This window comes from Flavobacterium taihuense, from assembly GCF_019351435.1.
Lineage (GTDB): Bacteria > Bacteroidota > Bacteroidia > Flavobacteriales > Flavobacteriaceae > Flavobacterium > Flavobacterium taihuense.
The window spans coordinates 3,785-61,455 of record NZ_JAHWYN010000001.1 but is presented as its reverse complement, the minus strand read 5'-3'; the positions used below and the strand labels follow the sequence as shown (position 1 = coordinate 61,455).

At 34.2% G+C, this 57,671-nt stretch carries 44 protein-coding genes (1 of these 44 cut by a window edge); 30 read left to right on the top strand and 14 right to left on the bottom strand.

Annotated features, from left to right (window positions below; genetic code table 11):
• The 7 genes from KZH69_RS00225 to KZH69_RS00195 all read left to right on the top strand — a co-directional run.
• Nucleotides 1–1,483, top strand: partial view of a glutamine--tRNA ligase/YqeY domain fusion protein gene (locus tag KZH69_RS00225; RefSeq protein ID WP_219315448.1) — the 3' portion only. Its footprint begins 614 nt before the window's first position; the window shows 1,483 of its 2,097 coding nt (coding positions 615–2,097); its start codon lies off the left edge, out of view; the stop codon is at nt 1,481–1,483.
• A 566-nt stretch (nt 1,484–2,049) separates the two neighbouring features.
• A complete protein-coding gene (locus tag KZH69_RS00220) occupies nt 2,050–2,379 on the top strand; it encodes a YtxH domain-containing protein (RefSeq protein WP_219315447.1) in 330 nt (109 codons plus the stop codon).
• A 12-nt stretch (nt 2,380–2,391) separates the two neighbouring features.
• The gene (locus tag KZH69_RS00215) at nt 2,392–2,742 is read left to right on the top strand and encodes a competence protein (protein ID WP_219315446.1); all 351 of its coding nucleotides are present in this window, start codon (nt 2,392–2,394) and stop codon (nt 2,740–2,742) included.
• A 2-nt stretch (nt 2,743–2,744) separates the two neighbouring features.
• Complete coding sequence (locus KZH69_RS00210) at nt 2,745–2,999, top strand: DUF6327 family protein (protein WP_219315445.1); 255 nt, start codon at nt 2,745–2,747, stop codon at nt 2,997–2,999.
• A 203-nt stretch (nt 3,000–3,202) separates the two neighbouring features.
• On the top strand, nt 3,203–4,177 hold the full coding sequence (locus tag KZH69_RS00205; protein WP_219315444.1) for a glycosyltransferase family 2 protein: 975 nt from the start codon (nt 3,203–3,205) through the stop codon (nt 4,175–4,177).
• Entirely contained in the window at nt 4,174–5,160 is a 987-nt protein-coding gene (locus KZH69_RS00200) for a UbiA family prenyltransferase (RefSeq protein WP_219315443.1), read from the top strand. The genes KZH69_RS00205 and KZH69_RS00200 overlap by 4 nt, the downstream gene beginning before the upstream one ends.
• Nucleotides 5,157–5,828 carry a transmembrane-type terpene cyclase gene (locus tag KZH69_RS00195; protein WP_219315442.1) on the top strand — a complete coding sequence of 224 codons (672 nt, stop codon included), beginning with the start codon at nt 5,157–5,159 and terminating at the stop codon, nt 5,826–5,828. Before KZH69_RS00200 ends, KZH69_RS00195 begins: the two co-directional genes overlap by 4 nt.
• A gap of 40 nt (nt 5,829–5,868) precedes the next feature.
• On the opposite strand, the gene KZH69_RS00190 is transcribed toward KZH69_RS00195, so the two are convergent.
• From KZH69_RS00190 to gltX, 3 genes are all read right to left on the bottom strand, one after another.
• Entirely contained in the window at nt 5,869–6,795 is a 927-nt protein-coding gene (locus tag KZH69_RS00190) for a Wzz/FepE/Etk N-terminal domain-containing protein (protein ID WP_219315441.1), read from the bottom strand.
• A gap of 38 nt (nt 6,796–6,833) precedes the next feature.
• Nucleotides 6,834–7,811 carry an SPFH domain-containing protein gene (locus tag KZH69_RS00185; RefSeq protein ID WP_219315440.1) on the bottom strand — a complete coding sequence of 326 codons (978 nt, stop codon included), beginning with the start codon at nt 7,809–7,811 and terminating at the stop codon, nt 6,834–6,836.
• Between the two features lie 95 nt (nt 7,812–7,906).
• Complete coding sequence (gene gltX / locus KZH69_RS00180; RefSeq protein ID WP_219315439.1) at nt 7,907–9,418, bottom strand: glutamate--tRNA ligase; 1,512 nt, start codon at nt 9,416–9,418, stop codon at nt 7,907–7,909.
• 152 nt (nt 9,419–9,570) lie between these two features.
• Here gltX and KZH69_RS00175 point away from each other — a divergent pair, with 152 nt between their 5' ends.
• From KZH69_RS00175 to KZH69_RS00105, 15 genes are all read left to right on the top strand, one after another.
• A complete protein-coding gene (locus tag KZH69_RS00175) occupies nt 9,571–12,891 on the top strand; it encodes a hypothetical protein (RefSeq protein ID WP_219315438.1) in 3,321 nt (1,106 codons plus the stop codon).
• Nucleotides 12,888–13,307, top strand: coding sequence for an rRNA maturation RNase YbeY (gene ybeY / locus KZH69_RS00170; protein ID WP_219315437.1), 420 nt, complete (start codon nt 12,888–12,890; stop codon nt 13,305–13,307). Before KZH69_RS00175 ends, ybeY begins: the two co-directional genes overlap by 4 nt.
• A gap of 222 nt (nt 13,308–13,529) precedes the next feature.
• Entirely contained in the window at nt 13,530–15,401 is a 1,872-nt protein-coding gene (mnmG, locus tag KZH69_RS00165) for a tRNA uridine-5-carboxymethylaminomethyl(34) synthesis enzyme MnmG (RefSeq protein ID WP_219315436.1), read from the top strand.
• Nucleotides 15,402–15,687: 286 nt separating this feature from the next.
• Nucleotides 15,688–16,164, top strand: coding sequence for a GNAT family N-acetyltransferase (locus KZH69_RS00160; protein WP_219315435.1), 477 nt, complete (start codon nt 15,688–15,690; stop codon nt 16,162–16,164).
• An 85-nt stretch (nt 16,165–16,249) separates the two neighbouring features.
• On the top strand, nt 16,250–17,098 hold the full coding sequence (locus KZH69_RS00155; RefSeq protein WP_219315434.1) for a class I SAM-dependent methyltransferase: 849 nt from the start codon (nt 16,250–16,252) through the stop codon (nt 17,096–17,098).
• Between the two features lie 248 nt (nt 17,099–17,346).
• Nucleotides 17,347–17,901 carry an OmpH/Skp family outer membrane protein gene (locus tag KZH69_RS00150; RefSeq protein ID WP_219315433.1) on the top strand — a complete coding sequence of 185 codons (555 nt, stop codon included), beginning with the start codon at nt 17,347–17,349 and terminating at the stop codon, nt 17,899–17,901.
• Nucleotides 17,902–18,003: 102 nt separating this feature from the next.
• Entirely contained in the window at nt 18,004–20,274 is a 2,271-nt protein-coding gene (locus tag KZH69_RS00145; RefSeq protein WP_219315432.1) for a helix-turn-helix domain-containing protein, read from the top strand.
• Between the two features lie 281 nt (nt 20,275–20,555).
• Nucleotides 20,556–21,053, top strand: coding sequence for a hypothetical protein (locus KZH69_RS00140; RefSeq protein ID WP_219315431.1), 498 nt, complete (start codon nt 20,556–20,558; stop codon nt 21,051–21,053).
• A gap of 353 nt (nt 21,054–21,406) precedes the next feature.
• A complete protein-coding gene (locus tag KZH69_RS00135; protein ID WP_219315430.1) occupies nt 21,407–21,772 on the top strand; it encodes a transcriptional regulator in 366 nt (121 codons plus the stop codon).
• 279 nt (nt 21,773–22,051) lie between these two features.
• On the top strand, nt 22,052–22,561 hold the full coding sequence (locus tag KZH69_RS00130) for a hypothetical protein (RefSeq protein ID WP_219315429.1): 510 nt from the start codon (nt 22,052–22,054) through the stop codon (nt 22,559–22,561).
• Nucleotides 22,562–22,839: 278 nt separating this feature from the next.
• Nucleotides 22,840–23,271 (top strand): protease-associated domain-containing protein, encoded by a 432-nt coding sequence (locus tag KZH69_RS00125; protein WP_219315428.1) that lies wholly within the window; start codon nt 22,840–22,842, stop codon nt 23,269–23,271.
• A 285-nt stretch (nt 23,272–23,556) separates the two neighbouring features.
• The gene (locus tag KZH69_RS00120) at nt 23,557–23,916 is read left to right on the top strand and encodes a hypothetical protein (protein WP_219315427.1); all 360 of its coding nucleotides are present in this window, start codon (nt 23,557–23,559) and stop codon (nt 23,914–23,916) included.
• Between the two features lie 690 nt (nt 23,917–24,606).
• Entirely contained in the window at nt 24,607–25,140 is a 534-nt protein-coding gene (locus tag KZH69_RS00115; protein WP_219315426.1) for an NADPH-dependent FMN reductase, read from the top strand.
• 90 nt (nt 25,141–25,230) lie between these two features.
• Nucleotides 25,231–25,794: a TetR/AcrR family transcriptional regulator gene (locus tag KZH69_RS00110; protein WP_219315425.1), complete on the top strand. Its 564-nt coding sequence runs from the start codon at nt 25,231–25,233 to the stop codon at nt 25,792–25,794.
• Between the two features lie 466 nt (nt 25,795–26,260).
• The gene (locus KZH69_RS00105) at nt 26,261–26,629 is read left to right on the top strand and encodes a cupin domain-containing protein (RefSeq protein WP_219315424.1); all 369 of its coding nucleotides are present in this window, start codon (nt 26,261–26,263) and stop codon (nt 26,627–26,629) included.
• A gap of 311 nt (nt 26,630–26,940) precedes the next feature.
• Here KZH69_RS00105 and KZH69_RS00100 read toward each other — a convergent pair whose 3' ends face one another.
• A complete protein-coding gene (locus KZH69_RS00100) occupies nt 26,941–27,921 on the bottom strand; it encodes an HU domain-containing protein (protein WP_219315423.1) in 981 nt (326 codons plus the stop codon).
• A 235-nt stretch (nt 27,922–28,156) separates the two neighbouring features.
• Between KZH69_RS00100 and dprA the strand changes: the two genes are divergently transcribed.
• Nucleotides 28,157–29,257: a DNA-processing protein DprA gene (dprA, locus tag KZH69_RS00095; RefSeq protein ID WP_219315422.1), complete on the top strand. Its 1,101-nt coding sequence runs from the start codon at nt 28,157–28,159 to the stop codon at nt 29,255–29,257.
• An 84-nt stretch (nt 29,258–29,341) separates the two neighbouring features.
• On the opposite strand, the gene KZH69_RS00090 is transcribed toward dprA, so the two are convergent.
• From KZH69_RS00090 to KZH69_RS00075, 4 genes are all read right to left on the bottom strand, one after another.
• Nucleotides 29,342–30,202, bottom strand: coding sequence for a tetratricopeptide repeat protein (locus tag KZH69_RS00090; RefSeq protein ID WP_219315421.1), 861 nt, complete (start codon nt 30,200–30,202; stop codon nt 29,342–29,344).
• 239 nt (nt 30,203–30,441) lie between these two features.
• The gene (locus KZH69_RS00085; protein WP_219315420.1) at nt 30,442–33,360 is read right to left on the bottom strand and encodes an FAD-binding and (Fe-S)-binding domain-containing protein; all 2,919 of its coding nucleotides are present in this window, start codon (nt 33,358–33,360) and stop codon (nt 30,442–30,444) included.
• A gap of 94 nt (nt 33,361–33,454) precedes the next feature.
• Nucleotides 33,455–35,350, bottom strand: a complete 1,896-nt coding sequence (serA, locus tag KZH69_RS00080; RefSeq protein ID WP_219315419.1) for a phosphoglycerate dehydrogenase — start codon at nt 35,348–35,350, stop codon at nt 33,455–33,457.
• A gap of 326 nt (nt 35,351–35,676) precedes the next feature.
• The gene (locus KZH69_RS00075; protein ID WP_219315418.1) at nt 35,677–36,486 is read right to left on the bottom strand and encodes a DUF1338 domain-containing protein; all 810 of its coding nucleotides are present in this window, start codon (nt 36,484–36,486) and stop codon (nt 35,677–35,679) included.
• A 189-nt stretch (nt 36,487–36,675) separates the two neighbouring features.
• On the opposite strand from KZH69_RS00075, the gene KZH69_RS00070 reads away from it, so the two are divergent.
• The gene (locus KZH69_RS00070; protein ID WP_219315417.1) at nt 36,676–37,149 is read left to right on the top strand and encodes an Lrp/AsnC family transcriptional regulator; all 474 of its coding nucleotides are present in this window, start codon (nt 36,676–36,678) and stop codon (nt 37,147–37,149) included.
• Between the two features lie 98 nt (nt 37,150–37,247).
• Here KZH69_RS00070 and KZH69_RS00065 read toward each other — a convergent pair whose 3' ends face one another.
• On the bottom strand, nt 37,248–37,709 hold the full coding sequence (locus tag KZH69_RS00065) for a hypothetical protein (protein ID WP_219315416.1): 462 nt from the start codon (nt 37,707–37,709) through the stop codon (nt 37,248–37,250).
• A 53-nt stretch (nt 37,710–37,762) separates the two neighbouring features.
• The gene (gene trpS / locus KZH69_RS00060) at nt 37,763–38,737 is read right to left on the bottom strand and encodes a tryptophan--tRNA ligase (protein ID WP_219315415.1); all 975 of its coding nucleotides are present in this window, start codon (nt 38,735–38,737) and stop codon (nt 37,763–37,765) included.
• A gap of 192 nt (nt 38,738–38,929) precedes the next feature.
• Between trpS and KZH69_RS00055 the strand changes: the two genes are divergently transcribed.
• On the top strand, nt 38,930–39,700 hold the full coding sequence (locus tag KZH69_RS00055) for a lysophospholipid acyltransferase family protein (protein WP_219315414.1): 771 nt from the start codon (nt 38,930–38,932) through the stop codon (nt 39,698–39,700).
• A gap of 45 nt (nt 39,701–39,745) precedes the next feature.
• Here KZH69_RS00055 and recA read toward each other — a convergent pair whose 3' ends face one another.
• The 4 genes from recA to KZH69_RS00035 form a co-directional block, all read right to left on the bottom strand.
• Nucleotides 39,746–40,765, bottom strand: coding sequence for a recombinase RecA (gene recA, locus KZH69_RS00050; RefSeq protein WP_219315413.1), 1,020 nt, complete (start codon nt 40,763–40,765; stop codon nt 39,746–39,748).
• Nucleotides 40,766–41,037: 272 nt separating this feature from the next.
• On the bottom strand, nt 41,038–41,547 hold the full coding sequence (locus KZH69_RS00045; protein WP_219315412.1) for an acyl-CoA thioesterase: 510 nt from the start codon (nt 41,545–41,547) through the stop codon (nt 41,038–41,040).
• 34 nt (nt 41,548–41,581) lie between these two features.
• The gene (locus KZH69_RS00040; protein WP_077372563.1) at nt 41,582–41,965 is read right to left on the bottom strand and encodes a DoxX family protein; all 384 of its coding nucleotides are present in this window, start codon (nt 41,963–41,965) and stop codon (nt 41,582–41,584) included.
• A 6-nt stretch (nt 41,966–41,971) separates the two neighbouring features.
• Nucleotides 41,972–43,108 (bottom strand): DNA polymerase III subunit, encoded by a 1,137-nt coding sequence (locus KZH69_RS00035; protein ID WP_219315411.1) that lies wholly within the window; start codon nt 43,106–43,108, stop codon nt 41,972–41,974.
• 397 nt (nt 43,109–43,505) lie between these two features.
• Between KZH69_RS00035 and KZH69_RS00030 the strand changes: the two genes are divergently transcribed.
• The 5 genes from KZH69_RS00030 to KZH69_RS00010 form a co-directional block, all read left to right on the top strand.
• The gene (locus KZH69_RS00030) at nt 43,506–43,955 is read left to right on the top strand and encodes a hypothetical protein (RefSeq protein ID WP_219315410.1); all 450 of its coding nucleotides are present in this window, start codon (nt 43,506–43,508) and stop codon (nt 43,953–43,955) included.
• A 122-nt stretch (nt 43,956–44,077) separates the two neighbouring features.
• Nucleotides 44,078–45,364 (top strand): beta-helix domain-containing protein, encoded by a 1,287-nt coding sequence (locus KZH69_RS00025; protein WP_219315409.1) that lies wholly within the window; start codon nt 44,078–44,080, stop codon nt 45,362–45,364.
• 210 nt (nt 45,365–45,574) lie between these two features.
• Complete coding sequence (locus KZH69_RS00020; RefSeq protein WP_219315408.1) at nt 45,575–47,086, top strand: T9SS type B sorting domain-containing protein; 1,512 nt, start codon at nt 45,575–45,577, stop codon at nt 47,084–47,086.
• A gap of 1 nt (nt 47,087) precedes the next feature.
• Entirely contained in the window at nt 47,088–50,555 is a 3,468-nt protein-coding gene (locus tag KZH69_RS00015) for a PorP/SprF family type IX secretion system membrane protein (protein ID WP_219315407.1), read from the top strand.
• Nucleotides 50,556–50,869: 314 nt separating this feature from the next.
• Nucleotides 50,870–57,671: SprB repeat-containing protein (locus KZH69_RS00010; RefSeq protein ID WP_219315406.1), on the top strand; the 6,802-nt coding region annotated here is incomplete at its 3' end.

Sequence of the window (57,671 nt, the reverse complement as noted above, 5' to 3'; positions counted from 1 at the left end):
GAATATATATCCAATGTATGATTTCGCACATGGTGAAAGTGATTATATTGAGCAAATTTCGCACTCAATTTGTACTTTGGAGTTTGTGATGCACCGTGAATTATATGATTGGTTTTTGGATCAAATTTATGATGAAAATCGAGTACGTCCTCATCAATATGAATTTGCTCGTTTGAACTTGAATTATACTGTAATGAGTAAGCGTAAGCTTTTACAATTAGTACAAGAAAATGTTGTAAACGGATGGGATGATCCAAGAATGCCTACTATTTCCGGATTGCGAAGACGAGGTTATACGGCAGCGGCGATTCGTAAATTTTGTGATGTAATTGGGGTAGCTAAACGCGAAAATATTATAGATGTTTCTCTTTTAGATTTCTGTTTACGTGAAGATTTAAACAAGACAGCTCCAAGAGTTATGGCTGTTTTAGATCCTGTTAAAGTGGTTATTACTAATTATCCAGTAGGAGCAGAGGAGTGGCTTGAAGCCGAAAATAATCAAGAAGACGAAAGTGCAGGGTTTAGAAAAGTCCCTTTTTCACGTGAATTATATATTGAAAGAGATGATTTTCTAGAAATAGCTCCAGCTAAATTTTTCCGTTTGAGTATTGGTAATGAAGTACGTCTAAAAAATGGATATATCATAAAAGGAGAGAGTGTTACTAAGGATTCTAAAGGTGTTATAACTGAGATTCAAGTTACCTATGATGAAGATTCCAGAAGTGGGAGTGGGAGTGAAGCCAGTCAAAGAAAAGTGGCCGGAACCTTGCATTGGGTTGCAGTAAAAACAGCTGTCGAGGCAGAAGTTCGCTTGTATGATCGCTTGTTTATTGACGAAGCACCGGACAGCCATAAAGAGAAAAGTTTCTTGGAATTTATGAATAAGTCTTCGTTGCAAATCGTTAAAGGTTTTGTAGAACCAAGCTTATCAGATGCTGAAATAGGAAACCATTTTCAGTTTCAACGTTTGGGTTATTTTGTTGTTGATAAAGACACAACTGATTCAAAATTAGTCTTTAATAAAACAGTTGGACTTAAAGATGCTTGGGAAGAAAAGGACAAAAAAGAAGCCAATTTGTTAATGAATACCCAAAAAGAGATCAATAAATACGTAAAGGAAAAAGACGAAAAGAATGCTTCTTTACTGTTAAACACTATTGTTGATAACATCAAATCTATTGATAATTTCAGTTTGCTTTGTCAAACGGTTATCAAGAATGTGAAGAATGACAACAACTCATTATTGTTTGCAAATTTACTGTTGCATTTTTCAGATAAAGTATCGGCTAATGATGTAGATCAAGAGGTAATACATAAACTCTATACTATGTCTTTAAAAAGTCAATTAGCAGCAGTTCGTATTTTTGTTGTATTAAATATCAAACGAGATTTAGTAAATTTTTCTCTGTTTGAATCGCAAATTGCAGATTTGAGAAATTTAGAAAAGAACGAAAAAGTTTTGGAAGTTCTTAATTCTATATAAGTTTTAAATTATAGATTATATCAATTAAAAGCGCTTTTCTATAAGGCGCTTTTCTATTATATGGAATATTTATTTAATTTAATAAATCAATAAAAATATCTTATTAAAAACAGCTTTAATAAACTAAATGTAAGCTATTTTTATTTTTTAGTGATGCCATTTTACCATTTTTAAATTTTGATTAAATAGAAGCTTTAAATTTTAGTTTTCTTTTAAATACATTCAAATTTTTAGTTTTTAAGGCAAGATTTCACTTCTTCACCCAAAAGATATTAAAATCATTTTTTATTATTATAATTTTTAAATTATAGAATATATTTATTATTTGTTTTAGGTATAGTTATTTAATTTTAAATTGTTTTTATTGATAAATAATGACTTATATATCTCTCTTTTAATCTCTTTTATTTTTTTTTCTATGAATGTGTATGTTTTTTAGATTTTAATTCAATTAAGCTCTTTATTTTGCGTTTTAGCTTAATATTTTAGACTTTAACGGCTTGTTAACACATATTTGTTAATAAAGTTGTATTTTTATAAGTAGTAACCTTTTAAATTTAAATTTTATGTCAAATAATACTGGAAATACAATTGTAGCTATTTTAGTGGGAGCCGCTATAGGAGCAGGGGTTGGAATTTTGTTCGCTCCAGATAAAGGGTCCAAAACTAGAGAAAAGTTGAAAGATGGTTTTGATGATGCAAAACATAATCTTCAGGATAAATTCCATGAAGTTTCTGAAAAAGTTATTGGTAAAGCTATGGTGGCCAAAGACGATATTGATGGTAATTTTGAAAACATAGTTTCTACATTAAGTCATAAGACTGAAGATGTAATTTCTTTTTTGGAAAATAAATTAGCAGAACTTAAATTAAAAAATGCTAAATTTCAGAAATAAATTGTTGCATCTATGGCTTTCGATAAAATAAAAGAAAATACCGAAAATATTCAAGATCAGGCTCAGGCTTATTTTGAAAGTACAGCTTCCTACTATAAATTATGGGGTTTTAAGGTTGCCATGAAATCTACCACAATGATTTTAAAGTTTACTTTAATTTTATTGTGCATCACTATGGTCTTATTATTTGGCTCAATTGCCACAGCTCTTGCAATAGGTACTTATTATGACAGTTATGCTATTGGTTTTCTTATAGTGGGAGGATTTTATTTAGTTGCGACTTTACTTTTATTTTTAGTCAAAGAAAAAGTAATTGAAGGGCCAATTTTAGCTAAATTTTCTGAAATCTTTTTTAACGATTAAATATGGAATCAAAAAAATATTCATCTTACGCAGAGATTGATCGTGAATTGGAAATCTTAAAATTGGAAAAAGAAATCAGTTACCAAAAACTTGTGTTAAGTGTTCAAAGAACAAGGGACTCTATCACTCCTGAAAATATAGTTAACGGATTTTTAGCGCCTTATAAAGATGCTATTCCAAGTCAATTACTTTCAATTATTAAAGCAGTTTTTCCGTATGTGGTCAGTTATTTTTTAAATAGAAAAAGAGGCAATTAGGCCTCTTTTTTATTTTGTAAACTTGATTTAATTACTTATTTAGAGTTGGTGAAATATGTAATCCGATTTATAGATATTTACTACTATCTGCATAATTTAAAAATCATTTTATTGATTTAATTATTTCTATCTTTTATATAAATAATTGATTAGATTTGTTTTCCATAAACAAAAGTTTTTTTAAACACAAAAACAAATTTAACTTGATTAATAATATTGATTTTCCTCTTGTTTCTGTTGTTATACCTACTTATAACCGTAGTTATTCTTTGCACGCGACAATTGATTCTGTTATTAAACAGACTTATAAAAATATTGAAATTATTATAGTTGATGACGGTTCTACCGATAATACCAAATATATAGTTTCAAGTTTTGGCAACAAGGTTGTATATATCCAAAAAAAGCACACTGGGCAAGCTGACACAAGAAATGTTGGTTTAAAATACGCTAAGGGTGAAATTATTGCGCCCCTTGATTCGGATGATATGTGGTATGATGAATATCTTGAAAATAGTATTGGATGTATGATAGAACATAAGTTAGATTTATTCTTTTCTAATTGGGAACACTATAATTTTAGTAAATACCACGTAAATATTTTTCCTAAATTTTTGAATAATATAAATATTCCAAATAAGGGTTGTTATATTTTTGATTATGCTGAATTTAGAAGACTTTTGTTAATTGATTCTATAGCGGCAAGTTCTGGTCTAATTATAAAAAAATCTTCAATTCCTTTTGGATGGAATTCTCAAGTAAATATTGGTGATGATTGGTTTTTACAGCTTGAAATGATTTTTAAAAATTTGAATTGTCGCGTTGGCTTTACCAATGAAGTCTTTTGGAAAAAAAAAAGAGACTCAACTAACATTAGTGATGGCAGAGGTGGGGTTATATTTAGAAAATTACATATTAAAGATTTACATTTGATTCTTCTCAAATTTAGTTCCTACTTGGATAAACAGGAGCGTGAAATGATTGATTTAAAAATTTTTCAAAATACAATTTTAATATCTTACTTATTGCTATTAAAAGGTAATATAGGAATTGAAATGAAGCTAGTGTTTATTTATATTTTTAAAGAACCTCAATTATTTCTGAAAGCTCTTAGAAAAGGTATTGAAAAAGTTATTCTTAATAAGAATTATCAGTTTAATTTTATTAAGAATTTATGATTTTTTTTAAATTTATCAGGTTAAGAACATGGTGGTTTAAATTACCACCATTTTTAGTTTTAATTTATTTATATTTTATAAAAGTAAATATTGAAGATTTTAGACGTGAAATCTATTTAATTTTATTTCTATTAGCAGGGCTAATAATTGGTGCAATTTTTGCAAGTTTAGTTAATAACTTCTATGATCAGGAAGATGATCTTATGGCCGGCAAGGAGAATATTATGATTAGCATGCGTAAAAGTCAGCAACTCATAGCCTTGGTAATTACTATTTTATTTGGTATTTCATACTCATTTTTCTTATTGACTAATACTTATGCCTTGGTGTTTTACTGGTTGGGCTGGGTTTGTTTTTATTTATATTCTTGCAAGCAATTTCGACTAAAAGAGAAAGCATATTTTGGTATTATTTTTGATGGATTGGGGTCTCAATTTTTCCCTACGCTTTTTATTTTTGCATTTTTGTTTGGCGATACTATTATAAAGTCTCTTGCATTTGTAATTAGTGGGAGTATTTGGATGCTGTTTGCGTTTGGAATGAGGTCTTTGATAATTCATCAATATAATGATTATGAAAATGATATTAAAGCAGGGGTCTCTACTTTTGTAACTAGCACTTCTGAATTAGGAAGAAGTGGATTTCAAACTTTTGTTTTATTAATAGAGATTTTGTCCTTCATGATCTTTAATTGGACTATAGATTGGAATATTTTTGTATTGCCTATTGGAATTTATGTTGTTTTACTTATTGGTTTGAATGTAATATTTAAAATAAAATATTACTTTTTTATTCCAAATCAAAATCAAAAATCAAGGAGTCTTTTTTTTGATTTTTACTGTACAATACTACCTTTTACACTTTTGGGATTGTTAGCTTTAAAAAACAACGAAAACTATTTATTATTGATCGTCTCTGTACTTTTATTTAATGTACCTACTATGTTTAATGCAATTAATTTTTTTAAGATAAGGCCAAGATGAAATATATAACGATATTATTAGGAGTAATTGGTGGTTTTTCGTGGATAGTTGCTTATATACTTATCATTTGTAAAGGAGTAAAGGACAAAACATATGGAATGCCTCTTATTCCACTTGTTTTAAATTTTGGTTATGAATTTGTTTATTCCTTTTGCTACCCAAGCAATTTATTCTTTAATTTTGTCTGGTTTTTATTAGATATTGGTATTGTGTACACTTATTTTAAGTATGGTTACAAGTCTTTTAATAAATTTTATTCTGTAGAAAAAAAGGAATGGTATTTTATTAGTGTATTTGCTTTTTTGATGGGATTTCTAATTAATTTTTTGGGATACCAGTTTTTTTCTCAAAATCTTAACAACATTCCCGATGGTCAAATTAATATTTTTTTAGCATACATATGGCTTTTGTTTATCTCAGTATGCATGTTAGTTATGTTTTTTCAGAGAAGAAATTCTGATGGACAATCGTTTATAATTGTATGTTTGATGTTATCTGGTAATTTTTCCTATTTTTTACAAATTTCTTTTTGTCCTGTTTTTAATCATTGTGTCAGCCCTTTCTTGTTGTTAATTATGTTATTAAGTATTGTTGTAGAAATTTATTATGCAAGACTGATATTTAAACAACTTATAAAAGAGAAGAAAAATCCATATTCAATTTTCTGATATATTAAAAATTTGTTATTATTATTTTATAAAAGATATTTTATTTTATTATTCGATAATAATCATTTTTAAAAAGTGAAAAGATAAATCCTATTGTAAAACCTATAAATGCCGATACTAAAATTATTAATAGTTTAGAAGATTCATTATTAATTACTGGAATTTCTGGCTGTTCTAATATTTGAAGATGTGGTTTATCTTCTTCTATTTTTATTTTCATTTGTATAATAGAAGCTAACAAGCTTTTTTGGATTTCTTTTGAAAAAACTTCATTTTTTAGGTTGTCTTTCATTACTTCTTTTAATAGATTTTCTAGAAAATGTAATTCTTGTCTTGCTTTTTCTGTGCGATACTTGGTAATATAATCTATCAAGTATTTTATAGTATAGGTTGCGATGTCAGATGCTACGTAAGGGTCTGGCATTTTTACAGAAACCAATATAACATTGTTCTTTTTGACACCTGTTATTGTAATTCTTTTTTGGATATTTTGTCTAATGTTATATTCTTCTATTCTAGTATTTGTCTTGTATGTTGTATTTATTTTGGATATAAATGTGTTATCAGGTATCAAATTGTATTTATTATAGGTTTTAAAACCTACTTTTTTATTTCTCGTTTGTACTTTTTTTGTAAGTAGATAATCATAAAAATCTTTAGTTTTTACAATATCTTCATAAAGGTCTGATTTAGTTATTTCGGTGTTATATAGATCTAAATTGCCATTATATTTTTTTAATGTCTCAAAAATTGCGCCCATTCCATTTGAAGGCTTGTGAGCAACTTCAGGCATAATTTTACCTATTGAAACATATTCTTTCGGAGTATTTAATATGTATAAAATTCCAAATAATAGAAATAAAAACATAAAAATTAATATGATTTTAATTTCTTTTATTATAATTTTAATTAATGGGCTAAGATTAATTGAAATAAATTCGTCGTCATTTTTGTAAATTTTCTGCATTTTTTGCTGTGATTATTTTTTAGAATTTGTTTAGGTCATTATTGTTCAGGGTTTGAAGTATCTGATGGATTATAATCAATAGCAGTTGTGTCTGGTTTTTTAATTCTTTTGGGTTGCTTTTTCATTTGCTCGCCGATGATATTAGAAGCGGTAAAACTGGTGACCATACTGTTTAGCATATCACTAGCTGCTTGAGGAGAGTTTGGTAACAATATCAAGTTTGAATTTGTATCTGCACCAATGGCTTGTAAAGTGTCATAATGTTGCGTAATGACAATTAAGGCTGATGCTTCTTGAGAATTAATTCCAACGTTGTTTAAAACCTCTACACTTTCTACCAGTCCACGTGCTATTTCTCGACGTTGATCGGCAATACCTTGACCTTGTAATTTTTTGCTTTCTGCTTCCGCTTTTGCTTTAGCTACAATTCTAATTCTTTGTGCTTCTGATTCAAACATAGCAGCTGTTTTTTCTCTATCAGCAGCATTTATTCTGTTCATTGCATTTTTAACCTGGATATCTGGGTCAATATCTGTGACCAATGTGTTGATAATATCATAACCATAAGTCATCATTGCTTCGTTTAATTCACGTTTTACACCTATGGCAATATCATCTTTTCTTTCGAATACATCATCTAAGATTAGTTTCGGAACTTCGGCACGAACAACGTCAAATACATAAGCGGTAATCTGATCGTGTGGATATTCTAGTTTGTAAAAAGCTTCGTAAACGTGATCTTGAATAACTTTGAATTGGACTGAAACTTTCATCTTTATAAAAACATTGTCTTTGGTTTTTGTTTCAATCAAGACATCCAGTTGTTGAATTCTCAAGTTTACGCGTCCAGCAATTCTATCTATCAATGGAATTTTGAATTGTAATCCCGAATTTCGCACGCTCAGGAATCTTCCAAAACGTTCTATAATGATACTCGTTTGTTGTTTGACGGTAAAAAATGAGGAAAGAAAAATAATCATTCCAAAGACGATTATGAAAATAAAGGAAGTGTTCATGTTTAAAGTTTTTAAGTTCGCTTATGTTATACGTAAGAATATCTTTAAAGTTACACAAAAAAAAGCTCCCAATTATGTGAGAGCTTTTTAGTTTTTTATAAAGTATTTATTGCATTTTGTAGTCTTGAAATAGTTTCTTGTTTTCCAATGACTTCCACAATATCAAATAGGTGAGGGCCTTTAAGCGCTCCGACTAAACTCAATCGGAAGGGTTGCATTACCTTACCCATTCCAATTTCATTTTTAGTCATCCAATCTTTTACAATGGTTTCAATATTTACAGAAGTAAAATCACTTATTTCTTCGAGTACTGATATTAATTCTTGCATTAATGCAGGCGTTTCAGCTTTCCAATTTTTGCTGGCTTTTTCATCATAAGTGGTTGGAGCTATGAAAAAGAAGTCACTCATATCATAAAATTCAGAAACAAAGTCAGCTCTTTCTTTTATTAGCGAAACGATTTTAGCCAAGTCAACTAAAGAGAAATATCGATTTAGATCTTTTGATTCTATAATTTTTGAAAATTGTTCTGCCAATACAAGATCTTCCTGTTTCATTAAATACTGGTGATTAAACCATTTGTTTTTCTCTGGATCAAATTTGGCTCCCGATTTATGCACTCTTTTTAAATCAAAAACTTGGGTTAATTCTTCCAATGAAAAAAGTTCTTTTTCGGTTCCGTCATTCCAACCCAATAAGGCTAAAAAGTTTACTACTGTTTCAGGGAAAAAGCCTTTCTCTCTATAGCCAGATGAAACACCTTCTGAAGTTTTCCATTCTAACGGAAATACCGGAAATCCCATTTTATCACCATCTCTTTTGGATAATTTACCGTTTCCAATTGGTTTTAAAATTAAAGGTAAATGTGCAAATTCAGGTGCGTCCCAGCGAAAAGCTCTGTACAACATTACATGTAATGGCATAGATGGTAACCATTCTTCACCACGAATCACGTGTGAGGTCTCCATTAAGTGGTCATCAACAATATTGGCTAAGTGGTACGTTGGCATGCCATCACTTTTAAACAACACTTTATCATCTAAAAGGTTTGTTTCAAATTTTACTTCACCACGAATGATGTCTTTCAAATGCAATGTTTCATTTACAGGAGTTTTAAAACGGATCACATAGTCTTCATTATTCGCAATTCTTTTCGCTGTTTCTGCTTCAGTGAGTACTAATGAAGTATCTAATTTTTCACGATTGTGATGGTTGTAAATAAAGGTTTTACCTTCGGCTTCGTGCTGTTTTCTATGTGCATCTAATGATTCTGCCGTATCAAACGCATAATAGGCATTTCCTGATTCAATCAATAAATCTGCATATTGTTTGTACAAATGCTTTCTTTCGCTTTGTCTGTAGGGACCAAATTTTTCATTCTTTCCGATGGTTTCTTCTGGAGAAATACCTAACCATTCTAAGGCTTCTAATATGTATTCTTCTGCTCCTGGAACAAATCTGTTTTGGTCGGTATCTTCTATTCGTAAATAAAATGTTCCTCCATTTTTTTTTGCAAACAAATAATTAAATAAAGCGGTACGAACTCCGCCAATATGTAAAGGTCCTGTTGGACTTGGTGCAAAACGCACGCGAACTGGTTTAGACATTATTGTAAATTTTTTGCAAATATACAATTTCAATTTGTCCTTTTGGTAACTGTAATTTGTGTTTCTTCAACACTTTATTATTATGTTTTATTTACCTTTTAGTAAGCATTAAAATTATTACTTTTATTGGTCATTAAATTAATACGATAATTTTGGAAAAGTCATATTCGATACATCAAAAGTTAGAAGCTTTTATAAAGAAGTATTATACAAATGAATTAATTCGGGGCATTATATTTTTCGTTGGTCTTGGATTAATCTATTTCCTTTTTACACTCTTTATTGAGTATTTCCTTTGGTTAAAACCTAAGGGTAGAATATTCTTGTTTTGGTTTTTTATTGCAGTTGAATTGTTTTTATTACTCCGTTTTATACTATTTCCAATCTTTAAAATTTTAAAATTTAAAAAGGGAATTGATTATACTCAGGCTTCTATTATTATTGGAAGTCATTTTTCGGAGGTAAATGATACATTGACAAATTATTTGCAGCTTTCAAAGTCTGATATTTCTACTTATAATTCAGAATTATTATTGGCTTCAATCGAACAAAAAGCAAACTCTTTGCGTCCAATTCCTTTTGGGAAAGCTATTGATTTTAGCGCCAATAAAAGATATTTGCCTTTGGCTATTTTGCCAATTCTTTTTTTGCTTTTCTTTTTTCTGTCAGGCAACAGTCGTATTATTTCTCAAAGTTTGAATAGGGTAGTGCATTTCAACTCGATATTTTCTGCACCAGCGCCGTTTAAATTCACTGTTTTAAATTCTAATTTGATTACAGAGCAGGGCAAAGATTTTGTTTTACATGTCAAATCAGATGGAGCTGTAGTTCCGGAAAATGTTATGATTTTTATAGGAGATGAGAGCTATTATCTTGAAACGATTCATCCTGGGGAATTTCAATTTAAAATTGCCAAACCAATTGATAATGTTTCTTTTCATTTGGAAGCAAATTCTGTTGTTTCATCAGACTATGAATTGAAAGTGATTGCGGTTCCAACCATTTCAAATTTTGAGATGAAGTTTGTTTATCCTGCTTATTTGAATTTGAAAAGCACTATTGTAAAAGGAACAGGTAATGGCATTATTCCCGAAGGAACTCAAGTTACTTGGGTAATGAATACTAATGCGACACAAAATGTGGTTTGGAAAAATGATTTACAGGCTTTTCTATTTGCTAAAAGTGATAATGCGTTTAATTTGACTAAAAATATTGTTCAAAACACAGAATATCAAATTATTACATCAAATAATGATGTAAAAAACTTTGAAAAATTGAATTATCAGCTAAATGTTGTTAAAGATCAGTTTCCGACTATCAATATTGCTAAAGCTCCAGATAGTTTGAGTGTTGAAAGTTCTTATTTTGTTGGTCAAGTAGGAGATGATTATGGGTTATCTAAGTTGCAAATAGTTTACTATGAATCTGGAAAACCTCTTAGTGCCAAACGTGGAACAATCGCTGTTAAGCATGATACTTTTGATCAAATTGTTTTTAATTTCCCAAGTAATCTTGATGTTGAAAAAGGGATGAACTATGATTTTTATTTTGAGGTTTTTGATAATGATGCGATTCATCATTTTAAAAGTTCTCGTTCAACGGTGTTTTCAAACAGAATTTTGTCTGATGAAGAAAAGCAAAATAACACTTTTCAGGAACAAAACAATACCATAAACAGTTTAGAAAAAACATTGTCTAAGCAAGACAAACAATTTTCTGAAATGGAAAAACTTCAACAAACTAATAAAGAAAAAGAAGGTTTAAATTTTAATGATCGTCAAAAGATTCAAGATTTTGTTAAGCAACAGCAACAGCAAAATGAATTGATGAAGGAGTTTGCCAATAAGATGAAAAACAATTTGGACAAATCAAACCCTCAGCAGAAAGATGAAACCAAAGAATTATTGCAAAAACGCTTAGATAATACTGAGAAGGAATTGGATAAAAATAAGAAATTATTGGATGAACTGAATGAATTAAACAATAAAATCAAAGACGAAGATTTTGTTCAGAAATTAGAAAAATTCAAAGAAAACAGTAAAAGCCAAAATAAGAATTTAGCACAGTTAGTGGAGTTAACTAAACGTTATTATGTCGAAAAAAAGGCAGAACAGTTAGCTGATAAACTAGATAAATTGTCTCAAAAAGAGGATAAATTATCAGAGAATGAAAAAGAGAATTCTGTTCAAGAGCAAGATAAAATAACGGATGAGTTCGAAAAGATTCAAGAAGAATTAAAGCAGTTGGACAAAGACAATGAAGATTTAAAAGCACCTATGGATATCCCTTCTGATTCTGACAAGGAAAAAAGCATCAAAGATGATCTCAATAAAGCGAATTCCGAATTGCAAAACAACAATAAATCAAAGGCTAAACCGAGTCAAAAAAGCGCTTCCAAAAAGATGAAAGAAATGTCCAAAGCTATGGAGTTGGCAATGGAAGAATCTAATAAAGACCAGATAGAAGAGGATGTTAAGATGTTACGTCAGATATTAGATAATCTATTGGCTTATTCTTTTTCACAGGAAGATGTAATGAACCAATTTAGAGCGACTAAATTGGGTTCTCCCTCTTTTAGTAAATATATTAGAAATCAGCAGAACTTAAAAACACAATTCAAACACATAGATGATAGTTTGTTTGCTTTGTCTTTGCGTCAACCAAAGATTGCTGAGCCAGTAACAAAAGAGGTTGCTAATGTGCAATACAACATTGATAAATCACTAGAAAGTTTAACCGAGTCACAATTGCAAAGAGGATTATCGCAACAACAATACGCCATTTCATCTGCTAATAAACTAGCCGATTTATTGAGTGATTCGTTAAATAGTATGCAAATGCAGATGTCCGGCAGTAGTGGAGGAAAACCAAAACCAGGTCAAGGTTCAGGCATGCAATTGCCTGATATTATAAAAAAGCAAGGGGAGTTAAGTGAGAAAATGAAGCAAGGAATGAAACCTGGCAATAAACCTGGAGAAGGAAACAAACCTGGCGGTAGTCATAACAAAGGTTCACAATCTGGAAAAGGTCAAGGACAGAATGGCGAGTCTGATGGTGATGGAGAAGGTGATGCTAAAGCTACTATGGATATTTACAAAGAGCAAAAACAGTTACGTGAAGCATTACAAGAAGAGTTAAACAAAAAGGGTTTAGGCAATAGTGGGCAAAATGCTTTGGAACAAATGAAACAGTTAGAAAAGCAATTATTGAACAAAGGTTTTAATAACGAAACGCTTCAAAGAACCAACAATATTAAACAGGAACTTTTAAAATTAGACACCGCTATTCGTTTACAAGGTGAAGATCCAAAGCGTCAATCTGAAACGAATACCAAGGATTTTACTAATACAGCAAGTCCTTTACCTAAATCACTTTCAGATTATTTGAACAGCATCGAAATATTAAATAGACAATCGTTACCTTTGCGCTCGAATTTTAATCAAAAAGTTCAAGTTTATTTTAACAACAAATGATCAATTTTAATTACGAATCCGAATTTACACTAGAGAACGAAGAAGCTATTGCGTCTTGGTTAAGCGCTGTAATAGTTTCGGAAAACAAAACAGAAGGAGAAATCAATTATATCTTTTGTGATGATGAGTACCTTCACAAGATTAATGTAGAGTATCTTAATCATGATACCTTAACAGATATCATCAGTTTTGACTACACTATGGGTAACGAAATAGGAGGTGATGTTTTCGTATCGGTTGAAAGAGTTTTAGACAATTCTAAAGACTACAACACAAGTTTCGATGAAGAATTAAAACGCGTATTGGTTCATGGAGTTTTACATTACTGTGGTTACAAAGATAAATCGGAAGCTGACGAAGTGTTAATGCGCAGTAAAGAAGATGAGAAATTAGCAATGTTTCACGTGGAACAGTAGTTACAAATCTATCAAAATTATATAAAAAAGTAATACGTTCCACGTGAAACATTATAAAAAATTTATATTTTTTTTAATGTGTTTCACGTGGAACATTTTTAATTTTGTTGAATCAAAAAGTTTTTGTGTTGGTCGATTTTAAGTTTTTATTTTAATATGTTTCACGTGGAACGTTATTTTGAGATTTCATAATTCCTTTTCGAAGGATTAATATATAAGAAAATGTTTTTAGAAGAGTATGATGTAATTGTGGTGGGAGCAGGTCACGCAGGTTCAGAGGCCGCGGCAGCGGCAGCAAATTTGGGATCCAAAACTTTGTTGGTGACAATGAGTTTGCAGAACATTGCGCAAATGTCTTGTAATCCTGCGATGGGCGGAATTGCCAAAGGGCAAATTGTTCGCGAGATCGATGCGCTCGGTGGATACTCCGGAATTGTTTCTGACAGAACTGCAATTCAGTTCAAGATGTTGAATAAATCAAAAGGGCCTGCTATGTGGTCTCCAAGAGTTCAAAGTGACCGTATGCGTTTTGCTGAAGAATGGAGAATGATGTTGGAGGGAACTCCTAATCTTGATTTCTATCAAGAAATGGTAAAAGGGTTGATAATTGAAAACGGAAAGATAAAAGGAATTAGAACTTCGTTGGGAGTTGAGATTCGTTCTAAATCTGTTGTTTTGACAAATGGTACCTTTTTGAATGGTTTGATCCATATTGGAGAAAAACAATTCGGAGGAGGACGTGCTGGAGAAAGTGCGGCATTCGGAATAACCGAAGATTTGATTAAAGAAGGTTTTGAATCAGGAAGAATGAAAACAGGAACACCTCCGAGAGTGGATGGACGTTCTTTGGATTATTCTAAAATGAATGAGGAAAAAGGAGACGCCCGCCCAGATAAATTTTCATATTCGGATTTGACTAAACCTTTGTCTATTCAAAAATCGTGTCATATGACTTACACCTCGAATGAGGTGCATAATATTTTGAGAGAAGGTTTTGATCGTTCTCCAATGTTTAACGGAAGAATAAAAAGTATCGGCCCGAGATATTGTCCTTCTATCGAAGATAAGATTAATCGTTTTGCAGATAAAGAGCGTCACCAATTATTTGTTGAGCCAGAAGGTTGGAATACGTGTGAGGTTTATGTAAATGGATTTTCAACTTCTTTACCTGAGGATATTCAGTTTAAAGCGTTGCGTACTGTTGTAGGTTTTGAGAATGTGAAATTCTTTCGTCCTGGTTACGCAATAGAGTATGATTATTTCCCGCCAACACAATTGAAACATACTTTGGAAACTAAATTGGTTGAAGGTTTGTATTTTGCTGGACAAATTAACGGGACTACCGGATATGAAGAAGCAGCTTCGCAAGGTTTGATGGCGGGAATCAATGCTCATTTAAAAGTGCACGAACAGGCGCCATTAATTTTGAAAAGAGATGAAGCATATATTGGTGTTTTGATTGACGACTTGATTACGAAAGGAACAGAAGAGCCATATCGTATGTTTACTTCGCGCGCAGAATACAGAACGTTGTTGCGTCAGGATAATGCTGATTTTAGGTTGACACCTCTCTCTTATGAAATTGGTTTGGCTTCTGAAGCTCGTTTACGTCGAATGGAACATAAATTAAATGAATCTGAAAAGATGGTGGCTTTCTTTAAAGAGACCAGTGTTTCTGTCGCGGAAACGAATCCGATTTTGGAAGCTAAAGAAACAGCGCTAATTAATCAAGGCGACAAAATGTTTAAAGTCTTTTCCAGACCGCAAATCGATTTGGAGGATATTATGAAGTTTGAGAAAGTAAAGGAGTATGTGGCTGAAAATAATTTGGATCAAGAAATTTTGGAACAAGCCGAGATTCAGGTTAAATATTCTGGTTATATTGAAAAGGAGAGAAATAATGCTGATAAGCTTACTCGATTGGAAGATGTGAAGATTCCGGAAAATTTTGATTACAACAAAATCAAATCAATGTCGATTGAAGCAAAACAAAAATTGAGTAAAATTCGTCCCGTGACGATTTCACAAGCTTCAAGAATAAGTGGAGTTTCTCCAAGTGATGTTTCAGTGCTTTTGATTTACATGGGGAGATAGAGGGTTTAGAATTTAGATTTCAGAATTCGGATTTCAGAATTCAGATTGCATATTATAAAACTCATATTAATTTTTGAATTTATTAAAATAAAAATCATTTAAAGTTTTGCTTTAAGTGATTTTTATTTAATTAAATTTTTAAATGTCTACACAGGTGTTATCTTATGTTGAGAGATTCTGAAATCTGCAGTCTGAAATCTGAAATCTAAAATTAGTTTGTTCCACGTGAAACTACGGCTGTAAACCCTATATTTGTTGGGTAAATTGATTTTTAAAGTTTTTGAGAATGAAAATTATTCAAACAAAGTTTTTAACTTTTGAGCAAAAACAATCTTTGTTTGAACTTTGGAACGCAGAATATCCTGAAAGAATCGGTTATAAAAATTTATCCGAATTTGAGAATTATTTAGAGGGACTTTTAGAGATAAAACATTATTTGCTTGTCGATGATTTAAATCAAATTTTTGGCTGGGCTTTTACTTTTATTCGAGAAGACGAAGATTGGTTTGGAATTATAATCAATTCTAAAATCCAGGGAAAAAAATTTGGAACTCTTTTGCTAGATGAATTAAAAAGAAATACATCGGTTTTGAATGGATGGGCGACTGATCATCAAAATGATGTTAAGCGAAATAAAGAAGCCTATTTATCACCATTGGAGTTTTATACCAAGAATGGATTTATAGTTGATCAAACTATACGAATGGAAAACGAGAAAATTTCCGCAATAAAAATAAGATGGGAAAAGGGTATTGCAGGTTAATGCATTTCTTTCCAAATAGAATTAATAAAAAAAGAATTTCTTTTCAGCTCTCATCATGGGCTGAAATTATTTATTTAAAAAACAAATGGACATCACACACAAAAAACATTTTCTTACTGTACAGGATTTTTCAGTTTCTCAAGAGATTTTCGAGCTTTTTCATGATGAAGCACTCGACATGTTAATTACATATCCGCAACCGGATTTGGATGTGTTAGGAAAATACTATGAAAGTCCGGACTATATTTCGCATACCGATTCAAAAAGATCTTTATTTGAGAAAGCCTATCATTTTGTTAAAAATATTGCATTAAAAAATAAATTGGATTTGATCAATTCACATCAACCTTCAAAAGGATTGATTTTGGACATTGGTGCCGGAACCGGTGATTTTTTATCAGTTGCTCAAAATGATGGTTGGAAAACGGTGGGAGTGGAGCCAAGTGATAAAGCCAAAGCTATTGCAAAAAAGAAGGGCGTTTCTTTTGTGGAAAATACTTCCGAATTGGAGAGTCATACTTTTGACGTAATTTCGATGTGGCACGTTTTGGAGCATGTTCCTAATTTGGACGAACAAATCAAAGAATTGAAACGTTTGCTAAAACCGAGTGGCACTTTGATTGTTGCTGTTCCCAATTTCAAATCTTTCGATGCAAAATATTATGGGAACTTTTGGGCTGCTTATGATGTGCCAATTCATTTCTGGCATTTCTCGAAAACAACGATTCAAAAATTGTTTGCAAAAGAAAATATGAAACTCGAAAAAGTGTTGCCTATGAAATTTGATTCGTTTTATGTGAGTCTGCTTTCCGAAAAGTACAAAACTGGAAAAATGAATTACATCAAAGCTTTTTTAATCGGATTGCAGTCAAATTGGAAAGCGAAACAAAATATGGAATACTCATCGCACATTTACATCCTTAAAAACAACTAAAACTTATTTTAAGCGATTTTAAGACGTTTATTTTGGTTTTAATAAGTGATTGGTTCAAATTTTTTAATTTGTCCCTGTAAAATCTTCTATTAAATTCAATTATTATAGTCGTTCGTTATTATATTTTAATTATTAATAATCAAAATATATAGTATTAAAATTACAGCATTTTTCAAACTTTTTATCAATACTATCTATTTTTTTATATTTTTGTCATCCATACTAAAAAAAACTTGAAATACATCAAAATGAAGAAAGCATTATTATTTATCGCAATTTCAATATCACTTGTTTCTTGTGATAAAAAAGCAGAAGTTAAAGAATTTAAAACAGCTTATGTTGATACAGCTGAATTGATGAAAGAATATACAGAGACCAAAGATTTAGAAGCTAAATATAAAGGGCAAGCTGCCGAAAAAGGAAGACAATTAGAAGCGGAAATCAACAGATTCAAACAAGACGCTGCTAATTTTCAACGTAATGCACAAGCAAACGGTCAAGAATGGGCTCAAAAAAATGGTGCCGAATTACAACGTAGAGAGCAACAACTTGGTCAAGCACAGCAAGCTTTGCAAATGCAATTGCAACAAGAGAGCGGAAAAGAAATGGATTCTCTTGTAAAAGGAGTTAAAAAATTCATCAAAGATTACGGTAAAGAGAAAGGATATGCCTATATCTACGGTACTGGTGATGCAGCTTCAATTTTGTATGCTGAAGAGAAATACGATATTACTAAAGACATCGTAAAATTATTGAACGAAAAATACAAATCTACTGCTAAAACAGAAGAAGTAAAAAAATAATTTTTGATTATATAGCTTTATAAAACCTTCATCTTGAATAAGATTGAAGGTTTTTTTATTTCTTTTAATATACTATTTTAGCTTTCTAAATTTATACGCCAAATGCAATCTATTTCCGAAGCCGCCGCTTATGCTCTCCGTTTTATCAATCAAACGCATCAATCTGTTTTTCTGACTGGAAAAGCAGGAACTGGTAAAACCACACTTTTGCGAGAAATTATAGCAACTACTCACAAGAATACTGTAGTAGTTGCGCCAACAGGAATAGCGGCTTTGAATGCAGGCGGTGTAACAATACATTCCATGTTTCAATTGCCTTTTGGCGGATTCATACCAGACAATTCTGCTCCTCAATTTTCGGATACGACGAAGTTCGAAACCAAAGCCACTTTGCGCAGGCATTTCAAAATGAGTGGGCAAAAACGAGCGGTTATTCGCAATATGGAATTGCTTATCATAGACGAAGTCAGTATGTTACGTGCCGATTTGTTGGATGCGATGGATTACATGATGCAAACGGTCCGAAGAAAATCGGCTCCATTTGGCGGTGTTCAAGTATTATTTATTGGCGATTTATTACAATTACCTCCCATCATCCGAGATGAAGAATGGCGTACTTTGCGGAATTATTACAAAGGCAAATTCTTTTTCCACGCTCATGTGGTTCAACAGTATCCGCCTTTGTACATCGAATTATCCAAAATTTACCGTCAAACGGATGACCGATTCATTTCGGTTTTGAATAATTTACGCAATAATGAGATAACAGCTACTGATATTCAAATACTTAACGAATTTGTAAAGCCTAATTTCGATCTGAAAGCCAATAAAGGCTTTATCACGCTGACTACGCACAATGCCAAAGCGGACGTGATGAATGCGCAATCTCTTGAAGATCTGGAAGGGAAACAAATGATGTTTATGCCTGACATCACAGGAGATTTTCCAGATAAAATCTATCCTGTCGATCCCTATTTGCAATTGAAAGTAGGAGCACAGATTATGTTTGTCAAAAATGATTTGTCTCAGGATAAAAATTATTTCAACGGAAAAATGGGAATCGTAAAAACGATGACTTCCAAAGAAATTTGGGTGCACTTTCCCGATGAAGACAAAACCATTGAAGTGGACAAGTACGAATGGCAAAATATTCGGTACACTGTAAACGAGATGACCAAGGAAATCGAGGAGGAGGTTTTGGGAACTTTTGTGCATTACCCAATCAAGTTGGCTTGGGCGATTACCGTACACAAAAGCCAGGGATTGACTTTTGACAAAGCTGCGCTTGATGTATCGCAAGTTTTTCTGCCCGGACAAGCCTATGTGGCATTATCACGTTTACGCTCCTTAAATGGCCTTGTTTTGCTTTCTCCGTTGCGAATGAATGGTATTTCAAACGATCAGGATGTGATGGATTACGCAGAGAACAAAGCCTCCGAAGAAGTTTTGGCGAATGCCTTAAAACGTGAAACCAAAAATTTTATCCTTAACTATCTCAAAAACAGTTTCGATTGGAACGAGTTGGCACAAGAATGGCGCAACCATCAGTTCAGCTACAACGAAGATGCCGAAAACTCGGTTAAATTCAAACACAAAGCTTGGGCACACAACCAAGCCGGTGTCATTTGGCAATTGCTGGAACCTTCGTCTAAGTTTTTGGTGCAACTGGATAAATTGTTCCACAGCGAACAGTTGGAATTCAATCATATATCAGATCGCATCAACGCCGCTTTCAATTATTTCATGGCTCCGATGGATCAGTTGGTGTACGAAATTCTCTGGAAACTTGAGGAAGTAAAACGACTCAAAAAAGCCAAAGCCTTTTATGACGAGTTAATAATCTTGGACGATCTGCAAACTAAGGCGGTGCTGCAATTGATGAAAGCCAAATTAATGGTCGCCACGCTGGTAAAAGGCGAAACCATTTCGAAAGAAAAATTAACTTCCGAAGAAATAAAAAAATACAAGACCATCAAGGCCGAATGCGTCATGGAGGATTTCAAAAAAGCCAACATTACCCTGATCGAGGACGAAAAAGATGCCGAACGCTACGCACCCAAGAAAACGGCCAAAAAAGAGCCTAAAAAATCGACGGTACAGGAAACTTACGAACTTTGGCTAGAAAAGAAAACCGTGCAAGAAATCGCAACCATCCGCAAGTTTACCCAGGAAACGATTTTGTCGCATCTCACCAAGTTAATTCAGGCCAAGACCCTCTCCATCAGCGAAGTCTTTCCAGCAGACAAATTAACTGCACTGACGGAGGCTTTTGCAGGCTACAAAGAAGAATCAGTTTCTCCGCTAAAAGAAAAGTATGGTGATACCTTCAGTTGGGAAGAACTCCGAATGTTCAAGGCGAGTTTGAATCTGTAGCAGTAACAGAGCAAGAAGCACCACAATCAATTTCTGCACAACAGTGTCATCCAGATAAGCGAGTGAGCTGCTCTTGTAACACTGCAATGCGCTTGTGCAATTCATAGACGGAACAGTATCGTCCTAAAAACCCACTAATTCTAATTAAGTAGCGTAGTTTTTTACTTATAAATTTAACAAAATTCTTTTTTATCGAAAGAAAAACGCTATAAATTAAAACCAGAATAGTTTAGATTTGTTTTTATAATCAGTTATTATACAAACCTTTAAAAAAACTATTTATGTCAAATTTGCTCAACAACCGCGTAAACGCGACTGCTACGGCAGCACAAGTAACGGCAGTCAAAGCCGCATTTCAAACCATCTTGACCAACCTCCCTTTTTTGGTGGGTTTAACCGCCGACGAACGAAAATCACTAAATGCTATTGATGTCAGTAACAAAGCATTTACGGAGGATGCTATCAATGCTGGTGTAAACAATCCTACGCTTGTACCGTCCTATCTTTCGGTGGTGAATATGAAAAATGATTTAGCGCTTTTTACCCAACTGGATGAAATTTCGGCATTGGCCAACCAGCTTTGTGAACGTATTGAAGACACCAAAATGTTGGCAGGAAGCGAGGCTTATGGAGTGGCGCTAGCGCTTTACAAATCCTTTGGGTCTGCTGCCGATGCTGGTGTTCAGGGTGCAGGCAGTATAGTAGACCAGCTCAAAAAGCGTTTTGCAGCTAGTGGCGGTAATGCCGTTACGGTACCGCCAGTAATGCCTGCGGTGTAGTAAAACAATTTGCTTAAAAATAACTGCAATCGCCTCTTTTATTTCGAAAGGGGCGATTTTTTGCCGTTTTTTTTTGATATCCAAAGGCAATTGTATGTAGTTCAAACCAATAGTATATGTAGTTTAAACCAACTTTATTGGTTTGTCGAACCAATAGAAAAGGTAGTTTGAACCAATAAACAATGTAATTAGAACCAATATACTTTGTAGTTAAAACCAATAAAACTTTAGCTTGAACCAATAAGCTATGTAGTTCGAACCAATAAAGGATATAGTTTGAACCAATTCTATTAGTGTTTAGCACCACTTTTTTAGAAAAATAAAATGCATTCACAACATAAAACACACAAAAGATGATATCTACCAGCAACAAATACAGGAATGGAAAAGGGGAACATTACCCAGTAATTGGCAATTTTATCCATTACCACATTATCCATAATAAAATCAAGAAAGCCGATGTTGCCAGAGCATTGGGTATACTCCCAACAGGATTGAACGAATATTTCAAGAAAGAGTCCCTACAGTTTGCTATTTTATGGAAGCTGAGTATGGCAATGAACTACAATTTTATTGCGCACTTAGGCGAATACCTGCCGTATCGTTTTGAAACGATTCGCGAAAAGGCCCTGAAAGAAGAACTGGCTGAAAAAGATGCTATTATCCAAAAAATGGAAATCCAGCTGGAGGTATTTAGGGAAACAATCAGGAGGCAATAAATTATACACGAATTGATTTTGAAATCCTTCCCATTAAGAAAAATAAGCGGTATGTTTGTAAGACAAAACTCCTCAGATTGGGGTGGATATGTCTGACTCAGTCAGACATATAAACTAGTTACTGGTAATGATATACCAAAAGACCTCAATTGCAATTTACGAGGAACAAACTAATAAAAATTGAAAAAAAACAAATATAATTCTACACTTAATTGAAAGTCAAAATTTTTATAATGTAATTTAAAAACCTTTTTTAGCGTATAAATAGATAAAATAATTATGATTAAAAATTTAATACTAGGCTTTCTATTTTTATTTGTTTCATCCTCATGTCAGAGAACGAATGATTATTATACTGACATTAATGATTCAAGTGTTGAACATGTAAAAATAAATGAATTAAAAGGTTTAGAGTTATCATTTTCAGCGATAAAGATTAACGAAAAACTAATAATAATTCAATATGTTAAATTATTGGATAGAACAACAAATTTAGAAAATATAGCTCTTTTTATAAATGGATTAGAAAATCCAATTTCAGAAAAGAAAGAGTATTATAGAGAGAGTGGTGAAAGATTCAGTTTTTATAAATTTGATGAAATAAGAGATTATTTGAACGGACAAATTAATACAAACACAACCGTCAATTATTATTATGTAGATCCAAGGATAAAAGATATGGATGATTTAAATTTTAAAGTTTTAATAAAATCTGATTCTCATACTATTAGCAAACAAATTACAATGAAAAGGCATTCTAGGTATAGATTTTTTTTAGAAGGTGCATAAATTACATTTGTTGATTTTTTAAACGTATTTACATATAACTATACCAAAATTTGAAAGAGGTTTGCCAAAATTAAAATGTACTAAACTTTGAAAATTAAACCGAAGATAACCGCAAAAATCACTACCAGTAACAGCTACTACAACGGATTTGGGCAATAGGTTTAATGGAAAGATGATTTTGTATTTGGGATGATTTGGCAAATCCGAAAATAGGGCTTAATTTAGTCCCAAACCCGCTGTAGTACCAGAACGTTAGCGGCAAACTAAAAATATTCAGTATGACAAAAGACTTTTTAATGTTAATTGCAGGAGCGGTGATTGGATTTATAATATCGATGATTACGATAAATTATCAAGAATATAAAGACCAAAAAAGAGCAAACAAAATTTGTGAAATTGAACTTTTTAAAATTTCTAAATTAATAACACCTTTTGTAAATCACAAAGAAGGTATTTCTACTGATGAAATACCTAATTTTAAGATGACAACTCAAATAGACATTTTTTTAAGTTTAAATGATAAATTAAGAACCAACGTTTACGATATAACAACAGATTTAGAAAGCGCAGAAAATAACAGAAAACGTGCATACTCACTTTTGAACCAACCAGATAAAATCAACGAACTTAATCTATATGGAATGTTATACCATGATTATCTAAAATGTGCTCAAACCAAAATTGAAGAACTTAAAGACAAACTCAAATAGTCAGCCATCAACAGCTACTACAACGGATTTGGGCAATAGGCTTAATGGAAAGTAGGTTTTCTATTTGGGATGATTTGACAAATCCGAAAAATGGTCTTAATTTAATCCCAAACCCGCTGTAGTACCAGAACGTTATGCGGGAGTTGTGCCGAAATTACGCAGATAAAAACAATCAGAAAATAAACATTTGTTTCCGCAGGAAGTTTAAAAAGCAGAAGCGTGACAATTGGGACTTTCCAGCAGAAACTTAAAAGTGGAAACTAACAACAAATAGAATCTCAAAAAATGCACATAATTTTAATTATTTTACCACTATTATTTCAAATTATTTTTGGCAGAAAAGCTATTGGAGGAGATATTAAATTGAGATTTGACACAATTTGTTTAATTAGTTTTTTTAGCCAAATCATATTTACGATCTTAGAATTTAATATTATTGTTTATTATCTTGAAAAGAACAATAATGCTTGTGGGATGCCATTAGTCGGACTTATAAATATTTCGTTATTATTTACTTTAATTTTATTTATAACAATGTTTATTCAATACCGTATTAAAAAGTTATATGGAAATGATGAAGAGGATGAAATTGAGGATGAAGATGATAAAATTGAAGACTATGGGAATGAAGAAGATGAATTTTAAGAAGATGAAATTCATTGAAAACAATAATTAAAACTAATATCAATAAGTTGGAGTTTGCCAACAGAAGCGTGAAAAGTAAGCGGTTAAATCGGAATTTCGACAAAACAACCCCCGCATAACAGCTACTACAACGGATTTGGGCAATAGGCTTAATGGAAAGTTGGTTTTGTATTTGAAAGATTTGGCCAATCCGAATAATGGGCTTAATTTAGTCCCAAACCCGCTGTAAGAAGGGCGAAAGCTATCTTGCAAAATCACATATGAAAGAAAATTGGCTTTTTATTAAAACTCCTGAATATTACGGAAATCCTGAGATAATTTAAAGTGAAATTCAGAATTTAAATTTTCAGTTTAATTGGAATGCAAAAGCAATGAATGTAAGGTTCAATGAAGTTTTAGATTCGCCAGTTATACAAGAAACAAACAAACGTTTGATTCAGCAATGAACTAAAATTTTACTGGAAAAACTAGATAAAACGCTATTTCTTTCACTTTACATGGACAATTATCTTGGCAGAATCATTCGAATAAAATATGTTGATAATAAAAAAATGATTTTATATGGTTTCCTAAATGAACCAAATGAAGTTAATGCTCTAAATTACATATACAATTCGGAAATAGTTATTAAGGCACCGAAATTCATATAACAATAAGCTAAGTAAAGAGCTTTACATACATTTAACAATGATGAGAAAGAAACAAATACTTGCCATAATCGGGAGTACCAGAGCTAATTCTTCCAATTTGAAGGTTGTTCAGTATTTAGCTGCACTAACAAAAGATCTTTATGATATCGCGATTTTCGAAAGAATAAGTGAATTGCCGCATTTTAATCCGGATTCGGACAATGAGAATCCACCATGCTCAGTTGTCGAATTCCGTCAACTCATTTCAAAAGCTGACGGAGTGCTGATTTGTACGCCAGAATACATTTATAGTTTACCGGGAAGTCTAAAAAATGCGATTGAATGGTGTGTTTCGACGGCCGTTTTTTCTCAAAAACCAATTGGACTCATCACAGCATCAGCTTCTGGGAAACGAGCCCACGAGGAATTGCAATTAATCATGAAAACGGTAGAAACTAATTTCACGAAGGAGACTACATTACTAATTAGTGGAATTAAGGGAAAATTCAATGACCAAGGTATATTGTCTGATACTGATACTATTGATCGATTGGTTAGGTTTAGTACCGCGTTTGGTTTTCTTATAAGTGATTGATATTTAGTAAAATATTCAAGTTATTAGATAAGAAGTTTTGTAGTATGGAATTATATTTATACATTTGACTGATTAGTCAATCTTTACAAAATGGATAAAAAAAGTATACTACTTGGCACTGCACTGCAACTTTTTGTTGTGAACGGATTTCATGGGACAGCAACCAGTAAAATTGCGCAGGAGGCCGGTGTTGCCAATGGAACGTTGTTTAATTACTTTAAGACCAAGGATGAACTTATAATGGCTTTATACCGTTCCGTTTTAAAACACATGGACGATTTTATCATTGAAAGAATGGAATCTCACTCGATTTCCAAAGCATCTTTTCGTTCTGTTTTTATGGAAACAATATCATGGTGTTTGGATAATCCTCTCCGTTACCAATATTTGCAACAATTCAATCATTCTCCTTATTTTAAATTGGTTACTTCAAAGGTGTTAAACCAAGATGAACACCCTCTTTTGGTTCTGATACAAAACGGCATTGATATTGTTCTTATCAAGCAACTCCCTATTTCTTTTATTTATTCAATATTTACTGCGCAAGTCAATGGCTTGAATTCCTATATTATTGCGAATGATTTGGAGAAAGATAAGCAAAGTGAATTCATTGAAGAGGCTTTTGAAATGGTTTGGAAAATGATTGAGGATTAATACAATATGAAATGACTGATTAGTCAATCTTTATTTTACAGACTATCATAAGAATCATTATCAACTTCGCTTTAAGATGTAATAAAGCTCCGTTAGCTCACTTAGATTATATTTCCGCTTTTTTTGGAATAACTTTATTATTCGTATAAGTAGTTAAAAATCAATTGTATGATGTTTTAATTTAATGGTTATTTGTTAGTTTTTTTGTAAATTAGCAGGTCAAAAAAGTAACACTACCCCCATTTCTGTTTTTTTATATTTTTTTGCGAAAGCGACTAAAGTTACCGAGGCTTTACAGTGCTTTCAGCAATAATTGCGGAATAATAAACCATACCGAAAAGCGCAATTCTTATGTCGTGTTTTTTTTGGGTTGTTGCCTCGAATTTTTGGGTCGAATGCAAACTGCAATAAAAAACGGAGTAGCCGAAAACCAAGCAGAGTAGGCATAATTTAAAATTAAAATAAGATGAAAAAAACTTTTCTAATGATGCTGTCAGTAATTACACTTACAACATTGATGTCCGTACAGACTGCCAATGCACAGGAAGCTAATTCGCCCTGGCCTGGAGTCACCAAAAAAGTTCTATTTGACAATGAGCATGTTAATGTTTCTGAAGTAACTTTTGCACCTGGTGCCGTTGCCGACTGGCACTCACATCCGCAATACACTGCTTATGCGAAAACCGATGTTAAAATGAAAGTGGAAATAAAAGAGAAAGAACCTTCTGTTGTGGATTTAAAAGCAGGGCAAGCGATTTGGTCTCCTGCGGTAACACACAAAACCTCTAATGTGGGCAAAAAGCCTTTTACTGTAATTGTTTCTGAAATAAAATAAATACTTTACATATCGTAAAAAAAAAGGAATCAAAAGACGAAACCCTTAAATATAAAATTGTTTTAAGGGTTTTTGTATAAAATATTGAATTTCCAAAATAGGTAGCTATGCATTATTTGCCAATTTAAGCAACTTTAATGTTGCTTCTGTGTTTTTGTATTGTCTTACTGTAAAAAACGAACTAGAAAGACTTTAAATTAGCTTCTGTTTGGATGTAAACTTAATTTTATCGGAAGAAAATAAAAAAAACCACGAATAAACCTTTTTCTAGGTCTATCAGTGGTTGCTATTTTTTGAAATTTTAGATTTTTTTACAAAGATTGAATCAAGATCCAAGCTTCAGGATTATCTGTTTCTGTTATAGTATTTTTTTCTTTTTCCGCTTCAGCAAAAGTGGAGTAGCTTCCATATAAAACGGGGTAAAGTCCGTTTTTATTTATTCCCAAAACTCTTGCTTTAAAACCTTTGGCAATTAGTTGATTGTATCTTTTTTGGGCGTTAGCTTCGCTTCTGAAAGCGCCAGCCATAATGTGATACGGTAACTTGAGCTCTTCTTTTTCTTTATTGGATTTCAAAGAAAGGGTTACAGCCGGTATTGGCGTTTGGATAAAGAAAGTAGCTTCCTGAATTTTATGTTGCACTTGTTTTTGGACAGCCGTTTCTACCAAAACTGTTTCAGAAGCTATTTGGTTTTGATACATTGGATAACCGATAGTGCCAGCAATTGACAATCCAATTACAAAAATAGCGGCATATTTAAGATAAGGACTTCTTTCTCTCGTTTCTGGAACAAAATTGAATATCGGTTTTTCTTCCGCTAGTATTTCAGTTGGTTTTTCGAGTATTCCTTCGGTTTTTACCACTTCTATTTCTCTTTTCACTGCTGGTGAAACGAAAGAAGTTAATCCAAAAGATTGTGCTAAATAATTGGTTTGCTCGTTAGGAGTAAAATGGATATTATTTTCTGCTGTCAAACTTAGAACGCCAATGTTTTTTATTATAAAACTGCGATTTTCTTGTAGCGTTTTTTTCCAATTCAAAACCTCATATTCGATAGCACTTACTGCATAATCGTATGAAGTTCGTTCCGCTTGGGCAATATGATTGGCCAATAACCCATCATTGTTTTTGATATGGGAATTAAAGGATATCATTTTTTTTGGTGGGAAAAAAGAATGAGAGTTTTCAAGCAGTTGTGCCGATTGGATCTCGGTCAGGAATGCTCCAAAACCAGGAACCGTTACACATTGATAACGGTATAAAAGCTGCGCGATGTAAAGTTCGATTTTCATAGTAACAAAGTTATGCAACGGGAATAGTTATCAAAATTTTATTCACAATTTTTATTAACAATCTGCATGTATTACAAAATCAATAGATTACTGATTTGTTTTTTGACGAATCCATTTGTAAAGTGGTTTTAGTGTTTCAATTTTTTAAAATATAGTACTTATTTTTTTACAAAAGAATGTTGTTTTACTTTGAAATCTTTTTAGATTTCAAAAATTTGTCTTATAATTGTAAGATATGTCAGAGGAAAATTTATTTCATTTAATGGCTTTATTACGGGTAGAAGGAGTAGGCGATATTATGGCCAAAAAACTACTTACGCATTTTGGAACTGCCGAAAACGTTTTGAATGCCAAATCTTCGCAACTTGCCGCCATTGGTGGGGTGGGTACTGTTTTATTGAAAAACTTTAAAGACAAATTTATTTTCGAAAAAGCCAAACAAGAATTGGATTTCATTCAACGGAATGATATTGATTTACTTTACTTTCAAGACGAAAAATATCCAGAGCGATTAAAACATTGTATTGACGGACCTGTTTTATTGTTTTCTTCAGGAAATATCAAATTAGACAAACGTAAAATTATCAGTATTGTCGGTACACGGCAAATAACTTCTTATGGAACAGAATTTTGTCGAAAATTTATCGAAGACTTAGCTCCATTGGATCCTATAATTGTAAGTGGCTTTGCTTATGGCGTTGATATTGTGGCACATCAGCTGGCAATGGACCATAATTTACAAACCATTGGAGTTGTAGCTCATGGTTTGAATCAAATTTATCCCAAACCGCACAAAAAATATGTTGCCAAAATGGAACAAAATGGCGGTTTTATGACTGAGTTTTGGAGTACTTCCAACCCGGATAAAGAGAATTTTGTTCGTAGAAACCGAATCGTTGCTGGAATGACCGAAGCGACTATTGTGATAGAATCTGCCGATAGGGGCGGATCGCTCATAACCGCCAATATGGCCAATGATTACAACCGAGATGTTTTTGCAGTTCCAGGTCGTACAACCGATAAATACAGTCAAGGATGCAATAACTTGATTAAAACCCAAAAAGCAAATGTACTCACCTGCGCCGCGGATTTGATTTACAACCTAAATTGGGATATTCAAAAAGAAGCCAAATCTGTTCAAAAACAATTGTTTGTCACCCTTGATGACGACGAGCAAAAAGTTTATGATTATCTTTTGAAGACTGGCAAAGAGTTGATGGACATCATTGCCTTGCATTGTGATTTTCCAATTTACAGAATTTCGGGGTTATTGTTGAATATGGAATTAAAAGGAGTGATAAGGCCTTTGCCAGGGAAAATTTTTGAGGCGATCTAATGCTATTTCGTATTTGGAATAGTTGCGGGAATCGAGTCATGCTGCTTAATTCTACTTCTAAATATTTTTTTTATACTATTTATTTTACTGTCTGTTTTTTTTCATTTCAGTTTTCATTTCAGTTTTCATTTGTTCTACTAATTTTTTTATTTGTTCATTGGAAGACATAACATTTTCTGTTTGGGCTAACCACTTATCAAAGTTCTTCTTATCAATCTTATAAAAATAACCTTGTAAAATATAAAACGCATTTTCAGCAACATATGTTTTGTCAGGACAAACTTCCAAAGAATTTCTGTAGCTATCTATTGCTGCATCTATTTGTTGCGTATTTACCAATGCATAAATATATTCTTTGTAAATGAAGGCATCTGTAGGATTTATAATTAGAGCCTTTTTTAATACTTCAATAGCTTTTTTATAGTGTTGCAAGCGATTATAAGAGTAGGCTAATTGGACAGACAATCCTTCATATTCGTTATTAATTTTAGATGCTTTTTCTAATAACTCCATTGCTTTTTGATATTCTCCCCAAGCATTGTAGATAGAACCCCAGCTGTACAATTGTTCAATTGAGCCTTCTTTCAATTTATTTAAGTTTAGCGAATCAGGATCTTTGCTTATTTTTAATTGCTCGAAATTTGCTTCAGGTATTATAGCAATAGGGGTTTTACTTGGATATAAGGGGACTTTTATCGAAGAGTTCTCTTCGTTTGGATATGCTTTAATCTTTCCTGTAGAGTCAATTTTTAAATTACCTCTATACTCAAATGTAAGGCCTGCTCGCGAATCCACGTAAATGAAACCATACTTATATATTCCACCATATTCCTCCGGAAATACAACCCATTTTTTTTCACAATCAAGTATTATTTTGTCAAATGTTAACTGTGCGGATGATGTAATGCTAATCAGTAAAAAGAAGGTGAAAAGGAGGTTCCTCATGATGTAATTTTTGGATCTGATTTTATAAAATAGGCATTATAGACTTTCGTCTTAAAGGACTTTAGTTATTTTGTAAATATAAATGATTTATAGCTAAAATTTATTTTGAAAGAAACGTAATCAAATTATGAAGTTGGCACAGCAATAACTTTGATAATGATTTAGGTTAGATTGGGTGCAAAAAAAATTGCAGATGTTAACTAAAACATCTGCAATCGTATTTTAAAAATCTAAAATTTCTATTTTAAAGCCTTATAAAGTATCTCAACAGGGTGAAGTGCTTTTCGGCTTGTTCCGTCGCTTATTTGATGTCTGCAGCTTGTTCCGGAGGCAGATATTAATGTCGCGTCTTCTTCAGAGCGGATTGTTGGGAATAAAACCAATTCACCAATTTTCATCGAAATGTCATAATGTTCTTTTTCATATCCAAAAGAACCCGCCATACCGCAACATCCGCTTGGAATATTTAGAACAGTATAGTTTTTTGGCAACATTAAGATTTTTTTAAGCGGTACCAATGATGACAAAGCTTTTTGGAAACAGTGACCGTGCATACGGACTCTTTCAGTGCTTTGCGTAAACGAATCAGATGTGATGCGTCCTTCGTCTAATTCTTTGGCCAAAAACTCTTCGATGAGCATTGCTCTGCTGGAGAATGCTTTTGCTTTTTGTTTCAGATCACCACGGCATAAATCCGGATATTCATCTCGGAATGATAATATAGCTGAAGGTTCGATTCCAATTAAAATCGCGTTTTCCGGTATTTCTTTGGCGAAAGCCTGAACATTTTTTTCTGCTAATTCTCTGGCTTCTTTCAGCATACCTTTTGAAAGATAGGTTCTTCCGCTGATACCAATTTCAGGAATCACTACTTCATAGCCCAAACGGTTAAACAGTTTAACGGCAGTCTGACCAATTTCGACATCATAGAAATTCAGGAATTCATCGTTGTAGAGATATACTTTTCCCTGAATGAAATTCCCTATTTGTCTGTAGTTTTTGATCCATTTTGCAAAGGTGATTTTATGCATTAATGGTAACGATCGTTCGGTGGCAAAACCGGTTGAACGTTTCATAAGATTTCCTATGATTCCTTTGGAACCAAAATTATACAACCACGGCAATGAAGCAAAAAATTGATTAATTTTTGGGGTGTTACCAATTAATTTCGAACGAAATTTTACTCCGTTTTTATCATGGTATTGTTGTAAGGTTTCGGCTTTTAGTTTCGCCATATCCACATTCGATGGGCATTCGGATTTACATCCTTTACAGCTCAAACACAAATCCATTACTTCGAGTAAGCCTTCATCGTCAAATCTATTTTCTTTGGTAGAGTTGTTAATGGTTTCTCTCAGAATGTTGGCTCTGGCGCGAGTGGTGTGTTTTTCATCACGGGTTGCCATATAACTTGGGCACATAGTACCGCCGCTTTTCTCGGTTTTGCGGCAGTCACCAGATCCATTGCACATCTCGGCAGCACGCACGATTCCGTTGTGTTCGGAGAAATCAAAATAGGTTTCCGGCATTGGAGTGTCTTGACCTGGAGTATATCTAAGGCTAGTATCCATCGGAGGTGTATTTACGATTTTGCCCGGATTGAAAATTCCCCAAGGATCCCAAGTATTTTTAACTTGGATAAACATTTGGTAGATTTCTTCTCCCAGCATCAGCGGAATAAATTCACCGCGAAGTCTTCCATCGCCGTGTTCTCCGCTTAGGGAACCTTTGTATTTTTTAACCAAATGAGCAATATCAGTTGCGATAGTTCTGAAAAGTGCTGCTCCTTCTTTGGTTTTTAAGTCAATAATCGGGCGAAGGTGCAATTCTCCAGTCGCTGCGTGGGCATAATGCACACAACTCAGGTTTCGTTCTTTTAGAATGGCGTTGAAATCTTCGATAAAATCAGGTAAATCATTTACGTCAACCGCTGTGTCTTCAATAACGGCAACCGCTTTGGCATCACCGGGAATATTAGATAATAATCCCAATCCTGCTTTTCTCAGGTTCCAAACTTTATTGGTGTCTTCGCCCCAAACAATCGGGAAGTGGTAACCAAGGTTTTTGGAACGCATCAGCTCTTCCATTTCTTGGGCGGCCTGAATAATTTCTTCTTTCGAGTCCCTTAAAAATTCAACAACCAAAATCGCTTGCGGATCACCTTCCACAAAGAATCTATTTTTGCTTTGTTCGATATTTTCTTTGGTGCATTCTAGGATATAATGATCGATTAACTCAACGCTGTCTGGGTTGAATTTCAATGCCTCAAGATTGGCTTTCAATGATTCGTTGATGCTATTGTGGTGTACGCAGACCAAACCAGCAAAAGGTTTTAGTGCATCAACCAAATTCAGTTTAATTGCTGTCGAGAAGAACAAAGTTCCCTCAGAACCGGCGATTAATTTACAAAAATTGAATTTCTCGGTCGGATCGCCAAAAGGCTGGCTGTCGGCCAATAAATCCAAAGCGTAACCTGTATTTCTTCTCGGAATAGTTTTTTTAGGATAATTTTCGTCGAATAAAGCTCTGTTGGCAGGAGATGACAATAATTCTTTAGTCTGAACATAAATGGCTTGTTCCAATGGACTCACTACATTTATACCGTTGCATTTGTCTTCAAATTCGGCATTGGTCAAAGCGCCAAAAGTAACTTCGTTTCCGTCGGCCAAAAATCCTTTGATTTCCAATAAATGCTCACGTGTAGAACCGTAAATCACAGATCGTGCTCCACAGGCATTGTTCCCCACCATTCCGCCAATCATACAACGATTACTGGTAGAAGTTTCCGGGCCAAAGAATAATTTATAGGATTTAAGATGTAAATTGAGTTCGTCGCGAATCACTCCAGGTTCTACCCAAGCGGATTTTTCAACCGGATCAACCGAAAGGATTTTGGTAAATTGTTGTGAAATATCAACCACAATTCCATTCCCGACAACCTGTCCAGCAAGAGAAGTCCCGGCCGCACGCGGAATTACACTGCTTTTGTTTTCTCTGGCAAAAGCGATGATTTTTTGGATATCTTCTTTTGTTTTCGGAATAGCTACCGCCAACGGCATTTCTTTGTAAGCACTAGCATCAGTGGCATAAAGTGTACGCATGGTGTGGTCGTACAGTAATTTTCCATCTAATTGCTTTTCAAGACTTTCAAGGTTCATTTTATTTATGATTGAGGATTAACTATTGTCGATTGCTGATTTGTTGTGACGAATAAATCAGCAATCAAATATCAGCAATCGAAAATCTGAAATCTTAATATAGAATTCTATATCGAATAGTATTTGGAATCTTTTTTAATTTTTTCTCCAAATCTTTGTTATGGAAATTATCAATATCGGTAATTACATACCCCAAAGTTTCGTTGGTTTTCAGATATTGACCCAAAATATTATTGTCGTATTCTAAAAGTATATTATTGATTTGTGCCAAAATACCTTTCACGTTTTCATGGATATGCATGATTCTGTGGGCACTTTGAAGTTCAGGAAGCTGAATTTCAGGAAGGTTCACACTTCCATAAGTCGTACCCGTGTTGATGTAATTAATTATTTTGTTGGCAACATAATGTCCAATGTCTTCTTGAGCTTCTTCGGTGCTTCCTCCAATGTGTGGAGTCAATATTACATTTGACATTCCTTGTAATTCGGATACAAATGGTTCGTCATTGTTTTTCGGTTCATAAGGGAAAACATCGACAGCAGCACCGTGTATTTTACCGCTTTTTAAGTTGGCTACCAATGCATCAATATCAACAACGTGTCCTCTGGAAAGGTTTAAAAAGATAACTCCCGGTTTCATGTATTCGAAAGCATCGGCATCGATTAAATTTTTATTGCTGGCGCGTCCGTCAACGTGCAAAGAAACCACATCCGAAAGGGCCAATAATTCTTTCAAAGAAGAACATTTTTTAGCATTTCCAAGAGCTAATCTATCGACAGCGTCATAAAAATATACTTTCATGCCTAATGCTTCGGCGACAATAGAAAGTTGTGATCCAATACTTCCGTATCCAACCAAACCTAATTTTTTACCGCGAATTTCAACACTGTTAGTAGCCGATTTATCCCAAACACCAGCATGCATCAGTTTGCTTTTTTCGAAAGTATTACGAACTAACATTATTATTTGTCCCAAAGCCAATTCTACTACCGAACGCGTATTACTGTAAGGCGCATTGAAAACGGAAATTCCTTTCATGCTACAAGCATCCAAATCTACTTGATTTGTTCCAATACAAAAAGTACCAACAGCATGTAGTTTTTTGGCATGTTCCAAAACCTTGGCCGTGACATGTGTCTTGGAACGAATTCCAAGTATCGAAATCCCTTTTATTTTTTCGATTAATTCATCTTCGGATAAAGATCCTTTGATGGTTTCTACATTATAGCCTTCGTGTTCGAAGATTTTAACAGCGTCTTCATGAACATTTTCTAATAACAAAACATTGATTCTGTTTTTTGGATACGAAACAGAAGCCTTATAGGATAGTTCATAAAGAATTTCATCCAATGACGGCGCTATTTGGCTGGCTTTTTCAACCACAATTTTTCGGCTTACGTTTTCAGTGAAAGCAAAAAATTTGGATACTGCTCCACCCTCAAGTGTTTCATAATCGGTATAACCATCACCTATCATAATCGCTTCACCAGAAAGGTTTAATGATTTGATTTTTTTTACTTTCCCTTGGTTTTCGCACAATTCATCTTTCTCGTCAAAACCAATAATATTTCCTTCATGGTCAAATTTGAACGTATTGGCTAAAACGTGCTCTGGTTTGATCCCGTATTCCTGAACGATTGGGATGATAATTTCCTTAAAACCGTTTGAAATGATATAAATGTTTTCGGAGTGTTGTTTGAAAAACGTTCTATTTCTAATAACCGATGCGGTCACTTTCTTTTTTAATTCTTCAATTACGCTGCCGATGTGATCTCTATTGGCTTGCAATAATTGGATTCTTTGAGTCAAAGATTCTTTCAAGGACAATTTACCTTCCATTCCTAGGTCGGTTAATCGTTGAATTTCGCTTAATATTTGGACCCCTGCGGCACTATCTTGGTAAATTACTTCGCATAATACATCTAGTGCTTCGACTTTCATAAAAGTACTGTCAAAATCGAATATAAATGTTTCCTGATTTTCTGTCATCTTTTTACTGTTTTTCACAAATAGAAGTTATTTGTCAATTTTTTTTCAAAGATAGCCCCTCTATTGGTTTTCTGAAAATTTATTGGTATAATACTAAACAGTTTAACGAGAATTGAGATTATTGTTATAAATTATCCCTTTGGTTGGATAATTTTAAATTTAAACCTCTAAAATCAATTTTAAATTTTGTTTTATTTATTTTAAATTGATTGACCAAAGCTGATTTTCGCAATAGGAGAGCGATATTTCTTAAAAAAACCTATAACTTGTCGTTATTCTCTACACAAAACAGAGAATTTGACAAGTTATTGGTTTGTTTTTTGTCTCTAATTTTGCAATTTCACATCGGTACTTTCGAATATTTTATCGGCAGATGAAGCGACAAAACCTTGGTACAGATTACCATCAGGCGTTGCATATCGTAAAGCAAATTCATAGTAGCAAGATGGAATTTCAAAAGAACCTTCTTCAAATTTAATTGTGTATAAATCGGCTAGCGTACTGGATTGTTCTAAAAATTGCTCAGGCGTTCCTTTTATTTTTCCACCCGAAGCGTTTAGTTTCCACCCCTTTTCTTCCAAGAATGCATTCAATTCTTCCAGTTTTTTAAAATTCTTAAGTGCATTTACATTAATCGTGAAATGATTCGCACGGAAACCATAGATATACATCCAGGCTGCATATTCCGATTCTTCAAGTAGTGATTTGTATATCGCCTGTGAATCGGATTTCCAAAAAGTGCTGTTTAACGCTAATTCGGGATGATTAAATTCATTAGGGTCGCAATCATCCAGCAATTTTTTTACTGTATTTTGCAATGATTCTGAACATTTTTCTAACTCTAATTCAGAAATAAAAATTCTCGGGGCATCTTTGTCAGTAGTATGTTCGTAGTGTTTTGCAAACAATTTTTTGGATTCAAAAACATATTCTCCACGGGCTTCGTACCCAACGCTTAAGAAAATTTTTTCTAACACATCAATGTTGACTCTTTTGTCACTAAATGTTCTAATCGCAACATGATCATTTTGAATCGTTTCGCCTTTTTCTTCTAGTAGAGTATGTATTTTTTTAGCAGATGGGGTTATTTCAGCATATTGCTCCCATAGTTTCGAAAGTAGTTGATTTTTGTCCATTTTTGTCTGTAGTTTTAAATTGTAATAATGACACAAAACTAGATAGAATTCTGTTGAACTAACATATTTATGATCCGATTATTTATAAATGAACATTTTTGAATATAAATTATGTAATTTTGACATTTATTTAAAGGCTTTTAGCTTTAGAATTGTCAATGTTATAGTTTTCAACACATTATTTAAGTTATGGTAAACTCCAAAAACAACGAAAATACTGATTATTTAGACCAAGAAATCATCAGAAAGCTCAGTGAGAACGGGAGAATCCCTTTTTCGGAATTGGCCAAAGAATTAAAAGTATCCAATTCATTGGTACATTTGCGTGTCAAAAAATTGCAGGAATCGGGTGTGATTGCGGGTTTTTCAGTAAAATTGAATGCAAAAGCGAACGGTTTTGAAACCATAACGTATACTGGAATTGCCACGAAAGAAGCCCGTTTTGCCTATTCAATAGCCGAACAATTAAAACTGATTCCTGAGATTGTGGAATGCCATTGGGTTTCGGGTAAATATGCTTTGTTTATCAAGATTGTGGCGGCCAACAACGAAGAGTTACGCAAAATTATCTACGAACAAATCCACATTATTGAGGGAGTGGGAGGAACGGATTCCTTTATCTCTTTTGGTTCCGCTTTCGAGAAAAACTTGCCGATACACTAGGAATTTTAAACACGAATTTCACTAATTAGTACGAATCAGTTCGTGAAAATTAGTGAAATTCGTCTTTCTTGATTAGTAATTCCTTTAATTTTTTGCAACTAAACAATCCTATTTTCTTCTTCATTAAGTTCCTTTTTTTCTATTATAAAAAAGAGAAAAGTACCGATCGTTAATGTAATAATACTTAGCACCCAAAGGAAATACCCCAATTCTAAAGATAGAATTTTTGCTAGTGAACCACTTTCAGATCCAAGTATTTCAGTCCAAAATGAAAAACTAATTGCCAGTAGTAAAGCTATACAACTTAAAACAATTGCTTTTTGATCATTTCTTTGCAGCATAATTATTGCATATAAACATAAAGGATTTGCAAGCCAAATAATCTCCTCCAATAATCCTCCACCAAAAAAAGCGATGCTTCCTGTTAGTAAGTAACTTATGGATGCTGAATCTTGAGATTCTCCATGGTAATATATTTTTACTGCATTTTGAGTTAAAGAAATAAAGAACAGAAGTAAGCTAACATTTATGGTTATACTCTTAATTCTTTCTGATTCCATTTTTTGACTTTATGTTTTGATAGCTTGATTGTTATTTGACTTCAAGTTGTTCTTTAAACTTCAAAGCCCAATTTCTCTCTAACTCTATTCAAAACACCAGTCGCGACAGTACTTGCTTTTGCAGCTCCTTTTTTCAATAAAGCATCTACTTCCAGAAGGTTGTTGATGTAATAGTTGTATTTTTCTCTTTCAGTTTTGAATTTTTCAACGATCAATTCAAACAATGCTTGCTTGGCGTGACCGTAACCGTAATTTCCGCCTAAATAATTAGCTCTCATTTCTGCGATTTGATTTTCGTTTGCCAATAATTTATACAAAGCAAAACAGTTGCAGGTATCAGGGTCTTTTGGAGCTTCGAGTGGAGTACTATCCGTTTCGATGCTCATGATTTGCTTGCGCAACGCTTTATCATCCAAGAAAATATTGATAAAGTTATTGGCAGATTTACTCATTTTTCCGCCATTTGTACCTGGAATCAGCATGCTGTCTTCTTGGATTTTGGCTTCAGGAATTACAAAAGTTTCTCCCATTTGGAAGTTGAAACGAGAGGCTACATCACGGGTAATTTCCAAATGCTGCAATTGGTCTTTTCCAACGGGAACAAATTCGGCATCGTATAATAAGATATCGGCAGCCATAAGCATTGGATACGAAAACAAGCCAGCATTAACGTCTTCCAGTCGATCGGCTTTGTCTTTGAAAGAGTGAGCCAATGTCAAACGCTGAAAAGGAAAGAAACAGCTCAAATACCAGGATAATTCTGCAGTCTGTGCTACATCCGACTGACGGTAAAAAACTACTTTTTCGATGTCCAAACCACAAGCCAACCATGCGGCGGCAGTACTATAGGTGTTAGCTCTTAATGTTTCGCCATTTTTTATTTGAGTAATGGAGTGCAAATCGGCTATGAAAAGGAATGATTCGTTTTCTGGTTTATTAGATAATTCGATTGCTGGTATAATTGCGCCCAATAGGTTTCCCAAATGTGGAGTTCCAGTGCTTTGAACGCCTGTAAGTATTTTTGCCATTTTTATTTGTTTAAATCTTCTATGATTGTATTGTGGTATACTATTTTTCCGCAAAGTTAATTCTTTTGCTAAATTTTCCGCAAGTTTCCTTACTTTTGACTTTATGTAAGCCGCATAATTTTGAATTGGTCAGAAAAACCAAGGACGATTTGCAAATTATTTATGACCGTTTAGAACAATTATTAGCTACACATGAATAGTATAAAAAAAATATTTTGGGCCGTTTGGCGGGTTTGGTTTTATGTGGTAATGCTCATTCCAATTCTGATTATGCTGCCTTTTTTGGTCGCTTCTATATTGACTGAAAGCGGTTATCCCTATTTTTTCAAAATGTCTCGTGTTTGGGCGAAGTGTGTCCTGTTCGGAATGGGTTTCTATTATAAAGTCGAGAAACTGGGAAAATTGGATCACAATAAGAGTTATATGTTTGTGGCCAATCATACTTCTATGTCGGATATTATGCTTATGCTTGCCGTTGTTGACAATCCTTTTGTTTTTGTTGGGAAAATGTCTCTCGCCAAGATTCCATTGTTTGGTTTTTTCTACAAAAGAACTAGTATTTTGGTAGACAGAACCTGTTCTAAAAGCAGAATGAAAGTATTCAACGAAGCTCAAAAAAGAATTGATAGAGGGCTAAGTATTTGTATTTTTCCGGAGGGAGGAGTGCCTCACGATGAATCTATTTTGCTGGATACTTTTAAGGATGGTGCATTTCGTTTGGCTATAGAACATGCTTTGCCGATTGTGCCTTTGGTTTTTGCCGATAATAAAAAAAGATTATCCTATACTTTTTTTAGTGGTAGTCCGGGTTTGATGCGTGTAAAGATTTTGCCTTTAGTTGAGACGGTTTCAGATACAGGTGAACCAATGGATAGAAAGGAAGTACGTGAGCACGTTCGTAAATTGATACATGATGAGTTAATTGAGTTTAAAAAGCTTGATAAATTGAAAGTAAGAAAATAAAAAAAGACCGTCGCGTTTTTTGGAACGAGACGGTCTTTCCTGTTTTTATGCGTTGGCTAATTCTTTGATGTGATTTTTGATCTTCACTTCCAGTTCATCTGCCAATTCTGGATTGTCTTTGATTAGGGATTTAACAGCATCGCGACCCTGTCCAAGCTTGGTATCTCCATAACTGAACCAAGAACCTGCCTTTTTGATAATTTCAAATTCTACCGCAAGATCTAAAATTTCACCTGTTTTAGAAATTCCTTCACCATACATGATGTCAAATTCAGCTACTTTAAATGGCGGCGCTACTTTGTTTTTAACCACTTTCACTTTAGTACGGTTACCCAATACGTTTTCACCATCTTTAATCTGGGTAGAACGACGAATATCCAAACGTACCGAAGCGTAGAATTTTAATGCATTACCACCGGTAGTTGTTTCTGGGTTCCCAAACATGACACCAATTTTCTCTCTCAATTGATTGATGAAAAATACTGTACAATTGGTTTTGCTGATAGTACCAGTTAATTTTCTCAAGGCTTGTGACATCAAACGAGCGTGAAGACCCATTTTTGAATCTCCCATTTCGCCTTCAATTTCACTTTTTGGAGTCAATGCTGCTACCGAGTCAATAACAACGATATCAATGGCTCCTGAACGAATTAGGTTTTCTGCAATTTCTAATGCTTGCTCCCCGTTATCCGGTTGTGAGATGATTAGATTTTCGATATCAACACCTAGTTTTTCGGCATAATTTCTGTCAAAAGCATGTTCCGCATCTATAAATGCAGCAATTCCTCCAGCTTTTTGAGCTTCAGCAATTGCATGTAAAGTCAATGTTGTTTTACCAGATGATTCTGGTCCGTAAATTTCTATAATTCGTCCTTTTGGATAACCACCAACACCTAAAGCCAAATCAATACCCAAAGACCCGGAAGAAATCGTTTCCACTTCCTCAATGGCTTTGTCCCCCATTTTCATTACAGTTCCTTTTCCGTAGGTTTTATCTAATTTGTCAAGTGTAAGTTGCAACGCTTTTAACTTAGCTTCTTTCTCTGAACTGCTTTTTTCTTTCATCTCTTTTTTTTGTTTATTCGGTTTTCCTTTGTTTTTATATAAATGAAGGAGTCTATTTTATTTAATTTTCGTAAAAATACTTTTTTTTTTTGAAGTATCAAAAGTTGTTTTCTTTTGACAAATAAGCAGATTTACGTCGTTTCGAATTGTTATCTCGTATAGCAAGAACTCGAAATCATTAAGTCCTTTTACTTGCGTTATCGGTCAGGATATTCTGTTGCTGTGAATTGTTTCTATTTATTTGATGCCGGTTATTAAGATAGTTTTGTCTTTTACGTGAACAAAGCTTTTAATTCGGTAGCATCATGAGGATTCATTTTGCCAGCCAAAACTAAACTTAATTGTTTTCTTCTCAATGCAGCATCGTAACGGAGTTTTTCCAATTCAGTTTCAGGTTCGATTAGCGGAACTTCTACGGGTCTTCCCGTATCATCTACAGCTACAAAAGTATAAATAGCTTCGTTTGCTTTGGTTCTATTTCCAGATTGACGGTCTTCAACCCAAACGTCTAAATATATTTCCATCGAACTTTTAAAGGCTCTGGATACTTTGGCCTCAATAATGACAACACTACCCAATGGAATGGATTTATTGAAAGCCACATGATTGACGGATGCTGTTACACCTATACGTCGGGAATGTCTTCCTGCTGCAATGCTGGCTGCGCGGTCCATTCTGGCCAATAGTTCCCCTCCAAATAAGTTATTCAAAGGATTGGTTTCGCTCGGTAAAACCAAATCGGTTAATATAGTTAAGGAGTCAGAAGGATGTTTTGATGTCATACTTTTTTAAGGGAATTATGTTATTTGTTATGTTTTAATTTAGCCAATATACTGCCATTACTGATGGTATGAAATATAAAACAATGGTTCTTGCACCATCATAATCTTTGGCCAAACGTTGTCCAAAGAGAAGCATAATAAGAGTGATGCAAGAAAATATTGCACCATATAATCCGTAGATTCTACCACTATTTACGGCTATTTCTATTGCTCCTACCACACATAAAATACCAGAAATTAATTCCAGTATTAATACATTTACAAGAGCTAATGGGACTTGATTGCGTAAAGGAGTTTCGGCGAAATGTTCTTTAAGCCAATCGATATTGTCTTTCCAGTGAAATAGTTTATCCTGTGAAGATTGTAAAAAGGTAATTGCTAAAAAAACTAAAATTAAAATTGAGGCAATATTGTTCATGTGGTTCTATTTTTTATGTATTAAACGTGTTAATTTTATGGATAAATCGGTTAAAATTATTTTGGCATTACCATTGCGTTCAATGTGATACATCGCATCGGACAACTCTTTAAATATTTCTGAAATGTTATTTCCGTTTACAAAGGGAGCAAAGTTCTCCAGTTTAAATTTCTCAACTTTGGGTTCTATGTAAACAAGCTTTTTCGTTTCATAATTTAGCAACAAAGCTTGGCGGAACATTTCAATACAAAACTGAAGGAATTTTTTTTGGGTTTCTCTTCCTAACGTTGCTATTTGTTCGCTCCATTCAATGAGATCTTGTATAGCAGCGGCGTTTCCTTTGGCTTTAAAAGCGGCCCGAACCCAAGTTACAAACCATTGTTCAAACGGTAGTGCTTCATGGTCATCATATAATAGGTGTAATGCCTTACTGTAATTCCCTTGTGATTGGTGAGCAATTTTTAATGCCTGTTTAGGTTCAATCTGCTCTCTTTCGATAAGTCCATTTGCAATAATTTGTTCACTCAGACTGCTAAAATGAGTAATTTGGCAGCGGGAGCGAATCGTTTGAATTATATCTTCTTCGTTTTCAGAGATGAGAATGAAAACGGTTTTTTCGGGTGGTTCCTCTAGTAGTTTCAGTAATTTATTCGAGGCGGCTATATTTAATTTATCCGCCATCCAAATAATCATTATTTTGTATCCTCCTTCATATGATTTTAAGGATAGGGATTTTAAAATGTCCTGTGCGTCATCAACACGAATTTCTCCTTGTTTATTTTGAACCCCCAATTTTGCATACCAATCAAATAAACCTCCGTAAGGATTTTCTAGAATAAATTGCCTCCAATCTGCAATAAAGTCGATGCTTTTTGGTTTTATTTTGACTTCATCAGTAGTGACAGTGGGATATATAAAATGTAAATCAGGATGGGATATTTTTTGAAATTTAAGGAGGCATGTTTCGTTTAGTCCCCCTTTACTATTGCATAAAATGTACTGTGCATAAGCAATGGCCATGGGTAATGTCCCTGAGCCTTCCGGTCCAATAAATAGTTGTGCATGCGGAATCCTGCCTAAATTGGTGCTTTTAACCAAATGGTTTTTAATGTATTCTTGTCCTATAATTTTTGAGAATTCCATTGGGCAAAGATAGAAGAAAATGATAGTTTCAAAAATTTTCTATTGTAAAGTTTGGAATCGCGCTTGTCTTTAAACTCGTGAAAAACATAGGAGTTTACTCTATTTTTTATGGTTTTTGAACAGAAATATGTTGGTAAGTTTTGTATTAATTATTTAAATAAATTTTTTTCGTTTGTTTTTCTTGTAATTTATTAGGATAAATACTATTTATTTATTTAGTTTTTTAATATTTTAATTTTTTTTTGCATCTTAATTATTCCGATAAAGTGCTGATTTTACTCGGTGTAATGTATAATAAAGTGTGTTTGGGCTTTAAAATTATCTTTATTTTATGCTTCTAGACTTGCAAATTCAATTTAATTGTATATTTTTGTTTTATTAATTAAAAATCCAAGATATGAAAGGGAAAATTATTTTTTTCAGTATTTTTATGTTAGCATTAAGTTCTTCTAAATGCATCGCACAGGCAAAGCCAAACATGCCCAAAAGTATCATTAGTACTAGTGCTTCAATTCGTACTTATTATGATGATAAAACACTGAAAGCAATGTCAAAAGGAGAATTGGTTGAATTGTACATAGAACGTATGAAAGTAATTATCAAGATTTTACCTAATCTTGCTTTAGCTTCAAAACCAGGCGTTACTATGACAGACTTAGGAATTCCTGATAATGCTGACAACAGAAAAGCCTTGGATTTGCAAGGAGAAGCTACTCAAACGTATATTGATATTTCAGTAGATTTCTTAAGAAAGATGTTACCCTATTCTGATAAAGGACAAATCGTTACAGCAATTTTGTTTTATGAGCAAACATTGAAATCATTACATGATTTTGATCAGCAATAAAAAATAAAATTTTTAGAAAAATTTAGCGTTTTTCTAAGTTTGATCTTAGACCCATCATGGGTGAATAATACTCTAAGCCTACAGAGATTGAAATGTTAATAATACTTAATACCCCCAAACCTATGAAAACTAAATTTGTAATTATATGGGTTTTTCTTGCAGTTGTTTCCAATGTGAATGCACAACAGGAGAAAGGAATATTTGGACCAAGCAATTGGTTGAATAACTGGACAGAATTCAAACCAGGTAAAGCAGATTATGGTGAAGCTAGTCAGATACTTGCGGGTAACATAGCCGTAGATACAAAATTGTCCAAGAGAGATGTTTACATTATACAGGGAAATGTGTATGTTACAAATAATGCTATACTTACTATTGAGCCTGGTACTGTTATTATTGGTGATGCAGAATCTAAAGGTACTTTGGTTATTACCAAAGGTGCTCAACTGATAGCCGAAGGTTTGGAAACAGATCCGATAGTTTTTACTTCAAATAAAAGTATAAAGAAAGCGGGAGACTGGGGAGGTATTGTTATTCTTGGAGATGCACCGATCAATAAGTTTGGTAGTTATTCTTCTGTTAATTATGACTTAGATCCTTCTTTAACAACTTATGGAGGATTAAATCCGTCAAGTTCTTCTGGCGTTTTAAAATTTGTAAGAATTGAATATGCTGGAAAAAAAATAAGAGGATCAGAAAATTTCAATGCTATTCTTTTGGGTGGGATTGGGAACAAAACAATCTTAGAAAATATTATGGTGAGTTATGCTGCAGGAGATTCATTTGAAGTTCTTGGAGGTGAGCCCGTAATGACTAAAATGGTCTCTTATAAAGCGAATGGAATTGATTTTAAATTTACTTTAGGTGCTCAAGTTAAGATTGATAATTCATTAGCTATTAGATCGTCATATCTAACAAGTAGTAATGGCTCTCGTTGTTTAGACGTTTCATCATATATTAAGAAAGAAGACGTAGATTTTACTAAGAAGCAAACACTTGTTGCAGCTACTAATCTTACTTTGGCTAATGATAGTGACAATATTGACGCTGATGTTAAAGCAGGACTTGTGAAAGAGGCTGTTTATGTTGGTGAAAATAGCTCATTAATATTAAGAAAAAGCGTTATTTCTGGTTTTAATCCTGCAGTAGTATTGGATAATAAAATAGAAATCAATGACAAAAATCTTAAGAAAATTCGAATAGAAGAAATGTATTTTAATTTCTGTAAAGGAAATATTTTTACAGAAGGTTCATTGGAAAATGAAGATTTAGAAAGTTACTATGGAAATAGCGTTTTCTTCAATTTGTATTCTAAAACATCAAACTTAGAGACTTTTAATGACTTTGCAAATCCTAGAAGACCTGATTTTAGATTAGCTCTTACTAAAATTACAGCTTCTACTAAATAAAATCAAAGTTATTTGGACTAAAGAAAAATGAAAGTTAAGCCTAAAGTATAACAGGTTTAGCTTTCATTTTATTACTTAAAAAAGCTGTTTTTAATTGGCTATTTTTAATTCCAATTTAGTATAAAAGAGTTTAGCCTAATGATTGGTTGATAACCCAGTGATGATTTGCAGATTCCATATGCCCTTATGAAAAGCAATAAATATCAACATATGAAAAGCAAACCTACTCCTTCTTTTTCTTTTATAAAATTTATGTTTTTTTTGTTGTTGTTGGTCCCATCAACGCAGTATGTATTTGGGCAGCAAATTACTCCCAAAGCATTAAAATTTAATCAAATATGTGCAGGTGGTCCGCATCCTACAAAACCTGGCGAAATCTTCAATGAATATCAGGCTTTTTTTTCTATTACAGGATTTGCTTCAGATGAAAAATTTTATGTTGAGCTTTCAGATCCTACGGGTTCATTTGCAACCCCGACAGCTACAACTGTTCTAACTGCACTCCCTGGGACACCACTAGATACTGCTACAGATAAAACACTGACTTTTGCTGTTCCAACTAATTTAGTTGGCTCCAATCTTTATAAATTAAGAGTGGTAAGTGCTTCGGGATTTCAAAGTGGTCCTTTTACTATTTTTAACACATCTAGTACCAAAACATTTCCCGCCTATTATAAAGCCTATACTGACGCATTTGCAATTAATAGCAATCAGTCTGCAGTTAGTTTTTGTGCAGGTGGTAGTGCAACACTTACGGTATTTAATCCTACTCCTGAAATCCCAGATTCTTCTCCTGCAAACTATCCTCAATTAAAATATTCTTGGTATAAAGATGATGTTATAATTCCAGGCGAAACGACTACTTCTTTATCCGTAAATACAGCAGGTGTTTATTATGCTAAAATTGATTATGGTGGTTGTTCGGATGATAACTATAGTTCACAGAGTGTAACAGTCTCGGTGTCAACAGGTGCTTCATTTCCAATTGTTTCGAGTTTAGGTAATCCATTATGCGGCAGTCTTGGAAATACAGTTTTGTCAGTAACACCGGGAAAAACTTATATATGGAAAAAAGATGATGTTGTCATTAATGGTGCAACAGCTCAAACATATTTGACTAATGTTCCAGGAATTTATACTTGTGATGTTGATTTTGGAGGTTGTAATGCTAAAGGTACTATTGATTTGAAAGTATTAGACATTACAAGTACAATTAATGTAGAGGCAAAGAACTTTATTATCGAGGGGGAAGCACTCAATGTTACCACCACTACCACTGCAGTCTCTCCTACCTACCAATGGTTGTTTAATGATCTTGTTATACCAGGAGCCGATAAAAGCACATTAAATGTATCCGCGCAAGGGAAATATAAAGTAATTATAACAGAAACAACGAGTTGTATAATAACTGATGAATTTCCTTTTGAGGTTTCGTTTAAGGTAAATCTTAACGTTGCTAAAATCCCAAATATTGTAACGCCTAATGGTGATGGAGTAAATGATACCTGGATTATTCCTGATGAATATATTTCTGGAACTAATACGCATATTTTGATTTTAAATACTTTGGGAGAAATTGTGTTTGAGACGAACAATTATGATAATTATGCAGGATGGCCACAAACTGCTATAGAATTCACTAACTTCAATCCTGTTTATTATTATATAATTACTCCAAATGGCGGGTCTGCCAAAAAGGGTTCGATAACTCTTCTGAAATAATATGAAAAAAATTTTACTAAGCGTTTTCTTTTTTTGCTGTTCTGTACATGTTTTCTATGCTCAACAAGAAGACGGTGTTGTATCTTATGTTATCCCACCAGGAAACTCTTTAAAATTTAATTCGTTTGTAATTAATCCAACGTTCAGTTTTGTTAGGCAGCAAAGTGCCTATGTAACTTTGTTTAACAAAAGTCAATGGATAGGTTTTGATAATGCTCCAAAAACTTATTTGCTAAGTTACTCTGGTCGTTTTAGAGAGAATGAAGGTATCGCTCTAGGTGTTTTTCAACAGAATCAAGGTGTACTAACTACTTTTGGTGCACTTGCCAATTTTTCTCACAATATTTTATTACAAGAAGATAGCAACTTGACGTTTGGTATGAATTTGAGTGCCTACAAAAGTGGTTTAAACAGTGGTAAAGTTATTTCTAATATTCCAGATCCTTCACTTGATAATATCCCATCAAATACTTTAATGACAATTAGTCCGGGAATCAATTATGGGACTGCTTTCTTTGATTTTGGTTTCGCCTTCAATAATTTGATTACTTACAATCTTGATTCTGGAATTTTGAAAGACGATCCAAACAAGGGAATTGAAGGTCATATTATGTATACAGGTTTTATTGATTCCTATGGGTTTTTTGATAGGAGCAAATTTTCAGGGTTAATTAAAACCGAAGTGCTTAAAGATAAAACTATTTTTTCGGGTTCTGCTATGTTTACAATTCCAAAAGGAATTTGGGCTCAAGCAGGTTACAATTCGGTTTTGGGTATGACTGCTGGTTTTGGTCTTAATGTAACTCCAAAAATTGCATTAGAATATTCTTACGGAATGGGGTTAGGTGATATTTCAGAATTAGGAGCTTCACACATTATTGTATTAGCTTATAAGATAAAGAGTAAAAACTTTGATTACGGAGATGACGAAGAAGAAGGTGCTCTAATTGAAGCTGCACCAATACAGAAAAGCGTTGCTGCTAAACCGAAAGCAGATACTAAGGCAGCTGCCGATGCGCGAATTGAGAAACAAGCTAAAGTAGCTGAAGAAAATAAAGCTAGATTGGCAGCAGCCTCCAAAGCCAAAGCTGATGCTGCAGAAGCTGCAGCTAAAGCTAAATTGGCAGCGAGTACTAAAGCTAAATCGGATGCAGAAGCAATTCAACAAAAAAATAAATTAGCGGCCGATGCTAAAGCTAAAGCAGATGCCGCTGCTTTAGTACTAGCGAGCAAGAAAGCTGAACCAGTTAATAAAACAAAATTAGGAGCAGATGCAAAAACTAAAGCCGATGCTGATGCTTCTGCTAAAGTACTTGCAGATGCCAAAGCAAAAGAAGCTTCTAAGGCTAAATTAGCTGCAGAATCGAAAGCAAAAGCTGATGCCGATGCTGCTGCCGCTAAATTAGCTGCGGATGCTAAAGCCAAAGCTGATGCCGATGCCGCTGCGAAACTTGCTGCCGACAATAAAGCGAAAGCAGATGCTGCCGCAGCCACTAAATTAGCTGCAGAATCGAAAGCAAAAGCTGATGCCGATGCTGCTGCGAAACTTGCTGCCGACAATAAAGTGAAAGCTGATGCCGATGCTGCTGCCGCTAAATTAGCTGCGGATGCTAAAGCCAAAGCTGATGCCGATGCCGCTGCGAAACTTGCTGCAGACAATAAAGCGAAAGCAGATGCCGATGCAGTTGCCGCTAAATTAACAGTGGATGCAAAAGCCAAAGCCGATGCCGATGCCGCTGCGAAACTTGCTGCCGACAATAAAGCGAAAGCAGATGCCGATGCCGCTGCCACTAAATTAGCTGCGGATGCAAAAGCCAAAGCCGATGCCGATGCCGCTGCGAAACTTGCTGCCGACAATAAAGCGAAAGCAGATGCCGATGCAGCTGCCACTAAATTAGCTGCGGATGCTAAAGCCAAAGCCGATGCCGATGCCGCTGCGAAACTTGCTGCCGACAATAAAGCGAAAGCAGATGCTGCCGCAGCCGTTAAATTAGCTGCGGATGCAAAAGCCAAAGCCGATGCCGATGCCGCTGCGAAACTTGCTGCCGACAATAAAGCGAAAGCAGATGCTGCCGCAGCCGTTAAATTAGCAGCGGATGCAAAAGCCAAAGCTGATGCCGATGCCGCTGCGAAACTTGCTGCCGACAATAAAGCGAAAGCAGATGCTGCTGCAGCCGTTAAATTAGCAGCGGATGCAAAAGCCAAAGCTGATGCCGATGCCGCTGCGAAACTTGCTGCCGACAATAAAGCGAAAGCAGATGCTGCCGCAGCCGTTAAATTAGCTGCGGATGCTAAAGCCAAAGCTGATGCCGATGCCGCTGCCGCTGCGAAACTTGCTGCCGACAATAAAGCGAAAGCAGATGCTGCCGCAGCCGTTAAATTAGCTGCGGATGCTAAAGCCAAAGCTGATGCCGATGCCGCTGCTAAACTTGCTGCCGACAATAAAGCGAAAGCAGATGCTGCCGCAGCCGCTAAATTAGCTGCGGATGCTAAAGCCAAAGCTGATGCCGCCGCTCAAGCAGAACAGGATAAAATTGAAGCTGCAGCAGCTGCAAAACTTGCTGTTGAAGCATTAGCCAAAGCCAAAGCTGATGCAATGCCTAAGGATGAATACGGTAAGTCAATGGATAATTTGACCAAGACACTCGAAGATTCTAAGCGTAAACAGCAACAATTGTTAACTCGTTTGGATGCTTCCGTGGCCAATAAGCAAAAGGCATTGAAAGAAATGAGAGAAGAAAATGATTTAAGTGATAAAGGTATTGTAAAAACTACAGTAGAATTCAAGAGTACTTCTGCAGAAAATGCCGAACTTGAATCTATTAAGGCACAAATTGCCGAGGTAAATAGAGCTCAGGCAGAATCTTTGGATGAGTTTAATAGACTTTATGCTGAAAGACTTAAAAAGACTCCAAAAAATGATTTTATCAATCAAAATTATTTAAAGACTATTGAGAATTTAAAAGCGGAACAGGCAAAAGCGGAGCAATCTAACGCTTTAATGGCTGCTAAACTTGAACAAATCAAAGTAGAAACTGAAATAGAGAAAAAACGTAGAATAAAACGCGCAGCTTCGTTGAACGATCAAGATCGTTATGCTCAAGATTTAGCTACTTTGAAACGTATAAAAGAAACTACTAAAGTGAGTAGTACTCCATTAAAAGCAGAAGATTTTGATTTTGGTGATAATCAAGCTAACATGCAGATTATTAAGAATAATAAAAATGTAGAGAGTGGTTATTATATAATATTGGCCGTTCATAGTGATGTACAAAAAAGAGACACTTTTGTTACCAAAACTGTGGCATCTGGACAACCAAATGTAAACTTCTTTTATGATGTAAATTCAAGTAAATATTTTATTTACAACGATAAATTTGATAATTTGGAAGAAGCTACACAAGCATTAGAAGCAAAAGGTAGTAAGGCTTATAATAGCAAAATGGTTATAGTGAAAATTGAGAAATAATAAAACTCCGTTTGTTTTATTTTAACATAAAATACTTTGTGATACTATTTGATATTGTTTTAATTTGTTTAATTTTAACTTTTTATGTTATAATTTGTAATATAAATCACATTATAAACTACTGTTTAAGAGCACTTAAACTAAGGTTCATTTTAAAATAATCATTTTTAGAATTGCTTTTTTGGATAATAAAAAGGCTTTTTTGCACTTATTGAGTTATAAAATTGCATTTAATTAAAATATTTTATTCGGTAAATTTATTCAAACGCCTCAATGAATAAATTATTGCTGAAAGACATAAACACATAAAAACTATGAAAAAACCTACTTTTTCAAAACCTATTCATTGGATATTATCTCTATTTGAAAGTTTATTTCATATAGAAGAGTTTTATTGTGCTTCAACCAGGAGAGAATTTAGAAATTGGAGTAAGCCAGTTTTTCAAAGAAGTACTTTTTCAACAATACAGTATAGAGCAATTTTTTTGCTATTCTTTTTCTTTCTAATAACTACTCTTTCCAGTTTTTCTAATTTAGGAATATCAGCTTCATCTAGAATTGGTATTATTAACGTCAATGCAAAAAAAGATGTAGTACTGATAGACTCGTTAAAAAGTAAGTTTGCTGGGACTACTAAAGAAGCTGCGGTTTTCAATGTCGCAATCACAAATCCAGTTATTAAGTATGCACAATTACCGTATGCTGGGCAAGTTTCAATTTGTCCAAATGACGGAAAAGAATTACCGAAATTATTTTTATGTGGGGGAAATGATTCTCGACTTATTGAAACTGGAATAACAGATGCGCAATCTATTACATGGGAAAGATTTATTTCGGGAGGAAGTTGTATTACTGTTTCTAATAGCGATTGTGCTAATGAAAGTGCAGCTGCATCATGTTGGGCTCAAATTGCAACTGGAAAAGATTATTTGGCAAATTCAGCTGGACAATTTAGGGTAAAAATAACCGACAGTGCAGGAACTCCCTATGTTTTTTATTTCAATGTATATCAAAATAATTTAGTCCCTACAGCTGTTGCTAAAAATGACATTGTTAAATATGGTGCTAGTTGTAAAATTGATGGTAAAATTACGGTTGGAGGATTTGGCAGTGGTTATGAGTATAGTTTTACTACTGGTTCAACTCCAGGGACTTGGCAGGATAGCAATGTTTTTACCACAAGTACACCAGGTACTTATACAGCATTTATTAGAATAAAAGGTATAGTAGGTTCATGTGAGTTTAAAGTCATAAACCTTGAAATTAAAAGTTTAGATTTTGCAGTTACAACCTCTATTACTTCACCGAAGTGTAATGGTGGTCTAGGTAGCGTACAAGTTATTACAAATGATGTAAAACAACAATATATCTATAAAATTTTTAATAGCGCTAATGTTTTAGTAAGTTCTTCTGGTACTACAGCTAATCCAGATTATACTTTTACCGGTTTAAGTTCGGGTACTTATAAGGTTGAAACGTCTGTAGTTGGATCATCGTGTATGGTAGATACCAAGACAAATGTTATTGTTGCTAATGCGCCTACTTCTTTAACATCTACTGCAAGTATAACAACAGCCTTGACGCCTTGCAATACTGGCGCAATAACAATTACTGCAGCAGGAGGAACTTCACCTTATAAATATTATGTTGACATTGATGGTGCTGGATTTGTAGAAAATCCGACTAAGGTAATTATAGTTTCTAAATCGGGAAATTATGTTATTCGGGTTGAAGATGTTAATGGTTGTTCTGCTAGTAATACAACAGTAATTGTTCCCGTAGTTGATAAACCTGTTTATACTATTAGTAAAGTTGATGGAAATTGCACGGGATCATTAGGACAAATTTCTATAAATGTAACCGACACGAAAGGTTATACTATGGGGTACAGTATAGATAATGGTACAAATTATTATACAACTAGTGTATTCTCAAGTCTTACCCCAGGAATTTACAGTGTAAAGGTGAGATATAAAAAATCTGGCAGTACTTGTTATGACCCTGCAGTTACAATTACAATAGGAGCTTCAACTGCTCTAACTGCCTCAGCGGGAGTTGCAGAATTATCCGGTTGTGGTCCCGTAGGAAACGAACTTCAAGGGAAGGTTAGAATTACAAATCCTCAAGGAGGAACTACTTATCCAGCTCCAAATCTTTACAGATACAGCTTTGATAATAAAGCGACTTGGATAACATCAAATGAAGCGTTTATTAGTCCTGGAGGTCCGTATACATTTTATATCAAAGATGCAGCTGGTTGTGAATATGCCATGGGAGGTATTGTTTTAGATCCTAAACCTGCCGCTCCAACTATTAGTGTCAATGAACCTGTCTTTAATTGTGATGGATCCGCGACGAGCACAGTTACCGTTACTAACAGTGGAAGCGGAGATCCAAAATTTAGTTATGATTATTATATAGATGGAGTACTAAATACCAGCACACCTTCTAATATTTTTAAAAATGTAACTCAAGGGGATCATACTATAACTGTAAATTATAATGTATTAAGTGTTTCAACCTATAGTAATTTATTGCAGGAGGATTTTGGGAAAGGTGGATTTACCACAACACCAGGTATAAATCCTGCATATTGCTTTGAGGATGAGGCTACTACTCATCTTTTGCCTGGATATACGTGTAATACGGATCAATGGATTAATGATGGGGAATATGCGGTAGCAAGTTCTATTGTAACTACTTTTGGAGGTACTTGGCTTGTTGCCAATGACCATACATTGCCGGATGATCCAAAAGGAAGATTTTTGTGTGTAAACGTAGGGGGAACTGCTGGTATAGGCGGAATTTTATATAGTAAACCTATCAAAGATGTTATCCCGAATCAACCCGTAATTATTTCTTTATGGGCAGAGAATTTGATAAAATCAACTAAAACTAGCTATGACGATCCCAAATTAACTATTCAATTAGTAAATAATTTAAATGGTGTAGGGGGTACAGAAACTATTGTTGCTACGACTCCAGTAGCTACTCCTTGGGTTGTTCCGAAATCAGATAAATGGGAATACAAAGAATTATCATTAAATCCAGGGGCTTATACTAATTTGAGTTTTGTAATTAGATCCTACAACAATGAATTTAATGGTAATGATGTACTTATTGATGATATTTGGGTGCGTCAAATACCAAAATCGTGTAATACAATGGCTTCATTTCCTGTAATTGTCGATGGCAGTAAAGCTTTTTCTGCTTCCATAACAGGTTATAAAGATGTTAAATGTAATGGGCAACAAAATGGTGAAATTACTTTATCTGCCAAAAATTTTAATCTGCCTTATGGTTTCGATTATTCGATGGACAATGGTGTTACTTGGGTAAACAGTAAAGTTTCTCCTGTAACTGTAACAGGTTTGACAAACAAGATCTACAATATAAAAATCCGTTTTGACGCATCAACAGGAAGCTGTAGTTTCCCATTCTCTCAAGAGATAAAAATGCCTTCTGCTCTAACAGTTTCTGCTTCTGTAACCAAAGTGGCTACTTGTAAAACAGGAGCAACAATTACAGCAGTGGCTAAAGGAGGAACTTCACCTTATGAGTATGAATTGAGGCAGTCTAATGGAACTACTGTAGTGAAACCTTTTAGTAGTAATGGAGGTGTTTTTACTGATGTGCCGACTGGTAATTATATGATTTTTGTTCTTGATGCTAATTTGTGTACCACTTCAGTTGGGGCTACTGTTAGTGTAACTGCGGCAACACCACCAGTGGCTAGTTTAGATGCCACAACCGATTGGTGTTATACAACTGCTAATCCTGCTACTTTGGTGGTAAATGCCAGCAGTGGTGTTGGTCCTTATACTTATGCCCTAGATGGTAACGCACCAGTCAATTCAAATACTTTTAGCAATGTAGCGCCTGGTACACACACGATTATAGTTACTGATACTAATTTGTGTACAGCTACTATTTCAAATATTAGTATCGCTCCTCAATTGCAATTGAATGCTACATTAGCACAAGATTTAACGTGTTTGGTAAACGCTTCAATTACGGCTACTGTTGTCGATGGATATGGTGCACCTTACACATACACTGTTTCTCGTAATGGAGGAGCTTCTACGGTAGTTTCTTCTTTCCCTTATGCTGCTACTCTTTCGGGAACATATGTCTTTACTGTAACCGATAGCAAAAGCTGTCCAGCAACTAGTAATGCCATAACTGTTACTCCAAAAACAACGCCAACTTTAACAAGTGCTAAAACCGATATTACTTGTAATAATGCTAATGACGGAACTATAACCGTTACTGCAGCTAATGGTTTTACGACCACTTACACTTATGCTATTAAGTTAAGTGCAGCAGCGACTTATACAACACAAACTACAAACCAATTTACAGGTTTGGCAGCTGGTACTTATAATATTAAAGTAATTGACAGTAAAGGTTGTGAGTCTGCAGTGAGTAATGTTACTATTGTGAATCCAACTGTAGTTGGAGGTACTATTAGTGCAACCGAATTAGCTTGTAGTTCCACAGGCGCGATTCCAGCAGTTGTGACTGTTAATGGTTCTGGGGGAACAGGATCTTATGAGTATAGCTTTAATGGAGCCACTAGTTTTAGTTCTGACAACACATATTCTACTTATTCATCAGGGACAGTAACTGCTTACATCAAAGATAAAAATGGATGTCAATTTGGACCATTATCAATTATAATTAATCCTAAGGTGTTTATTACAGGCATTGATGTGTTTTTTGAGACAGGTCTAGAGTGTCCAGCTTATGAAGCGCATGTTAAATTTCAAGCGGTAGGTGGATTATCACCTATACGTTACCAAATTATTTCTGGACCTTCAGGTTTTAGTTCTGCAGTTGTGTCAGATGGAGAATTTAAAAATCTTAAACCAGGAGATTATATTTTTAGAGCTACCGATAAAAATGGCTGTAGTTTTGAACGACCTTATCATGTAAGCGATGTGCCAGATATTGTTGCGGGAGGTTCTGTGCTTACTCCAATTAAATGTTTTGGAGATAAAGGAACAATTCAGTTTACAGTTAATGGAGTAAAAGATAGAGGTTACGATTATGTAATTAAGAATGCTGCTAATGTAATTATTCAAACTGCTAGCAATGTGAGTGAAACAGTTACTATTATTAATGTTACTAGTCCACAACCAGCAGGAGTTTACACTATTACTGCGACAGACAGAAAAACCACTTGTCCTGCAACTTACAGTATAACTCTTACCCAACCTTCAGCAGCGTTGTCTATTACAAGTGCAACAGCAACGAATGTAAATTGTAACAACGATAATTCACAAATTACGGTTGTTGCCTCCAATGGGACACCAAATTACACTTATGCTTTTGCAAAAAGTCCATCGACGGTTCCAACTTCTACTTACGGTACAAATCCTTTAACGGTAGACACCAATTCTGGGGTTGATTTAGTTTGGGATGTTTATGTTAAAGATGCGAATGATTGTACAATTAAAAAAACGGTTACAGTTATAAGTGACGCTATGCCAGCGATTACGAGCGTTGTAGTTGGAGGGCAATGTACTGCTTCAGGAAGTGGATTTACTATTACCGCTACGCCATCTGCTACAAGTTTAGCACCATTAACATATGGAATAGCAGGCCCAAGCGGAGCTTTCCAAACAAGTCCTATTTTTACTGTATCAGCTGGTACTTACACCGTTTATATCAAAGATAAAAATGGTTGTATAGTTGCGGCACCGGCTTCAACAACGGTTTATCCGGAATTGATAGCAGGATCTTCAGTGACTAAAACATTAGATTGTTCAGCCAGTCCAAATGCAGTCATTACAGTTACAATTGCTGGTGGAAAATCGCCTTTTACGTATACCGTTAAAAAAGGTTCAGGAGCGGCAAGTGCAGCAAGTTCACCAAGTGCAGCTTTAAGTTTTACTTATAGTGTTAGCAATGCCAATGCAGATGCATATACTTTTGTAATCACAGATGCCAATGGTTGTACTTCTACTACATCAACGACAGTAAACCCAATTACGAATCCTACGGCAACACCAACTCCTACACAAGTTAGTTGTAATGGTGGAGTGGATGGTACAGTGAGTTTAGCTGGTTCAGGAGGATCTGGCGGTTATACGTATAGTTTTAACGGAAGTGCCTTTACCGGAACCACAAGTTATTCTGGATTATCAGCGGGAATAGCCTATCCATATCAAGTAAAGGACAGCAAAGGTTGTGTATCCACAGCAGCTACTATTACACTTACCCAACCAGCAACTTTAGCAGCTACTGTAACAGAAGTTCCATTTAGTTGTAATACAAGCAATGCGAAAGTAGCGGGAACGGTAACTATAAATGCACCATCGGGAGGAACAGGACCATTTGAATATAGTTTCAACGGATCAGGATATGGTTCGATTAATGTTTTGACTTTAAATGATAACGGAGCAAATCAGCCTTATACATATTCTGTTAGAGATTCAAAATTATGTACTGTTTCAGGATCGGGAACATTATTGAAGTTGAATCCTCCAACGGATTTAGCTTTTGCCAATGCGGTTATAACCTGTACTGCAACGTCTACTACAGTTACAGTAACAGCAACAAATGGAGTTGGAACATTACAATACGAGACTATTACTCCTTCACCAATAATTAGAGGTAAACAAACTTCAAATTCATTTGCGAGCTTAACAGCAGGAACCTATTTGTTTAAAGTGACGGATGCTAATGGTTGTTATTATACCGAATCCTATGAAATTAAGGACGTTGTTCCAATTGCGATTTCAGGTAATGTTGACACGAATGTAAAATGTAATGGCGATTCAACAGCCAAAGCAACTTTTACTGTATCAGGGAATGCTACAGTTGGTGCTTACACATTTGCATTAACTGCAGGAACATTAGGAACAGGAACGCTTACACAGTCTGGTAATACGCTAACATTAGCCAATGTAAAATCGGGTACATATACTGTTAGAGTTACAGATACAGCAACGGGTTGTTTCAAAGATGGAACAGTGGTTATTACCCAACCTTCAGCAGCGTTGTCTATTACAAGTGCAACAGCAACGAATGTAAATTGTAACAACGATAATTCACAAATTACGGTTGTTGCCTCCAATGGGACACCAAATTACACTTATGCTTTTGCAAAAA

What these genes read in the sequence shown, in the direction of transcription:
- KZH69_RS00150 (WP_219315433.1), top strand. Translation starts at nt 17,347, where the DNA reads ATGAAGAAAGCATTATTATTTATCGCAATTTCAATATCACTTGTTTCT.
- KZH69_RS00030 (WP_219315410.1), top strand. Translation starts at nt 43,506, where the DNA reads ATGAAAGGGAAAATTATTTTTTTCAGTATTTTTATGTTAGCATTAAGT.
- serA (WP_219315419.1), bottom strand. Translation starts at nt 35,350, where the DNA reads ATGACAGAAAATCAGGAAACATTTATATTCGATTTTGACAGTACTTTT.
- trpS (WP_219315415.1), bottom strand. Translation starts at nt 38,737, where the DNA reads ATGGCAAAAATACTTACAGGCGTTCAAAGCACTGGAACTCCACATTTG.
- KZH69_RS00045 (WP_219315412.1), bottom strand. Translation starts at nt 41,547, where the DNA reads ATGACATCAAAACATCCTTCTGACTCCTTAACTATATTAACCGATTTG.
- recA (WP_219315413.1), bottom strand. Translation starts at nt 40,765, where the DNA reads ATGAAAGAAAAAAGCAGTTCAGAGAAAGAAGCTAAGTTAAAAGCGTTG.
- KZH69_RS00140 (WP_219315431.1), top strand. Translation starts at nt 20,556, where the DNA reads ATGTCAAATTTGCTCAACAACCGCGTAAACGCGACTGCTACGGCAGCA.
- KZH69_RS00115 (WP_219315426.1), top strand. Translation starts at nt 24,607, where the DNA reads ATGAGAAAGAAACAAATACTTGCCATAATCGGGAGTACCAGAGCTAAT.
- KZH69_RS00055 (WP_219315414.1), top strand. Translation starts at nt 38,930, where the DNA reads ATGAATAGTATAAAAAAAATATTTTGGGCCGTTTGGCGGGTTTGGTTT.
- KZH69_RS00130 (WP_219315429.1), top strand. Translation starts at nt 22,052, where the DNA reads ATGATTAAAAATTTAATACTAGGCTTTCTATTTTTATTTGTTTCATCC.
- KZH69_RS00090 (WP_219315421.1), bottom strand. Translation starts at nt 30,202, where the DNA reads ATGAGGAACCTCCTTTTCACCTTCTTTTTACTGATTAGCATTACATCA.
- KZH69_RS00120 (WP_219315427.1), top strand. Translation starts at nt 23,557, where the DNA reads ATGCACATAATTTTAATTATTTTACCACTATTATTTCAAATTATTTTT.
- KZH69_RS00070 (WP_219315417.1), top strand. Translation starts at nt 36,676, where the DNA reads ATGGTAAACTCCAAAAACAACGAAAATACTGATTATTTAGACCAAGAA.
- mnmG (WP_219315436.1), top strand. Translation starts at nt 13,530, where the DNA reads ATGTTTTTAGAAGAGTATGATGTAATTGTGGTGGGAGCAGGTCACGCA.
- KZH69_RS00040 (WP_077372563.1), bottom strand. Translation starts at nt 41,965, where the DNA reads ATGAACAATATTGCCTCAATTTTAATTTTAGTTTTTTTAGCAATTACC.
- KZH69_RS00020 (WP_219315408.1), top strand. Translation starts at nt 45,575, where the DNA reads ATGAAAAGCAAACCTACTCCTTCTTTTTCTTTTATAAAATTTATGTTT.
- KZH69_RS00110 (WP_219315425.1), top strand. Translation starts at nt 25,231, where the DNA reads ATGGATAAAAAAAGTATACTACTTGGCACTGCACTGCAACTTTTTGTT.
- KZH69_RS00215 (WP_219315446.1), top strand. Translation starts at nt 2,392, where the DNA reads ATGGCTTTCGATAAAATAAAAGAAAATACCGAAAATATTCAAGATCAG.
- KZH69_RS00185 (WP_219315440.1), bottom strand. Translation starts at nt 7,811, where the DNA reads ATGAACACTTCCTTTATTTTCATAATCGTCTTTGGAATGATTATTTTT.
- KZH69_RS00035 (WP_219315411.1), bottom strand. Translation starts at nt 43,108, where the DNA reads ATGGAATTCTCAAAAATTATAGGACAAGAATACATTAAAAACCATTTG.
- KZH69_RS00025 (WP_219315409.1), top strand. Translation starts at nt 44,078, where the DNA reads ATGAAAACTAAATTTGTAATTATATGGGTTTTTCTTGCAGTTGTTTCC.
- KZH69_RS00075 (WP_219315418.1), bottom strand. Translation starts at nt 36,486, where the DNA reads ATGGACAAAAATCAACTACTTTCGAAACTATGGGAGCAATATGCTGAA.
- dprA (WP_219315422.1), top strand. Translation starts at nt 28,157, where the DNA reads ATGTCAGAGGAAAATTTATTTCATTTAATGGCTTTATTACGGGTAGAA.
- KZH69_RS00135 (WP_219315430.1), top strand. Translation starts at nt 21,407, where the DNA reads ATGATATCTACCAGCAACAAATACAGGAATGGAAAAGGGGAACATTAC.
- KZH69_RS00160 (WP_219315435.1), top strand. Translation starts at nt 15,688, where the DNA reads ATGAAAATTATTCAAACAAAGTTTTTAACTTTTGAGCAAAAACAATCT.
- KZH69_RS00015 (WP_219315407.1), top strand. Translation starts at nt 47,088, where the DNA reads ATGAAAAAAATTTTACTAAGCGTTTTCTTTTTTTGCTGTTCTGTACAT.
- KZH69_RS00200 (WP_219315443.1), top strand. Translation starts at nt 4,174, where the DNA reads ATGATTTTTTTTAAATTTATCAGGTTAAGAACATGGTGGTTTAAATTA.
- KZH69_RS00155 (WP_219315434.1), top strand. Translation starts at nt 16,250, where the DNA reads ATGGACATCACACACAAAAAACATTTTCTTACTGTACAGGATTTTTCA.
- KZH69_RS00085 (WP_219315420.1), bottom strand. Translation starts at nt 33,360, where the DNA reads ATGAACCTTGAAAGTCTTGAAAAGCAATTAGATGGAAAATTACTGTAC.
- KZH69_RS00125 (WP_219315428.1), top strand. Translation starts at nt 22,840, where the DNA reads ATGACAAAAGACTTTTTAATGTTAATTGCAGGAGCGGTGATTGGATTT.
- KZH69_RS00145 (WP_219315432.1), top strand. Translation starts at nt 18,004, where the DNA reads ATGCAATCTATTTCCGAAGCCGCCGCTTATGCTCTCCGTTTTATCAAT.
- KZH69_RS00210 (WP_219315445.1), top strand. Translation starts at nt 2,745, where the DNA reads ATGGAATCAAAAAAATATTCATCTTACGCAGAGATTGATCGTGAATTG.
- KZH69_RS00195 (WP_219315442.1), top strand. Translation starts at nt 5,157, where the DNA reads ATGAAATATATAACGATATTATTAGGAGTAATTGGTGGTTTTTCGTGG.
- KZH69_RS00105 (WP_219315424.1), top strand. Translation starts at nt 26,261, where the DNA reads ATGAAAAAAACTTTTCTAATGATGCTGTCAGTAATTACACTTACAACA.
- KZH69_RS00100 (WP_219315423.1), bottom strand. Translation starts at nt 27,921, where the DNA reads ATGAAAATCGAACTTTACATCGCGCAGCTTTTATACCGTTATCAATGT.
- gltX (WP_219315439.1), bottom strand. Translation starts at nt 9,418, where the DNA reads ATGTCTAAACCAGTTCGCGTGCGTTTTGCACCAAGTCCAACAGGACCT.
- KZH69_RS00065 (WP_219315416.1), bottom strand. Translation starts at nt 37,709, where the DNA reads ATGGAATCAGAAAGAATTAAGAGTATAACCATAAATGTTAGCTTACTT.
- KZH69_RS00190 (WP_219315441.1), bottom strand. Translation starts at nt 6,795, where the DNA reads ATGCAGAAAATTTACAAAAATGACGACGAATTTATTTCAATTAATCTT.
- ybeY (WP_219315437.1), top strand. Translation starts at nt 12,888, where the DNA reads ATGATCAATTTTAATTACGAATCCGAATTTACACTAGAGAACGAAGAA.
- KZH69_RS00220 (WP_219315447.1), top strand. Translation starts at nt 2,050, where the DNA reads ATGTCAAATAATACTGGAAATACAATTGTAGCTATTTTAGTGGGAGCC.